This is a genomic window from Bradyrhizobium sp. USDA 327 (assembly GCF_041262065.1).
Taxonomy (GTDB): Bacteria; Pseudomonadota; Alphaproteobacteria; order Rhizobiales; family Xanthobacteraceae; genus Bradyrhizobium; species Bradyrhizobium liaoningense.
The window spans coordinates 806,915-864,585 of record NZ_JBGCCW010000001.1 but is presented as its reverse complement, the minus strand read 5'-3'; the positions used below and the strand labels follow the sequence as shown (position 1 = coordinate 864,585).

44 protein-coding genes (1 of these 44 cut by a window edge) are annotated in these 57,671 nt (G+C 60.2%); 23 read left to right on the top strand and 21 right to left on the bottom strand.

The window, feature by feature from the left end; all coding sequences use genetic code 11:
• Positions 1 to 181 precede the first annotated feature (181 nt).
• A complete protein-coding gene (pgm, locus tag ABIA42_RS03765) occupies positions 182 to 1,828 on the bottom strand; it encodes a phosphoglucomutase (alpha-D-glucose-1,6-bisphosphate-dependent) (protein ID WP_370115421.1) in 1,647 nt (548 codons plus the stop codon).
• 254 nt (positions 1,829 to 2,082) lie between these two features.
• Here pgm and ABIA42_RS03760 point away from each other — a divergent pair, with 254 nt between their 5' ends.
• Together ABIA42_RS03760 and ABIA42_RS03755 are read left to right on the top strand one after the other, a co-directional pair.
• Positions 2,083 to 2,829 carry a lytic transglycosylase domain-containing protein gene (locus ABIA42_RS03760; RefSeq protein WP_370115423.1) on the top strand — a complete coding sequence of 249 codons (747 nt, stop codon included), beginning with the start codon at positions 2,083 to 2,085 and terminating at the stop codon, positions 2,827 to 2,829.
• Positions 2,830 to 2,905: 76 nt separating this feature from the next.
• Positions 2,906 to 3,754, top strand: coding sequence for an MBL fold metallo-hydrolase (locus ABIA42_RS03755; RefSeq protein ID WP_271526742.1), 849 nt, complete (start codon positions 2,906 to 2,908; stop codon positions 3,752 to 3,754).
• Between the two features lie 28 nt (positions 3,755 to 3,782).
• Here ABIA42_RS03755 and ABIA42_RS03750 read toward each other — a convergent pair whose 3' ends face one another.
• Positions 3,783 to 4,673: an aldose 1-epimerase family protein gene (locus ABIA42_RS03750; protein ID WP_271526743.1), complete on the bottom strand. Its 891-nt coding sequence runs from the start codon at positions 4,671 to 4,673 to the stop codon at positions 3,783 to 3,785.
• Between the two features lie 185 nt (positions 4,674 to 4,858).
• Here ABIA42_RS03750 and ABIA42_RS03745 point away from each other — a divergent pair, with 185 nt between their 5' ends.
• From ABIA42_RS03745 to ABIA42_RS03710, 8 genes are all read left to right on the top strand, one after another.
• The gene (locus ABIA42_RS03745; protein WP_271526964.1) at positions 4,859 to 5,962 is read left to right on the top strand and encodes a glycosyltransferase family 1 protein; all 1,104 of its coding nucleotides are present in this window, start codon (positions 4,859 to 4,861) and stop codon (positions 5,960 to 5,962) included.
• A gap of 239 nt (positions 5,963 to 6,201) precedes the next feature.
• A complete protein-coding gene (locus ABIA42_RS03740; RefSeq protein ID WP_370115426.1) occupies positions 6,202 to 7,335 on the top strand; it encodes a glycosyltransferase in 1,134 nt (377 codons plus the stop codon).
• A 109-nt stretch (positions 7,336 to 7,444) separates the two neighbouring features.
• A complete protein-coding gene (locus ABIA42_RS03735; protein WP_370115428.1) occupies positions 7,445 to 8,776 on the top strand; it encodes a hypothetical protein in 1,332 nt (443 codons plus the stop codon).
• 29 nt (positions 8,777 to 8,805) lie between these two features.
• Positions 8,806 to 10,080 (top strand): glycosyltransferase family 4 protein, encoded by a 1,275-nt coding sequence (locus ABIA42_RS03730; RefSeq protein ID WP_370115431.1) that lies wholly within the window; start codon positions 8,806 to 8,808, stop codon positions 10,078 to 10,080.
• On the top strand, positions 10,077 to 11,468 hold the full coding sequence (locus ABIA42_RS03725) for a hypothetical protein (RefSeq protein WP_370115433.1): 1,392 nt from the start codon (positions 10,077 to 10,079) through the stop codon (positions 11,466 to 11,468). Before ABIA42_RS03730 ends, ABIA42_RS03725 begins: the two co-directional genes overlap by 4 nt.
• 283 nt (positions 11,469 to 11,751) lie before the next feature.
• Positions 11,752 to 11,931: a hypothetical protein gene (locus ABIA42_RS03720; protein ID WP_271526748.1), complete on the top strand. Its 180-nt coding sequence runs from the start codon at positions 11,752 to 11,754 to the stop codon at positions 11,929 to 11,931.
• A gap of 74 nt (positions 11,932 to 12,005) precedes the next feature.
• Positions 12,006 to 15,914, top strand: a complete 3,909-nt coding sequence (locus tag ABIA42_RS03715; protein ID WP_370115435.1) for an RHS repeat protein — start codon at positions 12,006 to 12,008, stop codon at positions 15,912 to 15,914.
• Positions 15,915 to 16,162: 248 nt separating this feature from the next.
• Complete coding sequence (locus ABIA42_RS03710) at positions 16,163 to 17,287, top strand: acyltransferase family protein (protein ID WP_370115438.1); 1,125 nt, start codon at positions 16,163 to 16,165, stop codon at positions 17,285 to 17,287.
• Between the two features lie 24 nt (positions 17,288 to 17,311).
• On the opposite strand, the gene ABIA42_RS03705 is transcribed toward ABIA42_RS03710, so the two are convergent.
• Positions 17,312 to 18,793, bottom strand: a complete 1,482-nt coding sequence (locus tag ABIA42_RS03705) for a lipopolysaccharide biosynthesis protein (RefSeq protein ID WP_370115441.1) — start codon at positions 18,791 to 18,793, stop codon at positions 17,312 to 17,314.
• Positions 18,794 to 18,933: 140 nt separating this feature from the next.
• Here ABIA42_RS03705 and ABIA42_RS03700 point away from each other — a divergent pair, with 140 nt between their 5' ends.
• Together ABIA42_RS03700 and ABIA42_RS03695 are read left to right on the top strand one after the other, a co-directional pair.
• A complete protein-coding gene (locus tag ABIA42_RS03700) occupies positions 18,934 to 19,737 on the top strand; it encodes a polysaccharide pyruvyl transferase family protein (RefSeq protein WP_271526752.1) in 804 nt (267 codons plus the stop codon).
• A gap of 1 nt (position 19,738) precedes the next feature.
• Positions 19,739 to 20,854 (top strand): glycosyltransferase family 4 protein, encoded by a 1,116-nt coding sequence (locus ABIA42_RS03695; RefSeq protein ID WP_271526753.1) that lies wholly within the window; start codon positions 19,739 to 19,741, stop codon positions 20,852 to 20,854.
• Positions 20,855 to 20,869: 15 nt separating this feature from the next.
• Here ABIA42_RS03695 and ABIA42_RS03690 read toward each other — a convergent pair whose 3' ends face one another.
• Genes ABIA42_RS03690 through ABIA42_RS03675 form a run of 4 tightly spaced genes read right to left on the bottom strand, consistent with a single transcriptional unit; the run spans position 20,870 to position 25,627 of the window.
• Positions 20,870 to 21,958 (bottom strand): acyltransferase family protein, encoded by a 1,089-nt coding sequence (locus ABIA42_RS03690; RefSeq protein ID WP_370115445.1) that lies wholly within the window; start codon positions 21,956 to 21,958, stop codon positions 20,870 to 20,872.
• Positions 21,955 to 23,061, bottom strand: coding sequence for an acyltransferase (locus tag ABIA42_RS03685; protein WP_271526755.1), 1,107 nt, complete (start codon positions 23,059 to 23,061; stop codon positions 21,955 to 21,957). Before ABIA42_RS03685 ends, ABIA42_RS03690 begins: the two co-directional genes overlap by 4 nt.
• 9 nt (positions 23,062 to 23,070) lie before the next feature.
• Positions 23,071 to 24,408 (bottom strand): hypothetical protein, encoded by a 1,338-nt coding sequence (locus tag ABIA42_RS03680; RefSeq protein ID WP_271526756.1) that lies wholly within the window; start codon positions 24,406 to 24,408, stop codon positions 23,071 to 23,073.
• A gap of 7 nt (positions 24,409 to 24,415) precedes the next feature.
• Positions 24,416 to 25,627 carry an acyltransferase gene (locus ABIA42_RS03675; protein WP_271526757.1) on the bottom strand — a complete coding sequence of 404 codons (1,212 nt, stop codon included), beginning with the start codon at positions 25,625 to 25,627 and terminating at the stop codon, positions 24,416 to 24,418.
• A 387-nt stretch (positions 25,628 to 26,014) separates the two neighbouring features.
• Between ABIA42_RS03675 and ABIA42_RS03670 the strand changes: the two genes are divergently transcribed.
• The 3 genes from ABIA42_RS03670 (at position 26,015) to ABIA42_RS03660 (ending at position 29,998) form a co-directional block, all read left to right on the top strand.
• Positions 26,015 to 26,809: a hypothetical protein gene (locus ABIA42_RS03670; RefSeq protein ID WP_370115448.1), complete on the top strand. Its 795-nt coding sequence runs from the start codon at positions 26,015 to 26,017 to the stop codon at positions 26,807 to 26,809.
• A gap of 31 nt (positions 26,810 to 26,840) precedes the next feature.
• Positions 26,841 to 29,042 carry a Wzz/FepE/Etk N-terminal domain-containing protein gene (locus ABIA42_RS03665; protein ID WP_271526759.1) on the top strand — a complete coding sequence of 734 codons (2,202 nt, stop codon included), beginning with the start codon at positions 26,841 to 26,843 and terminating at the stop codon, positions 29,040 to 29,042.
• Positions 29,043 to 29,710: 668 nt separating this feature from the next.
• Positions 29,711 to 29,998, top strand: coding sequence for a hypothetical protein (locus ABIA42_RS03660; protein WP_370115449.1), 288 nt, complete (start codon positions 29,711 to 29,713; stop codon positions 29,996 to 29,998).
• A gap of 42 nt (positions 29,999 to 30,040) precedes the next feature.
• Here ABIA42_RS03660 and ABIA42_RS03655 read toward each other — a convergent pair whose 3' ends face one another.
• The gene (locus ABIA42_RS03655) at positions 30,041 to 31,471 is read right to left on the bottom strand and encodes an undecaprenyl-phosphate glucose phosphotransferase (RefSeq protein WP_271526761.1); all 1,431 of its coding nucleotides are present in this window, start codon (positions 31,469 to 31,471) and stop codon (positions 30,041 to 30,043) included.
• 622 nt (positions 31,472 to 32,093) lie between these two features.
• Between ABIA42_RS03655 and ABIA42_RS03650 the strand changes: the two genes are divergently transcribed.
• Positions 32,094 to 32,831, top strand: coding sequence for a metallophosphoesterase family protein (locus ABIA42_RS03650; protein WP_271526965.1), 738 nt, complete (start codon positions 32,094 to 32,096; stop codon positions 32,829 to 32,831).
• Positions 32,832 to 32,869: 38 nt separating this feature from the next.
• Here ABIA42_RS03650 and ABIA42_RS03645 read toward each other — a convergent pair whose 3' ends face one another.
• The 7 genes from ABIA42_RS03645 to ABIA42_RS03615 all read right to left on the bottom strand — a co-directional run bounded on the left by ABIA42_RS03645 (position 32,870) and on the right by ABIA42_RS03615 (position 41,524).
• Positions 32,870 to 33,145 (bottom strand): hypothetical protein, encoded by a 276-nt coding sequence (locus ABIA42_RS03645; RefSeq protein WP_061878803.1) that lies wholly within the window; start codon positions 33,143 to 33,145, stop codon positions 32,870 to 32,872.
• A 1,454-nt stretch (positions 33,146 to 34,599) separates the two neighbouring features.
• Positions 34,600 to 34,890 carry a hypothetical protein gene (locus ABIA42_RS03640; RefSeq protein WP_370115453.1) on the bottom strand — a complete coding sequence of 97 codons (291 nt, stop codon included), beginning with the start codon at positions 34,888 to 34,890 and terminating at the stop codon, positions 34,600 to 34,602.
• A gap of 585 nt (positions 34,891 to 35,475) precedes the next feature.
• On the bottom strand, positions 35,476 to 36,081 hold the full coding sequence (locus tag ABIA42_RS03635; protein WP_370115455.1) for a WcaF family extracellular polysaccharide biosynthesis acetyltransferase: 606 nt from the start codon (positions 36,079 to 36,081) through the stop codon (positions 35,476 to 35,478).
• 36 nt (positions 36,082 to 36,117) lie between these two features.
• A complete protein-coding gene (locus ABIA42_RS03630; RefSeq protein ID WP_370115458.1) occupies positions 36,118 to 37,080 on the bottom strand; it encodes a GDP-L-fucose synthase family protein in 963 nt (320 codons plus the stop codon).
• On the bottom strand, positions 37,061 to 38,131 hold the full coding sequence (gene gmd / locus ABIA42_RS03625; protein ID WP_370115460.1) for a GDP-mannose 4,6-dehydratase: 1,071 nt from the start codon (positions 38,129 to 38,131) through the stop codon (positions 37,061 to 37,063). Before gmd ends, ABIA42_RS03630 begins: the two co-directional genes overlap by 20 nt.
• A gap of 153 nt (positions 38,132 to 38,284) precedes the next feature.
• Positions 38,285 to 39,577: a WcaI family glycosyltransferase gene (locus ABIA42_RS03620; protein ID WP_370157117.1), complete on the bottom strand. Its 1,293-nt coding sequence runs from the start codon at positions 39,575 to 39,577 to the stop codon at positions 38,285 to 38,287.
• Positions 39,578 to 40,462: 885 nt separating this feature from the next.
• Positions 40,463 to 41,524 (bottom strand): ABC transporter substrate-binding protein, encoded by a 1,062-nt coding sequence (locus tag ABIA42_RS03615; RefSeq protein WP_370115462.1) that lies wholly within the window; start codon positions 41,522 to 41,524, stop codon positions 40,463 to 40,465.
• Positions 41,525 to 41,682: 158 nt separating this feature from the next.
• On the opposite strand from ABIA42_RS03615, the gene ABIA42_RS03610 reads away from it, so the two are divergent.
• Both ABIA42_RS03610 and ABIA42_RS03605 read left to right on the top strand, forming a co-directional pair.
• Positions 41,683 to 43,182, top strand: coding sequence for an undecaprenyl-phosphate glucose phosphotransferase (locus ABIA42_RS03610; RefSeq protein ID WP_370115464.1), 1,500 nt, complete (start codon positions 41,683 to 41,685; stop codon positions 43,180 to 43,182).
• A gap of 231 nt (positions 43,183 to 43,413) precedes the next feature.
• Complete coding sequence (locus tag ABIA42_RS03605; RefSeq protein WP_271526769.1) at positions 43,414 to 44,634, top strand: lipopolysaccharide biosynthesis protein; 1,221 nt, start codon at positions 43,414 to 43,416, stop codon at positions 44,632 to 44,634.
• A gap of 4 nt (positions 44,635 to 44,638) precedes the next feature.
• Here the strand turns inward: ABIA42_RS03605 and ABIA42_RS03600 are convergent, their stop codons facing one another.
• Positions 44,639 to 46,090 carry a hypothetical protein gene (locus tag ABIA42_RS03600; protein ID WP_271526770.1) on the bottom strand — a complete coding sequence of 484 codons (1,452 nt, stop codon included), beginning with the start codon at positions 46,088 to 46,090 and terminating at the stop codon, positions 44,639 to 44,641.
• A gap of 205 nt (positions 46,091 to 46,295) precedes the next feature.
• Here ABIA42_RS03600 and ABIA42_RS03595 point away from each other — a divergent pair, with 205 nt between their 5' ends.
• The 4 genes from ABIA42_RS03595 to ABIA42_RS03580 all read left to right on the top strand — a co-directional run bounded on the left by ABIA42_RS03595 (position 46,296) and on the right by ABIA42_RS03580 (position 50,640).
• Entirely contained in the window at positions 46,296 to 47,759 is a 1,464-nt protein-coding gene (locus ABIA42_RS03595; RefSeq protein WP_370115467.1) for an endo-1,3-alpha-glucanase family glycosylhydrolase, read from the top strand.
• Between the two features lie 83 nt (positions 47,760 to 47,842).
• Positions 47,843 to 48,595: a class I SAM-dependent methyltransferase gene (locus ABIA42_RS03590; protein WP_370123657.1), complete on the top strand. Its 753-nt coding sequence runs from the start codon at positions 47,843 to 47,845 to the stop codon at positions 48,593 to 48,595.
• 119 nt (positions 48,596 to 48,714) lie between these two features.
• Positions 48,715 to 49,386, top strand: coding sequence for a DapH/DapD/GlmU-related protein (locus ABIA42_RS03585; RefSeq protein ID WP_061878790.1), 672 nt, complete (start codon positions 48,715 to 48,717; stop codon positions 49,384 to 49,386).
• 183 nt (positions 49,387 to 49,569) lie between these two features.
• Positions 49,570 to 50,640 carry a glycosyltransferase family 4 protein gene (locus tag ABIA42_RS03580; RefSeq protein ID WP_370115469.1) on the top strand — a complete coding sequence of 357 codons (1,071 nt, stop codon included), beginning with the start codon at positions 49,570 to 49,572 and terminating at the stop codon, positions 50,638 to 50,640.
• Between the two features lie 18 nt (positions 50,641 to 50,658).
• Here the strand turns inward: ABIA42_RS03580 and ABIA42_RS03575 are convergent, their stop codons facing one another.
• From ABIA42_RS03575 to ABIA42_RS03555, 5 genes are all read right to left on the bottom strand, one after another.
• Complete coding sequence (locus tag ABIA42_RS03575; protein WP_271526774.1) at positions 50,659 to 51,054, bottom strand: hypothetical protein; 396 nt, start codon at positions 51,052 to 51,054, stop codon at positions 50,659 to 50,661.
• On the bottom strand, positions 51,054 to 51,809 hold the full coding sequence (locus tag ABIA42_RS03570; protein WP_271526775.1) for a hypothetical protein: 756 nt from the start codon (positions 51,807 to 51,809) through the stop codon (positions 51,054 to 51,056). The genes ABIA42_RS03575 and ABIA42_RS03570 overlap by 1 nt, the downstream gene beginning before the upstream one ends.
• Position 51,810: 1 nt before the next feature.
• Positions 51,811 to 54,030: a polysaccharide biosynthesis tyrosine autokinase gene (locus ABIA42_RS03565; protein ID WP_370115472.1), complete on the bottom strand. Its 2,220-nt coding sequence runs from the start codon at positions 54,028 to 54,030 to the stop codon at positions 51,811 to 51,813.
• Between the two features lie 226 nt (positions 54,031 to 54,256).
• Complete coding sequence (locus ABIA42_RS03560; protein ID WP_271526777.1) at positions 54,257 to 54,877, bottom strand: hypothetical protein; 621 nt, start codon at positions 54,875 to 54,877, stop codon at positions 54,257 to 54,259.
• A gap of 96 nt (positions 54,878 to 54,973) precedes the next feature.
• Positions 54,974 to 56,521 carry an O-antigen ligase family protein gene (locus tag ABIA42_RS03555; protein ID WP_370115474.1) on the bottom strand — a complete coding sequence of 516 codons (1,548 nt, stop codon included), beginning with the start codon at positions 56,519 to 56,521 and terminating at the stop codon, positions 54,974 to 54,976.
• A 424-nt stretch (positions 56,522 to 56,945) separates the two neighbouring features.
• Between ABIA42_RS03555 and ABIA42_RS03550 the strand changes: the two genes are divergently transcribed.
• Positions 56,946 to 57,671, top strand: the 5' portion of a protein-coding gene (locus ABIA42_RS03550; protein ID WP_271526779.1) for a glycosyltransferase family 2 protein. The gene runs 195 nt beyond the window's last position; the window shows 726 of its 921 coding nt (coding positions 1-726); it begins with the start codon at positions 56,946 to 56,948; the stop codon falls past the right edge of the window.

Genomic DNA, 57,671 nt, shown 5'->3' with positions numbered 1-57,671 from the left:
ACTATGATACCTGTTTCGAATTGAATGTATACAGAACTGACGTAGAGGATAGAGGCCCCGTCATGGCCGGGCTTGTCCCGGCCATCCACGCGCTGCCGCTCGGCACGTAGAACGTGGATGCCCGGGACAAGCCCGGGCATGACGACCTATAGAGACGTGATTGTCCGCAGCTCCGGGCGCCCTACGCCCCGAACACCTTCTTCAGCCCGGCCTGGGCCTCTTCCTGAATCTTCTTCAGATGCTCGGTGCTGCGGAAGCTTTCGGCGTAGATCTTGTAGACGTCCTCGGTGCCGGACGGCCGCGCGGCGAACCAGCCATAGTCGGTCTCCACCTTGATGCCGCCGAACGGCTGGCCGTTGCCGGGTGCCTTGCTCAGTGTCGCGCGAACCGGATCGCCGGCGAGATCCTTCAGGCCGAGTTGCTCGGGCCTGACGGACTTCAGGATGTTCTTCTGCGGCCCGGTCGCGGCGACGTCGATGCGCGCGTAATGGGGCATGCCGAACTCGGCAGTGAGGTCGCCAAAGATCTGGCTGGGATCGCGACCGGTCTTCGCCATGATCTCGGCAGCTAACAGGCCGAGGATGATGCCGTCCTTGTCGGTGGTCCAGACCGCGCCGTCGCGGCGCAGGAACGAGGCGCCTGCACTCTCCTCGCCGCCGAAGCCGAAGCCGCCGGTGAGGAGCCCGTCGACGAACCATTTGAAGCCGACCGGCGTCTCCACCAGCTTGCGGCCGAGCTTCCTGGCGACGCGATCGATGATCGAGCTCGACACCACCGTCTTGCCGATCGCGGCATCCTTGCCCCAGTGTGGGCGGTGCGCGAACAGATAGGAGATCGCGGTCGCCAGGTAATGGTTCGGATTCATCAGGCCGCCGGTGCGCGTGACGATGCCGTGACGATCGGCATCGGTGTCGTTGGCAAACGCGACGTCGAAGCGGTCGCGCATCGCGATCAGGCTCGCCATCGCGTAAGGCGAGGAGCAATCCATGCGGATCTTGCCGTCCCAGTCCACCGTCATGAAGCGGAAGGTGGGGTCGATCGCCTCGTTCACCACCGTGGCCTTCAGACCGTAGCGCTCGATGATCGGATGCCAGTAATGCACGGCGGCACCGCCGAGCGGATCGATGCCGATGCTGACGCCGGCGGATTTGACGAGGTCGAGATCGACGACATTGCCGAGATCGGCGACGTAAGGGGTGATGAAGTCGTAGGCGTGGACGTTCGCGGACTTGCGCGCCTTGGCATAGTCGATGCGCTTCACGCCCTTCAGGCCGTCGGCCAGGTACGCGTTGGCGCGCTTCTCGACCACGCCCGTGACGTCGGTATCAGCGGGGCCGCCATGCGGCGGATTGTATTTGTAGCCGCCGTCCTCCGGCGGATTGTGCGAGGGGGTGATGACGATGCCGTCGGCGAGGCCGCTGGCGCGGCCCTTGTTGTAGGTGAGGATGGCGTGCGAGATGACGGGCGTCGGCGTGTAGCCGCCGTTCTTGTCGATCATGACATCGACGCCGTTGGCGGCGAACACTTCGATGGCGCTGACGAGCGCCGGCTCGGCCAGCGCGTGGGTGTCGATGCCGATGAAGAGCGGACCCGTCAGCCCCTTTTCTCGTCTGTAGTCACAAATGGCCTGCGTGGTCGCGAGGATGTGTCCTTCGTTGAACGTGTTCTTGAACGAGGTGCCGCGATGGCCCGACGTGCCGAACGCCACGCGCTGCGCCGGATCCGATGCATCGGGCTTGCCTGCGAAGTAGGCCGTCACCAGCCGCGGAATATTGGTGAGCGCGTCCGGCGAGGCCTGCTTGCCCGCCGCGGGATGAACATCAGCCACTGAAATATCCTCGTCCTGTCGTCACGGAAATAGCGGGACACCATAGCATCGGCCGCGCCCCCGCCAAGGCCACAACACGCGCGATTGGGAAGGCGTTCCTTGGGGCGTGATGGTGGCGGACGCCCGGTCACGGATCAGGGCGCCCGCGCGGCAGTGACCGCGCGCCAATGGCCGGTTTGTTAACTCCGGAGCTCTATGACAAACCCATGCTGCGGGATCAGGCACACTTCAGTCTGGGCGCGACGTGGAGACACGTGGCGGTCGTGCTGCTGTTGTCGGCCCCGATCGGCGCACATGCGAGCGACGGCGATATCGACGGGCCGCACACGACGTCGACGATCTCCAGCGCCGGGACCGAGCTCGGCGCCGGCGAAACGCCGTCATCCCGGACCATGATCCGGAAGATCATCGAGAGAGAAACCGCAAAGACCAATTTGCCGGCCGATATCGCCGAAGCGGTCGTCTTCGTCGAAAGCGGCTATAATCCGGCGGTCGTCGGCAGCGTTGGCGAAATCGGCGTGATGCAGGTGCGGCCCGAGACGGCGGCGATGCTGGGATTCCGCGGAAGCAATGCGGAACTCGCAGAATTGGACGTCAATATCCATTACGGGGTGCTTTATCTCAGCCGGGCCTGGCACTTGGCGGGCGGGGACCTCTGCCGCGCCCTGATGAAGTACCGGGCAGGTCACGGCGAAGAAGAGATGACCGCGCGGTCGCAGGTCTATTGCAATCGAGCCCGTAACCGTCTCCTCGCCATGAACGCGATGCCGGCAGGGACCGCAGCTGCGGCTGCTCCCGATGCGGCGCCCCCGCTCGCTGCTGCGGCTCCGGCAAAACCGGCGAGCCGCCCGAAGATGCCGGTGCAGCCCAAAACGGTCTATGCCCGCTATCGTCAGGGCACCGCGGCCGCCAGCCGCGCCTATTGGGCCGCGCACGAGGCCCGGATCAGCCAAATCAAGGCGCGCATCGGATCCAGATGGAAGCGCGTCGCATCGCGCTGACGGCGAGCCGGCTTGCCCCGCCGCGAGCTCCCCATCTACTGTGTGTCGCAAGAGTCCGCACCTGGGAGGTGGCGCCATGGAGGTCGTACTGCTGGGCACCGGTGGCCCGCGCCCGGACCCGCGCCGGATGGCGACGACCACGCTGATCAGGCTCGGCGACGAGAACATCCTGTTCGACGCAGGCCGCGGCGTCGTGGTGCAGCTCAGCAAGGCCGGCGTGCCGCTCGGCGCCATCAACACGGTCTTTCTCACGCACCATCACTTCGACCACATCGGCGACCTCTATGATGTGATGCTCAATTCATGGATGCACGGGCGCAAGGACGAGCTCCGTATCTATGGACCGCCGGATACCGAGCGGCTCGTCAGCACGCTGATCACGCAGGTTTACGACAAGGACATCACATGGAGGGATAAGGGCGAGCCCACCTTCGGCGGCTGGAAGCCTGTCGTCGCAACGGACATCGTACCGGGTCCTGTTCTCGACACCGGTCGATGGAAGATCAGTGCCGAGCCGGTCTCGCACGGTGACGGCCTCGACATGCCGCCGGCCTTCCTCGCGCGCTGGATGTGTCTCGGCTACCGCTTCGAAGCGGAGGGCAAGGTCGTTGCGATTTCCGGCGACACCGTCCCCTGCCCCGGGCTCGAGCGACTGGCTGAGGGAGCCGACCTGCTCGTCCAGTGCTGCTTCCTCGCAACGCCCGAGATCAACAACGAGCACCTCCGCCGGCTTGCCAAATACACGATCGCCTGCGGCGACACGGTCGGCAAGATCGCGGCCAAGGCCGGCGTCAGGAAGCTGGCGCTGACCCATCACCGGCCGCGCACCGACGACACCATGCTGAAGGCGCTGCTTGACGATGTGCGGCAGGACTATTCGGGTCCCGTCGTGCTCGGCGAGGATCTCACGCGCATCGAGGTCTGAGGCCCGTCGATCAGCCCGCCCTCCGGCCTCAGGACGATCCGACCTCGATCCGGAACGACAGTTGCTCTTGCGCCTCCGGCGCAATGTGCATCAGGCCCGGCTTGTCGGCGAACTCGCCGTCGAAGCCGGCGGGACTGGCATGGCCGCGCCACGGCTCGATGCAGAGGAACGGCGCACCTGACGGTTTCGACCAGACGCCGAGCTCGCGGAAGCCGCGCCAAGACATTTCCAACCACGGCCCGGTCGATGCACCCTGCCCCGCGGCATAGCGGACCGACGTGCTCTCGATCCGGTCGAAGATGATGGCGTCGTCGGTGAACAGGGAGTCGGACAGAGGAAGCGAGTTGCCCTTGACCGGGCTCGGCTCCGCTGCAAGCCGCAGCAGTCCACCATCGAGACGACGGACGGGAGACGACTCCGCGCGCGCGAAAGTCAGCGCATAACTCTCCTTTGCCAGGCCGGGCCGGAGCGGCCAATTGAAGGCGGGATGACCACCGAGCGACGCCGGCAATGTTTCCTTGCCGGTGTTGGCAATCGTGAGCGTCAGGTCGAGGCCGGTGTCATCGATGGCATAGGCGGCCGCGAGCCGGAACGCGAACGGATAGAGCGCGCGCGTCGCCTCGCTGTCATCGAGCACCAGGGTGCAGCGGCTCTCGCGGCGTTCCGCCCATGCAAAGCGGCTGTCGCGGGCAAAGCCGTGCTGGGTCATCCGATACGTCTTGCCCCGGTGCCGCAATTCGTCGTTGGCGAGGCGCCCGACGATCGGAAACAGCAGCGGCGCGTGACGCGGCCATTCCAGCCCCGCCTGCCAAACGAATTCGATGCCGCTGTCGTCCCTCAGCGAGCACAGCTCGGCACCGTGCGCCTTGATGGTTGCCGTGAGGGAGCCGCTGCGGAGAGAGTAGGTATCGTCACTCATGCCTGACGTCTACACCCCCAACCCACCCGCAGCAAGGCAGCGCCGATCATGCAACTCGAACGTTTTGGCGCCGATCGAGCGCTACGTCATATTTCCGTACCCAACGATTGCTCTGTTGGCTCAATCACCGTCTGTCTCCCCGAGGCCGATCCGACCTGAAGCCGATGAAATCCCGTGGTAGCCAATTGAAGTTCTTCATCAACGGCCGCTTTCTGTCGCAAAAGCTCACCGGCGTTCAGCGTTATGCCGCTGAAATGGTCAAGGCGATCGACGTGCTCCTGGCGTCGGAGCAGACTCCTGCCTCGCTGCGCAACGCCGAGTGGCAGTTGCTGACACCAGCGGATGCAAGCGAGACCCTTCATCTCGATCGGATCAAGATTCGCGCGGTCGGCCGGTTGCATGGGCACGCTTGGGATCAGATCGATCTCGCTCGCGCCGCGGCCGGAGGCCGCTTGATCAGTCTGGCCAATTCCGGCCCCGTCTTCCATCGCGACCACATCGTCGTGCTCCACGACGCCCAGGTCTTTCGCAGACCCGACTTCTTCAACTGGCGCTACTTGACCGTTCATCGCACGATGGGGCGGCTGCTCGCCCGCCACGCAGCCATCGCGACGGTGTCGGCATTTTCCCGCAGAGAACTTGCCGAGGTGCTGAATCTATCGGCACCGAACATTCCCATCTTCCCCAACAGCGCCGAACACTTCGCCGCTACGAAGCCCGACCCCGGCATCCTTGCGCGACTGGGCATTCAACCGCAGAAATTCTTCCTGTTCGTGGGCTCGAAGACCAAGAACAAGAATCTCGCCGTTGCGATCCGCGCCGTCCAATTGCTCGACCGGGCCGACGTTCCACTGGTCATCGTCGGAGGCGATAACAGCAAGGTCTTTCAAGACAATTCGGGCGAAGGGGTTTCCGGCCTGCTGCTTGCAGGGCGTCTGACGGACAGCGAGATTGCAGCTCTCTATGCGCATGCATCGGCATTCGTGTTTCCCTCGCTCTACGAGGGGTTCGGCGTGCCGCCGCTCGAAGCCATGATCTTCGGCTGTCCGGTCATCGCCTCGATGGCTGACGCCGTCGTGGAGACATGCGGTGACGCGGCTGCGTATTTTCGCGCCACCGATGCCGACGCGCTGAAGCAGCTGATGCTCGAAAGACTGGCAATCGGCGCGATCTCGGACCAGGAACGCATGCGGCAGCAGGATCGCCTTGCCTTCTATTCGTGGAAGAAGTCGGCGAAGGCGCTGCTCGATCACCTCGAACGACCGGCGCACATCGCCAGCGCTGCTTGAAGCTCGGCGCAACTCGCCTATTGCGCGCAATGGTTCTTGCACAAACCGTTTGCAACTCGCGGCTCCTTGCATGGTTCCATCAGAAACTTTTTTCGCTCTTGCAGCGATCGCGGCGCAACAACACCACATCGCTGCCCCAATATCGCTACGGATTCGAGGAACTGTTCCGCCAGCAGTGAAGCTCAGAACGAGGATGCACGATGTCCGGCTCTCCGACGCAGCCTTATGCAAGACAGACGATGAAAGTGCTGCACGTCGCCGAGACGATTCGTGGCGGGATTGCAAGCTACCTGAATGAGTTACATCCACAGCAACAGGCGAGCTTCGGCGCCGAGAACGTGCACTATGTCGTTCCCTCGGATCATCGTCGCGATCTCGCCGCCGTCGATGACAACCAGATTACGACGTTCGAGCGATCCGGCCGCAGCATCGCCGGGCTATTGCAGATGCTGCGCGCAAGCATGCAGGCGCTGGATGCCTTCAGACCGGACGTGGTGCACCTGCATTCCTCGTTTGCGGGCCTCGTGCTCCGGCCCGCGCTGGCGGCCCGCTCGGGCGGACCGCGCGTCGTCTATTGTCCGCACGGCTGGGCGTTCTCGCGCGAGACCGGCCGCCTCAGTCACGTGGTGACAAAGGCGGCGGAGAACCTTCTCGCGCGCACGTCGGACCGAATCATCTGCATCTCCGGCGACGAGTTCAACGAGGCGGTCCGCGCGGGAATTCCCGCCGACCGCCTCACCGTCGTCCACAATGGCATCTCGAAGAGCCGCACGCTGCAGCCCGTTGCGGCGGAATGGACTTCCAAGAAGGTCAAGGTCCTCTTCATCGGTCGTCTGGACCGGCAGAAGGGCTTTGATCTCCTGATCGAAGCGGCTCGCTCGCTCGAGGATGTCCTCGACGTCCGCATGATCGGCGCCTCCGTCGTCAACAAATACGAAGGCCCGGCCGTCCCCTCCAACGTGTCCCTGCTGGGCTGGCTGGACCGCCCAACCATCGAGACCCAGCTCGAGGCCGCCGACCTCGTCGTGATCCCATCACGATGGGAAGCCTTTGGCCTCGTTGCCCTGGAGGCGATGCGCGCGGCCAAGCCCATTCTGGCGTTCCGCAGCGGCGCATTGCCCGAGATCGTCGTCGATGGCGTCACCGGCGTGCTGTGCGAGCCCGTCGCCGTTCAGCCGCTCGTCGACGGTTTCCGGCGGGCACTGGATCTCGATCTCAAGGTGCTGGGGCAGCGCGGCTACGACCGGTTCAAGCAGCTGTATGACGTTCAGAAGACGCATGGACAATTGCAGCAGATCTATGTCGAGCTCCTTCAGGACGACCGGACGCCGATCGCAGCGAAGGCGGGGCTGCAATCGGATCTCTCAAAGTGACGATCAACATGCACGCTTGCCCTCGCAGATGCCGGAGATCGCGATGGCGATCCACCAAGCCGGGTTTGGTGTCACCGCCGGTGTATCGCGCGTGAGCATGACCTAGACCATGACACGCCCACGCACCTTGATTCGCGACAGTGTCCGCCTCGCGGCCTTCATCTCGTCCATTCTCCTGTCGGTCCCGGCCTGCGCTCAGCACGCTCAACCGCTCGATGCCCGATTCCTGCTGGGTGTCGGCACCCATCAGGGGCTGGGCGGGCCGGTGAGCGCGCGCGGGTACGTGCCTGCAGAGAACATCGCCCAGATCAAGCAACTCGGCCTCAACTCCTTCCGCGACGACTTCCCCTGGTCCGATTTCGAAACGGCAGGACGGCGGATGGGCTTCACGCCCAGACTCGGCAGGCTGGAGGCGCAGGTCAGATCCGGCGTCGCGCGCCCGCTCCTGATCCTTGCGTTCGGCCATCATCTCGTTCCGAATTCCTCACCACCGACGACCGATGAAGCCCGGCAGCGGTTTGCCGATTATGCTGCGGCCGCGGCGCAATCGGTTGTGGCGCAACACCCGCTCTTCGAGCTCTGGAACGAATGGAACCTGGCGGCAAAGAAAGATGCCGCGTTCTCACCGGAAAACTATCTGGCGCTCGCGGAGATCGCACGCCCGGCGGTCAAGCGGGTTGCGCCGAATGCGCCCTTCCTGGTCGGGGCGCTCGGCGATGATCCGGGCTGGACATGGACCGAGAAGATGCTGCGAACCGGCATTCTTCAGTACGCGGACGGGGCTTCGATCCATCTCTACAATTTCTGCATGGGCCCAAGCAAACGCACCTCCGCCGAGATCATCGATCGGCTCACCGCGTTCCATCGGCTCGTCGGTCAGGCGAGCGGAAACGCTGACTTCCCGATCTACGTCACCGAGACCGGGTGGACCACGGCCACCAACAAATGCGGCGTCAACGAACAGGCCCAGGCCGACAATACGGCACAGCTCATCCTGTGGGCGTCGACCGCGGCACGCTGGCTCAAGGGCATGTGGCTCTATGAGCTCAAGGACAGCGGAAGGAATCCATCGGAGCTGGAGGACAATTTCGGCCTCTACCGTTTCGACAATACGCCAAAGCCCGTCGCCTGTGCGGCCCAGGGCGCCTGGGCTTTCATTCGCTCCAGCCTGAGTGCCGAGCGACGAGAACTCGCCAGCGGCGTCGTGTCGATCAATGCGTCAACGGCGTCTGGCGGCAGAATTGCAGTCTGGTCCGAGGCCCCGGACCGACGTTACGAAATCCGGCTCAAGGACGATCAGGAAGGAGCAACTTTTGCGATGCCGTGCGATTCGGCGGCAAGACCGGCGTCCAGGGCCTGGATTCCGGTTTCGAGCACACCGGTTCTTATTGCAGTCAACAACGGTGCCATTCCCGCCCTGGAGATACGGCCGGCGCGGTAGGCGTGAATTTGCAAACACGAGGTTACGCGATGAAAGTTCTTTTGACGTCCACGCTTTATCCGACACCTCAGGCACCAAAGATCGTTGGCGGTGCGGAGATCTTCGCGCGACGTTTCGCCGAAGGCCTGGTGCAGCGCGGAGACGAGGTCGAGGTGATACGGGCCGCACCGGCGCCCCAGCAGGCTCGCGAATCCTGCAACGGCATCAACATCTATTCCGCGCCGGTGCAGAACATCTATCTGCCTTTCACCGAACAGAAAAACGTCGCGCTGCGCAGCATCTGGCACGCGGTCGACGACTGGCAGATGCAGGCGCCCCTGATCGCGGAACGAGTCCGGGCCTTCAAGCCGGACGTACTGCACTCCAACAATCTGTCGGGTCTCACCACCGCGATCTGGCGCGTTGCCGCCCAGCTCGGCGTGCCGGTGCTCCATACGCTTCACGACTATTATCTGACCTGTCCGCGCTGCTCGCGTTTCGACAAGGGACGGTCTTGCGAGCGCACTTGCACGAGCTGCGGAATTTTGAGCTATCATCGCAAGCGCGCCACGCATTGGCTCAGTGCCGTGGTCGGCGTGAGCGAGCGCGTCCTGTCCATTCATACGGACATGGGCATGTTCACCGAGACGCCGATCCGTACCGTGATCCGCAACGCCTCGACCGAGCCGCCACGTGAGCCCTATCCTCGTCCGATCTGCACCACTGAAGTAACGTTCGGGTTCATAGGCCGCCTCACGGAGGAAAAGGGCATCGACAACCTCATGCGCGCTCTTGCTCTGCTGCCGCGCGATCGCATCCGCATGATGATCGCCGGTCGAGTCAGCGACGAGGAGCAAGGACGCCTCCGGAACATCTCGGGGGATGCGCGAATAGAGTTCATGGGCTTCGTGGCGCCGGACGATTTCTACAAGCAGGTCGATGTGGTGGTCGCGCCGTCCATCTGGCACGACCCCGGTCCACTCGTCGTCGCAGACGCCAAGGCGGCTGGCAGGCCGCTGCTCGGAACGCCCTTTGGCGGCATGCCCGAGGTCATCGAGCACGGCGTGACGGGCTGGCTGACCGAAGCCGATCCGCAATCCCTGGCCGACAGCATGCTCGCAATCGCGGCGGATCCGCACAAGATCGACGAGATCAGCCGGCGCCTCATCGCGGATACCAACAAATGGGTATTTGCCGACGTGCTGTCTTCATACAAGAACCTGTATGAGCAATTGCGCGAGCAGCGGATGTCGCGCTTGCACGCAGCAACGGCCGACGCGCCGCTGGGACGGGCCGTCGGCAAGGAGCGCCTCATTCCGAGATGACACGCCTCCTGGCGATGGCGGGCTACGTCTATCAAAGCGCCGCGGCGATCATCCTGATCTTCGCGATCAGTCATCTGTTGCCCGCCGCCGACTACACCAATTTTTCCCTGGCACTGGCCTCGAGCCAATTGCTCTGCGTCCTGATGTTCGAGTGGCTGCAGCTCGCCGGACTGCGCTTTCTGGCGGCAGCGAAGGAGAACGAAGCGGCTCGGTTGAGGTGGTCGCTCCTTGCGGCGGGCCTGTCGAGTGCGGGCGCGCTTGTCGTTGTCGGGAGCTGCGCATCCCTGGCCAGCGTGCTCCCGACAGGGATCGTCGCCCTGGGCCTCGGCATATCCGTGCTTCAGGGCTTGACGGATCTCTATTTCCTGTCGGTCCGTTTGTCTGATCGGTTGGGCATCGCGTCCTTTCTTCTTGCGTTTCGTGCCACCGCCCTTCTGACCGCGGCCGCCGCTGGCGCGGCGATCTCAGGAACGGCCGAAGCGGCGCTGCTCGGCGTTGCCGCCGGCCACACGCTGGGCCTCCTCGCCGGGCTGGTGGCCTATCGCACCCCCCTGGAGCGCGCTTCGCTGCGAACGATGCTCGCCGACTGGAAGGATTTCTCCCGCTACGGCATGCTCGCCGCGGGCGCGTCGGTCATCCATTTGTCTGTGCCGGTGCTGCTCCGTGTCATCGTCATCGGCCGGCTGGGTGCGACGGGGGCTGGCGCCGGATTTTCGATCGCGCTCGACCTGCTGCAACGTCCCTTCTGGGTCCTCAATGCGGCGATCCACACCGTGAGCTATCCCGAAGTGGTCAACGATTTCGAGCACGGGACCGGCACAAAATCAGTGCAATCTGCACGCCGCATGTTCGAGTTCATGATCTGCACGACCCTCGTGCTGCTCGGCGGATTGGTCGGCTTCATTCCAGACGCCGCTCGTATCCTGGTGCCCCGCGAGAGCCTGGATGGATTCCTGGAGACGGCGCCGGCGATTGCCGCCTTTTACTTCCTGCATACCCATTTGCAGGCGACGATAGCCGTTGTCCCCCACCTCGAGAAGCTGGCGACCAGGCTGGTCCTGGTCGCCACCGGGCAGCTCGCCCTCGTTGTCGCCCTCTCCCTGGTCGCAGTGTCGGCCGGCCTGTCGCCGCGAGCGGCGGTGGGCTGTGCTTCGCTGGCCACCCTCGCAACGATTCTGGTCGCACTCGGTCCTACGCTGCGGTTTGAGGCATTCCCGCGCTGGTCTTTGGTCATGCAGGCGCTGGTGGCCGCAATCCTGATCGGATCGCTCGGTTCGATGCCGACGGAGCCTGCGGCATGGCTCGCCGGCAAGATCATGATCGCCGCGCTCGCAACGGCGATCATCGCATGGCGCGGGGACTTTCTCATGCTGGCTCGCCGCGGCTGATCCGCCGCACGCGCAAGTCTGCCAAATCAGATCCGATTTCCGAGACGGAACCGGCCTCCCCGCCAGCTGCCGCAGCGGATGTGCGCCATCACCGAGCCATCACAACCCTTCCCGAGCATTTCACATACTTTAATCGCCCATAGAAACGGCATCTGCAAACGTTCTGTGCAGGGGGGTGCACGAAAGAGCGGATGACACTCCGTAGGATTGCGGACGCGGCACAGCCCCTTGCCGACATCACGCACTGCAAGCGTGCAGCGTCGCTCCGTTCCCGACCCGTCGAATGGATTCAATCGGCAGCCTGCGCACACATTCAGCAGTTGAGATCGACAAAATTCTTGAAAGCGCCTTTCTCACGCCATCCTGCTCCGGCATCGCAATCAACGTTATGCTGCAACAGAGCGAATCTGTTCCTGCACAAGGAACCCGTTTCGCTAGCTATTGCAGCTTTGTTTTTATCTGAAATTCACACTCGACAGAGAAGCTTGAACGCAAATCCCTGCGAGCAATTTGGTTCGCGCTGAAATCGAGTGTGCAATGTCTGAGCAAACAATCCTCTCCGCCAGCGGCTTCATCAACTCCATCGGCGTCAACACACATGCCGGCTTCGGGTGGACCGGCTACAACAATCTCGCGCTGATGGTCGACGATTTGGAATATCTCGGCGTCACCCATCTCCGCGACGCGATGGGAACCAGCCCGGCTGCGCAACCGGTGGTCGAGGGGCTCGCCGCTGCCGGTTACAAGTTCGACTTCCTCGTATCGTCCGCCCTGCCCCAGATGGGTACGACCGGGCTTCAGAAGTATATCGCGTCGCTCGAGAAGTTCGTGGCGAGCCATCCGGGCAGCATCAGCGCCATCGAGGGTCTCAACGAGGCCAATCACCAGCCCTTCAGCTACAACGGCAGCTCCAGCCTCACCGCCGCGGCCCAGTTCCAGGGCGCGCTCTATCAGGCCGTCAATGCCAACGCCGCGCTCGGCAGCATCCCCGTCTACAATCTGTCACTGGCCTACAACGATCCCCAGGGCTACAGCCAGCTCGGCGACATGTCGGGCTCGGTCGACTTCGCCAATGCGCATGCCTATGTCAGCACCAGCCTGACCACCAGCAGCTCAATCTCGGCAACGCTGAGCGCCGTCATGACCGCGGCACCGGGAAAGCCGGTCGTCATCACGGAAACCGGCTACACCACGCAGACCAACACCCAGTATCTCGGCGTCAACGAGACGGTGCAGGCCAAATCGATCCTGAACACACTGGTCGATGCCTACAAGGCCGGTGTCAGCGCGACCTATCTCTACGAGCTGTTCGACCGCGACTCGTCCGCGGGCAACACCAATCCCGAAGCCAACTTCGGATTGTTCAACTCCGACGGAACGCCCAAGCTCGCCGCGACGGCGATTCACAACCTGACGACCATCCTGGCCGACGACGGCAAGGGCGGCCTGCAGCCGACTGATCCATTGAACTACACCCTGAGCAACATGCCGGCCACAGGCAACAGCATGGTGCTCGGCAAGAGCAATGGCGCCTACGAGCTCGTCGTCTGGGCCGAGCCGAAGCTCTGGAACGACGCTACCGACACCGAGGTAACCAACAGCGCCCAGACGGTCACGGTGAATCTCGGCGGCGTGCATCATACGGTGAAGGTCTACGACACGCTGACGGGAACCACGGCGATCGCCAGCTACACCGACGTCAGCACCATCACGATTCCGGTCAGCGATCACCCGTTGATCATCGAGATCGACGCGCCTCCGACCACGCCGACTCCGCCTGACACCCGGGCCAGCGTCAGCGGCACGGCTGCCGAGATCGTGCCGCAACTGTCCGACCTGAGCGAGTCGACGGCGCTGCAGACCATCACGTTGACGGATTCGCACGTCCTGCCGGTCGCCTCGAAAGCGACGATGGACTACATCATTGCCCATTACGGCAGCGCGCTGTCCAAGATCCAGGGCGGATATTCGTTCTCCGTGACGAATACGGCCGCGACCTGGACCAACACGAAGACTTACGACGCGAGCGGAAAGCTGCTGTCGAGGTCCGACACCGGCCTCAATTCAAGCGGACAGCCGACCTCGACCACCGTCGTCTACACCGATGGTTCCCAGGACCTGATCAGCTACACCAACGGTGTGAAGACGAAGTTCGTCCATGTCGGCACCGACGCAACCAGGACCACCGACACCTACAACACGGCCGGAACCCTCCTGAGCGAGATCGTGCAGAAGTCGGACGGCTACTACTCCACCACGCTCTACACGAACGGCGTGAAGACCGCCGCCTACGTCAAGAACGCCGATGGTTCGCAGGACAATTATTCCTACAACGTCATCGGAAAGAGCTTTACCACACAGGTTCAGCACCTTGACGCCTCGGGGAAGGTCACCTCGGTCACTCGCAGCCATGCCGACGGCTCTTTGGATTCGACCCAGGTCTACAACAGCGACGGCAGCAGCGTGATCACGTTGTACAGCGCCACGGGCGTCAAGCTGGTCGCGACCAGCTATCATGCCGACAAGAGCAAGGATGTCTGGACCTACAACATCAAGGGCCAGACCTATACGACCGAGCACGACGTCTACGATGCGACCGGATTCCTCACGACCCTGACTCGCCTGCATGCCGATGGCAGCCTGGCCTTCAAGCTGATGCAGACCGCGGACGGCACCAAGACGACCAATTGGTACAATGCCGCCGGCAGCCTCACCAGCGAGGTGGTTCAAAAGGCCGACGGTTTCACCTCGACGACCCTCTACAGCAACGGCATCAAGACCAAGGCCTATATCAAGAACGCCGACGGCAGTCAGGACAATTACGCCTATGGCATCACCGGCCAGAGCTACGCCACGCTGATCCAGCACGTCGATCCCTCCGGCAACGTCACGGCCGTGACCCGCAAGCATGCCGACGGCACGCTCGACTATACCCAGGTCATCAATGCCGACGGCAGCAGCGTCGTCACCAACTACGACGCCGCAGGCGTGCGAACCAAACAGACCGACTATCACGCCGACGGCAGCAAGGACGTCTTTCTCTTCAACATCACCGGTCAGAACTACACGACCGAGCACGACGTCTACGATGAGACCGGCTTCCTCACCACGCTGATCCGCAAGCACGCCGACGGCAGCATGGCGTTCAAGCTGGTGCAGAGCAAGGACGGGATCAAGACAACTGACTGGTACGATGCCAAAGGCGTTCTCACCAGCGAAGTGCTCGAGAAGCCGAGCGGCTACAGCTCGACCACGGTCTACGCCAATGGCGTGAAGAGCGCGGCTTACATCATCAACGCCGACCTGAGCCACGACAACTACAGCTACAACATCGTGGGCCAGAGCTATACCACGCAGCACCAGCACATCGATCCGGCCGGCCGGACGACCGAGGTAACCCGTTGGCATGCCGACGGCTCGCTCGACTATACCGAGGTCGTCGGCAACGACGGCAGCAGAGTAGTGACCAACTACGACGCCTCCGGCATCAAGAAGACAGAGACCGACTATCACGCCGACGGCTCGAGAGATGTCCATCTCTTCAACGTCGTCGGTCAGAACTACACGACGGAGCACGACACTTACGATTCCACCGGCTTCCTCACCCACATCGTGCGCACACACGCCGACAACAGCCTGGCATTCACGTTGACGCAGAGCGCCGACGGCACCAAGACCTCCGATTGGTACGACGCGAAGGGTGTCATCACCAGCGAGGTGACGACCAAGAGCGATGGCTACAACTCCACGACCGTCTATACCGCCGGCGTGAAGACCGCGGCCTATATCAAGAACGCCGACGGGACGTCGGACAATTGGAACTACAACGTCACCGGGCAGTCTTACACAACCCAGCACCAGCACTTCGATGCCTCGGGCAAGCTGGTCGAGCTCACCCGGACCCATGCCGACGGCACGCTGGACTATACCCAGGTCATCCACGACGACGGCAGCAAGCTGACCGACATCTATAACAGCGCCGGCGTCAAGACTCAGGAGATCGCCAACAACGCCGACGGTTCGAAGGACGTCTTCCTGTTCAACTTCAACGGACAGACCGGTACGACGCAGCACGAGAGCTACAACAGCGCCAACACGCTGCAGTTCTTCGACCAGACCAAGACCGACGGCACCCACAACGTCACGGCCGTCGCTGCCGGCGTGACGATCCAGGGCGGAGCCGGCAACGACGTGTTCTCGGCCGCGCCGAATTCGACCACCATCGCCTACGATCACGGCCAGGACCAGATCCTCAACTTCCAGGCCGGCGACGGCACAACTCACGACGTGATCCAGATCTCGAAGCTGCTGGCGGCGGACTACAGTCACCTGCAGATGACGCAGTCCGGCACGAATGCGCTCATCACGTTCTCGGCCGAAGACTCGATCCTTCTCAAGAACATCTATGTCAGCAGCCTGACGAGCCACGACTTCGTATTCGTCTAAAGTCGCGGCAGATTGGCATCTATCGAGGCAGCGTGGGATGGGGGAATCCCCGTCCCACGCACAGCAAGCGGCCGATGCGCCTACAATAGGCAAGGACCGCCTTCGGCCTACTCACCTGATACAGCCGCACCGACCCCGGCTCGTTCAAGCCCATCAGCACTGCACATGATTGGCGGTGGTTGCGAACTTGCGTCACAATTGCTGTCTAGAAGAGACCTTCTTGTTGCTGCAGGGATATCGACGCCGACATGGAAGTCCGCGAACCAAAGCGATTCGTTCTTCTCGACTTCTACCGGTTCATCGCCGCGCTAGGCGTCTTCATCTTTCATCTGAAGAACATCGACAAAGGCATCTCGCCGGCCTGGAACGGCTCTTACGGCTTGTTTGTCGACATGTTCTTCATCCTGTCCGGCTTCGTAATCTCCTATTCCTATCCCGCGACCTCGACAGGTCTGCGCTCCTATGTGCGCTTCCTCGTCAGGCGGATCGCGCGAATCTACCCCTTGCATCTGCTCACATTATTGATATTCGCGGTCCTTGCTCTCGTGGGCATATCCGGGCCGACCTCGCACGCGAGCTGGCTGGATTTCCTTCACAACCTCCTCCTCGTGCAGGCGTGGGGCGTCACAGATCACCTCAGCTTCAACTCGCCGGCCTGGTCCATCAGCGCCGAGCTGTTCTGTTACGTTCTATTCCCACTGTTCATGCTGCTGGCCGGCAGGGTCTCGCCGCTGATGCTCGCGATCATCGTCGCGCTCTGTTACGGAATCCTCGCCCACGCTCACCTGCCGATCTGGCAGGAGCGCTCGCAGATGTACGGGGCAACCTTCGATTTCGGGATGTTGCGGGCCCTTCCGAGCTTCCTGAACGGGATTCTCCTGACCGTCCTGTTCAGGCTCTCGAGCGACTATCGCAGAAAGCCCGTCGCATTCGCCGGAATAGCGCTGTTCGCCGGCTCGGTCCTCATCCTCAACCTCTATGCCAAGCCCGACCTTGCAATCATATTGTTCTCTCTCGCGATTCTCGTCACAGCCGCCGGAGAGAGCGCCTTCGCCCGGTTTCCCGGCTCTGACTGGCTTGGCCGCCTCGGCAACACATCATACGCGATCTACATGGTTCACGAAGTGCTGCTGATCCTGCTTTTCAAGCCGGCGTGGCACTATTTCGGACTTCAACCAAGCATGTTTCCAGTGTTTGCGTTGGTCTGCTGCATCATTCTGACAGTCGTCGCCGACGTGACGTATCACTATGTCGAGAATCCCGCTCGAAAATTGATCAACCGGCTTGCGCCGGGCGATGCAAGGTCGGCCCGCATCCCGAAGGCCGAGCCGCTCGATCTTTCGGAGACCCGACAAGCGGCCAACGCGAGCTAGGTGTCTGCAGGGCGGATCTTGCAGCTAGGTTCTCGACGATCGCCGCACACGGCCCAGGATTTCCTGGCATATCCGCACCACGGCCGGCCGGGCGATCGCGACAACAACGACGAGATATACCGAAGAACCGAGCAGCACGAGCGCGGCGAGACGCAGCCATGGCGACATGGCCGGCATCGCAACGGAGGCACCAGCCACCGCGCATGCCATCACCGCGGAGCCCGCAAGTGCGGGCATCAGCGCCGCGGCATAGGGCCTGATACCGAGCGACAGGATCCGCATCGAGGCTCCGGCGGATAGCGGATATAGCAACAAGGCGCGAGCGACGTAGCCGACAGCAATCGCGATAAGGCCAAACGGCGCAGCGAGGATGAAGATTGCTATATTCGAAACCGCGTAGATCAGCGTCAGCCAAGTTTGCCAGTGCGGTTTGCCGAACGCCAGGATAACGGAGTGATTGTAGAGGCCGATCGTGGTCAGGAATCCGGTGACCGACATGATCGCGAGCAGAGGGGCGGCCTCGCCCCACTTGGACCCGAAGAAACCAGTGATCAGATCCGGCGCCAGAACCGCTATGCCAGCGAAGATCGGAGCCGTCAGCAGCGACGTGTACATGACGAAGGCAACCAGCGTCGAACGCGATGCTTCCCGGTCATGCTGGAGGCCAGCGATGGTCGCAAAGAACACCCGGTTCAACGCATTTCCAATCACGGTACTCACGGCATTGACCAGGCGCTTGGCCAGGCTGTACAAGCCCGCGCCGGCGGCGCCGGTATACCAGGTAACGAAAATCAGATCGGAATTGGCATTGGCGAAGTTCGTGATTCCCGTCAGCGCCACGTAGCGCGCATAGCTCAGGAGTTCGACAACAGCCTGCCGGCTGACCCGGAGCCGAGGGCGCCAGGGCGTCAGGATCCAAAGGCTGACCAGCGAGATCAACGACGTCGAAACGAGCTGTCCGACCAGCGCAACGACCCCGTACCCCTGGATCGCCAGCCCGATCCCAACGGCCCCGCCAACCGAGATTGAAGAAAGCGAGCGGATGGCGAGGGATCGAAACAGTTGATTGCGCATCAACCAGGCTTCGTGCGTCCGCGACAGGCCCTGTACGGCCACCACGATGCAGAATCCCTTGAGAACGATGGCAATGTCCGAAAGACCCGAAAATCGTTCGATCGCGCCGCTCGAGGCGAACAGTGCGAGCGCTGCAAACAAGGAGAGGCCCGCGATGAGCCAGAACGAGGCAGTGTAATCCTCGTCCTTCGGCTCGGCACGCGCTTGGACCGCTATCGCGATGCTCTCGATCAGGACTGCCCGGCAGAATTCGAGCGCCAGCGCCCCCGTTGCCACGATGCCGAGAATCTGCGGCGACAGCAGCCGCGCCATGATCATGTAGATTGCGAGCGTGAGAGCCTGCCCGACTGCGGAATCGAGTGCGGACCAAATGACGCCCGAAACGATCGAGCGCGGCTTGATATTCTCGTGGCGCAATTGGAGGCCTGTCACAATTTCCGGTTAGGCCGACTTTCGTCGTTGAGCCATCGGCTGCAATGGTCCAATAGTCGCCTTGTTTACGAGGACACTACGGCAAGAAAGCAGCTACAATCCGAGGCAGCATGAATTTTCGGACCAATCTACGACGGTTGATGAACGAGGTCGGTTGCGACTTTATTCATCAGCTGCCGTATCCGCACGTGGACTTGTTCTTCTGGCGTCCCGACGACGGAACGATAAATTTCGGCGACTATCTTTCGGTCGTCGTCGTTGACCATCTCTTGCGGCATTTCGGCTATACGCTCGCCGACGAGGTGCCGCGGCAAACGCGCTTGTTCGCGATCGGCTCCGTGCTGCATTACGCGCGAAATGGCGATGTGATCTGGGGAAGCGGCGTGAATGGGCGCCCCGGTCAGGACGACCTCAATCACCGCGTGCAGAACTTGGACGTGCGAGCGGTGCGCGGCCCTCGTACACGGGAGATTCTGCAGCGCCGGGGCATCGCGGTACCCGAAGTGTTCGGAGACCCTGCGTTGCTGCTTCCTCAGCTGTTTCCAAATCGCTTTCACCCTACTGCCAAAAAGCCGTGGGTGTTTGTTCCGAATTTGCACGATTTGAGTCTCATGGACCGTGCCGCCGATACAGTGGTCTCACCGCTGGGATCCTGGAATCGACGAATTGACGCCATTCTCGAAGCTGAACTGGTTCTGGCAAGCTCGCTCCACGGCATCATTGTCGCCGAGGCATTCGGGATACCGGCTCGATACGTGCGTCTGAGCAGCGGAGAGTCCGAATTCAAGTATCGTGACTACTATGAGGGTACCGGCCGGTTTGCCGTCGAGTTTGCCTCGAGCATTGACGAAGGTCGCGAGATGGGTGGGGCTGCGCGCCTCAACTTCGACCATCGTGCCTTGATGAGTGCATTCCCGATCGACCTCTGGAGCGGAAACAGCTGATATGGCCAAGCGCCTCCGCGTCGCCATCTACGCACCGCATTTTGCGGAATATTCCTACCGTCTCGCATCGGGATTGGCCCGCCACGGCGATGTCCGGCTGGTGCTCAACCGCAAGGATGCCAATCAGCAATGGGAACTGGCCGATATTGCCGTGACGGCTCCGTTCGAGACGAGAATTCGCGACCTGAGCCTGCGCCGCGGCGGTGCCATCGGCATCCCGGCCTCGTTCCTCGACATAATTTCGTTTCGCCCCGACGTGATTCATTGTCACGAAGTTCCGGAGATCTACACGTCCAGGCTGATCCAGCTTCTTCGTCCGCTCGGCATTCCGCTGGTGTTGACCGTTCACGATGCGATCCCGCATTCGGAAGGCGGCTCCGGGACGTCGCCGCGTGAAGATGCATGGCGCGGGCGCATGCGCGCAGCCGCGTCGGTCGTCACCACGCATGGCGAGAGCTGCATCGCCGATTTTCGCCGTGCCTCGCCTGACTTCAAAGGGGAAGCGATCTCCAGCATGCACGGCGTGCTCATGGTTCCGCCGGCTGGGGGCGCGGTCACCGCGCCGGAGGCCGCGCGCATCCTGTTTTTTGGACGGATGTGGGCCTACAAGGGCCTCGACGTCTTCATCGATGCGATCGACATGTTGGCCCGGCGCGGTGTGGCCCATGAAGCGATCGTTGCCGGCCGTGGCCCCGAGATGACACGGCTCGGAGCGCGCATGGAGGCGATGCCGACGGTCAAGACCATCAACGCCTATATTGCGCCTGCCGAGACCGGACGACTGTTTCAATCCGCAACCGTGGTTGCCCTGCCCTATAAGGATGCAACGCAGAGCGGCGTGCTTGCATCCGCCTATGGGAATTCCCGCCCCGTGGTCGCCAGTGCCACCGGCGGCATTCCCGACGTCGTCACAGACGGGGTCAACGGTCTCCTGGTTCCTCCCGGCGATGCCACTGCGCTGGCCGATGCGCTCGAGCACGTGCTGACGTCGAAGCCTCTCGCCGCAACGTTGACCGAGGGCGCACGGCAGACCGCCGCCGGCATCCTCAACTGGGATCGCATCGCTGAAGGACTGCTGGGGTCCTATCACAAGCTCACCGGTCGCACCGTGAGCTGAGCGCGGCCGGCGCCCTCAAACCGATTGCTCGATCTGCGGCCGGGAGAACATGCTGCGGATCGCGCCGTCCAGCAATCGCCTTAGCCTGACCTCGATCAGCTCATAGCTGATCGCGCTTGCAACCAGCGACATCACCAGCCCAAGCCCGATGAAGGCGGTCCACAGCAGCCAGCGGTCGACGCCAGCGGCGACCAGCTTCAGGCCGATCACCTGCAGGGGGAACAGCACGAAGGGGTGCACCAGATAGAGGCTGTAGCTGATCTTGCCGACATATTGCAGCGCCGGTAGGTTCAGAGCCCTGCCGAGGCCCGAGTCCGGAGCGAGCACCATGCCGAACAGCAGAAATCCGGGAATGAGCCCCACGAACGGGTGAAACAGCACCAGGCTCGCGTACAGCGCCGCCCCGCAAACGAGGCCTGCGAGAAGACCGAGCCGTCCGGGAATGGAAATGCGGAATCCCGTGGCGCTGAACAGCATGCCGATGCAGAAGAAGGCGGTGATCGGCCAGTGCATCAGGCAGGCGATGCCAAGCAGGATCAGGGGCGCCGCCAGCAATCTGCCACCGGTGCGCCATACCGAGAACGTCAGCGCAAACCAGATGTAGAACGCCCATTCATAGGTCAATGTCCAGGCATTCTGCTGAGCAATGGGCAGACCGAGCGCGTCCTGCACGAAGAACAGATTGGCCGCGAAGATTGTGAGATAGCTGGTCAGATCGATCCCGCGGAAGAACTTGTAGGCCACGATCGGACCGATCACGAACAGCGCAAGATGCAGGACCACGAACACCGGCATGATGCGCAGGACGCGGTCGAAGAAGAACCGCGACAGCGACCCGTGCCGCACCAGACTTGCCGGGATCAGGAATCCGCTGATCATGAAGAACAGCTCGACGCCGTGCCCGCCGACATTGATCACCGATTGCAGCCAGGACCAGAGCGGCGGCAGAAAGCCGGGATCCGGGATGTCGTACATGCCCCCCTTTGGCATGTCGTAGAAATGATCCATCAGCACGCTCAGCGCAGCGATCGCGCGAAGGCCCTGGACCGACGGAACGAACGATCCGTCATAGGCAGCGCCCGGCTGGTGGGGTGTTTTGATCACTCTGCGGCACCCTGGGTGCTGAGGGCCGGCTCGAGAATGACAGGTTTTCTCCGCGCCGAGCGGAACCTCTGCCCGAAGGAAATGCTGGGCTTCTCGATGAAGGCAAATGTCATCCAGCTGACCAGGATCGACAACGCAAGGATCACGGCCAGGAAGATCGACCATCCCAGCGGCCCGTCGCCGAACCAGAACAGGCGGTGGACGACCACGATCACGAACGGCGACATCAGGTAGACCGAATAGCTGATCACACCGACGAACGCCATCGGACGCCACGCCATTCGCTCGCCGAACACGGCAAAGGCGATGAAGACCAGCGCCGCGCAGACATAGGCCGATCCGATCGAATAGCTGTAGAAGAAATTCTCGTGATAGACGCCTCCGAAACGCCGATCAGACAGGGCGGCGGCGAAGATCGCATACAGCAGCGTGCAGACAGCCACATGGGTCCATCGCAGCTTGCCGCCAATGACGGTGTCGCGGATGATCTTGCCCAGGAACATCGCCGACAGGTTCAACCCGACCTCCATCACGGAGGATACGGTTCTGTTCTCGATCAGAAGCGCAGCGGTGGTTCCGACCAGCGCGGCCGCGACGACGATCGTCACCGCCGTGAAGCGCTGGTTCAGCAGTCCCATCGCAAAGAGGATCGTGCATCCGACGTAGAACAAGAGCTCGATCGCCAGCGTCCAGTAGAACACCCAGAGGTTCGGGACGTTCACGAAGGTCTGCAGCATCGTCACGTTGGCGGCGACCTGCCCCAGCGGATAGACTTTCGAATTGAGCAGCTGCATCGTCACGAGCCCGACGACGAGCGAGGTCCAGTAGGCCGGATAGAGCCGGAAGAAGCGGCTGATCGTAAAGTCCCGCACGGGCGTGGCGCTGTCCGGGAAGCTGAACGGAATGACGAAGCCGCTGACGAAGAAGAACAAGACGACGCCGAACCGGCCGAAGTTCATGTAGTAGCCGAACACGTCATGGATGGGCCAGTAATAGGCGCCCGTCGGGTGCTGCTCGACGATCACCTCGAATACGTGCTGGACAAGTACCGACAGCACGGCAATGCCGCGCAGCGTGTCGATGAATGCGAGCCGTCTATGCATGATCCGTTCTCACCTGCTCCCGCTCGCCGCCGGTAGATCCGGGCGGAAGCCTTCCAACGGCTGCATCGGCTGCCGCATGACGATCGGCACGGCATCGACGCCTCGTGCGGAGGTCGCACGCCGCGAGAAAACTTCGCTGAAGCTCAATGCGATGATCAGCAGGCCGGATGCCGGGCCGTAGTTGAGCACCGTGATCGTGAACAGATTGACGACGAACAGCAGCGTCAGCTTGTACACGTCGGTCGCACCGAACGTCGCCCGGAACACCATCACCATGAATGCGACGAAGGGAAGACCGAACATCAGGTAGGTCCCGATGTAGAAATTGTCGACCGGCACCCAGTAAGGCGCAAGCGGCGAGAACAGCTTCTGCGGATAGTTGAAGCAGCCCGCGCCGCAGCCCGTCACGAGGCCTATCGGCATGAGCTGGCTCATATAGACGAAGGGTAACTGCCAGCTGTTGTTGATGCGATCGAGAATGCTGAACAAGGTCGAGTGCGGTATGGCGGCGGTGCCGGAGGCGACCACGATCATGAAGAACGGCACGAAGATCGCGGCGAAAGACCACTGCGCAATGGTCCGGATCGCGGGGAAGCGCGACCTTTCCGGCAGCATACGCACGAACACCAGCAAGAGCAAATAGAGCACGAGCACGATCATGGTCGTCTTGCTCGTGGTCAGCTTGATGGCATAGATCGCGATGGAGCCGAACAGGAGGCACCACGTCGTGCTCATGCGAATGGAGGTGATCGCGAACGACACCAGGATGAAGAAGGCCGCCATGGTATTGTCGGCTGCAAAGCCCATGAGGCGCTGGTCGTCGCCGCCATAGGCCCACCACAACCGGCCGGCCTCGCGTACGGCGCCGAAGGCCTCGTATTTGTAGCCCACCCAAGGCATCAGATAGAACTTCGTCAGGAAAACGCCGATCACGGACAGGTAGAAAGTCACGGCGATGACCGACAGCAGCTTTCGGTATGAGCCCAGGCTCGAATCGCAGAAGCAGAATCCGACGAAGACTGGCAGCATCATCTTGAACGACGAGATCGCTGCGTTCATCGTCCCCATCATGAAGTAGCCCAGCACGAGCGACAGCATGATCTGCACGAGCACCAGCAGAGCCAGCGTGCTGCGACTGCGCAGGACACAATGGACGAAGAACTGGGCGAGGCACAGGAGCGCAACGCCGTCGGGCACATACCACAGCGCATCCATGTGATAGATGCTGGTATAGTAGCGCATCACGCCGCCGAAGGCGTCGCGGATCAGATAGGCGCCGAGCGCGATCGCCTCGATGTTGAGGCTGATCAGCGTGACTTTCGGCCGGTTCAGCGCGAGGATGGTCATGTCCGGCTCAGTTCGTCGGCCGCGCCGATGGCGCCGGAGAGGCGGAGAAATCGGTCCGGCTCCCGAGAGCGTTCCGCATCCACCTGCCGCCGGGAATCTCGACGTAGCGATAAGTGAAGTGCGAAACCACGAGCACCGCGGCCAGCGAGACGACCAGGTTCAGCGTGGCCGGCAGACCCGCCCAGACCGAATCGAGAGCTGCGATGCGCCCCGCCCCGAGCGCCCGCACGAAATATTCGGCCAGCAGCACCACGAGCGCGTGCACCATATAGATGGAGTAGGAACGGCGACCGAGCCAGACCAGCGGCTTGGCCACCAGCATCCGCGGCACCAGCAGCGCATCCGGAAAGGCCAGCAGACTGCCAAGGAAGATCGCGAACGTCACCGGCGCGAGGAAAGTTGCCGCCGGATTGGTCTCCGCCAGGGACACCAGGACGATGCTGGCGATCATGGCGACGAATTGCAGCATGCCCTGCACGGCAGGACCCGGCTTCGCCGGCAGGCGATCGACGATCCTGACCGTCAGCACGCCCAGGAAGAAGCTCACGAAGCAGCGCAGGATCCCGAAATCGGTCTGAAGCCCGAGACTCCTCTTGTCGAGCACGAAGATGATGAAGACCAGGCTGCCGACGGCAAGCGCCCCGCACAGGACGTAGAACCACAACAAGGAACGCATGCGCTGGGCCAGCAGCACGATCAGACCGAACACCAGATAGGTGTAGAACTCGACGCTAATGCTCCAACTCGGCGCGTTCCAGCTGAGATAGTCGATGAACCCCATGGAGTGCAGCAGCAGGACGTTGAGAACGAAGGAATAGGCGTTATTCACCTCGAAGGCCGCCGGCGCGGCCACCACGACGCCGGCCATGACCAGGCTGATGCGCAGGAGGCGAAACAACAGATTTGCCAACAGCATGACGATGTGCAGCGGATAGACCCTCGCCAGGCGCCGCAGCATGAATTCGCGCAGCGAGAAGCGCCCGAAGTCGCTCTCGACATAGCTGAGCGACATAACGATCCCGCTGAGAACAAAGAACAAATCGACCAACAGCCAGGCGCTCCTGAAGAACGAGCAGTTGATCCACGCATTGTGCGGGAACGCCGCGAGGAAAGTCGGCATCAGCAGCAGGTGGTGAATCACCACCGAAGTCGCGGCGATCCCCCGAATGCTGTCGAGCGGCAGGACATGCGTCTTCTCACGATGAACCGACTCCGTCACATCAACATTCCATAGCTATTGCACCGCAGCAGTGTGTATCAGGTCTCGCGCATGTTCAATCTTCGCGATCGCGGACTCGCGCTCGATGCATGACGATCGACGATACTTTCAATGCTCGCAGATCATTCCGACATGCGAGCGCCAACTTCACGCCACTTTTTGTTCGAGGCGCGCATGCTTCGGGCGCAAATTTCATGAGCCGCGATGATTGCGAGTATTTGCGTGGAAAGTGTGCGCGAAATTCGGCGCTGTTGCGGTAGGGCGCAGCGACATTGATTCCGGATCTCTTCGCATGAAGATGTCGTCGCACATGTCGCGCGGATATTTTTTCGGCAGGAAGGGAACAATGTCCGCGCATGGCGCTTGTGTCGGTTTTGCGACGCGTGTTTGCGGCGCTTTGACGGGCGAACGCCTCATTTGTTTTCATGTTGCAACATTCCTGGGCGCAAGCATGCCGATCTCGCAGGCATTGCATCTCCCGCTCTTGCAACCGATCGGAAGCAGCTAACGCATTCGTTGTGGACGATCGGTGTATCGAGCTTTTGCGCCGCACAAAAATTGACACAGTTGACTGGCAAGTTTCGCGTGTTCTCCTACTGCAACAGGGACGAAGGGACACGGATGGGCTGCGGAGCAACACGTCGTCACATGAAGCTGCGATGGCTCCCGATCGCCTTCGCAGGCTCTGCCCTGATTCTCATCAGCGTCGATGCTTGCCATGCGCAGTGCGTCGAATTCTCGGACCGCGCCTCGCAGCTCGAACTCGACACCTTCGTCAAGTCGCCCTCCTCGCTGCTGGAGCGGCTGCGCAATGACAAGGAGAAGTTGCGATATCGGCTCTCTGCCTATCTCGTGACGGATCCATCAGTGTTGCCGTCCGTGCAGACGCTCATCTCCGCATCGGCTTCAGCCGATCGGTCAGCCATCGGCGCCGCGCTGCGGATAGCCGAAGGCCGGTGCACGTCGACGAAGCCTGACGCGGCGCGCAAGATCAGGGATTTTGCACAGCGGATCGGAGATCTCAACGTGCAAGCAGGCTATTCCGCAGCGGGAGAGGACAACTCCGGCGCCCAATCGCAAGGCAAGGGACTTGCGCAGCCGCCCCGAGGCGGAGCTCTGCTCGACGGCGAATGGAGGACCAAGCTGGCCGACCCATTCAAACCCGTCCCCCTTCCGAATTGATCAGCGATCGTCAAAGGCAGCGAATTCACAGATGTATCAGCCTAGAGAGCACTTTCAGTCGGGCCACCGCTTCGGCATCGAGTTCGGCGGAGCGGTCCTCAGCTTCGAGCGCGTGACCGATGTGCTGCGCCGCCAGTGGCCGATCATCGCGGTGTGCGTCGGAGTTTCGCTGGCCCTGGTGATCGTGTACCTGGCCACGACGCAACCGATGTATACGGCGAATGCCCGCATCATGATGGATACGCGTCAGGCGCAGGTGCTGGACAAGGACAGCAACGCCAGCAGCGCTCTGATCGATACCGGCTATGTCGACAGCCAGGTCGAAATCATCAACTCGGACGACCTGATTCTGTCCGTTGTCCGTCGCCTGAAGCTGACGGAGGATCCGGAGTTCAATGGTTCGAGTCCAGGCCTCCTCTCCCTCATCATCGGCAAGGCCACGTCGCTATTCGGCTCCCGCGAGCCCGCGTCCCAGGAACGAATCGAACATGCCGTGGTCGAGCAGGTTCAGAAGAGCCTGCGAACGGAGCGCGTCCTCACCACATATGTCCTGTCGCTGAGCTATCGCTCGCGCAGCCCCGACAAGGCCGCCAAGATCGCCAACGCCATCGCCAATGCATACCTTGTCGGCGCCCTCGAAGCCAAATACCAGTCCACCAAGCGGGCAACCGAGTGGCTTCAGCAGCGCAGCCTCGAGCTGAGCGAGCAGGCGACGGCCAGCGACCGCGCCGTGCAGACCTTCAAGGCCGAGCACAACATCGTCGGTACCAGCCGCGGCCTGATGTCCGAGCAGCAATTGTCGGATCTGAATACGCAGCTGGTTCAAGCGCGGGCTTCGACCGCCGAGGCCAAGGCCCGGCTCGACCGGATCGACGCGATCTCCGATCAGGATCTCGCCCAGCCGACGGTGACGGACGCTCTCAACAACGCGGTCATTACCCGCCTCCGCGCCCAATATCTCGACCTCCAGGCCCAATATGCCGACTGGTCCAGGCGCTACGGCAAGACTCACCTTGCAGCGGTCAATCTGGCCAACAAGATGGAGGAGCTGCGCAAGAACATCGCCGATGAGCTGCGTCGGATCGGCGACGCTTATCGCAGCGACTACGAGATCGCAAAGAGCCGCGAGGCCTCGCTCGAGAAGAACGTGAAGGAGCTCGTTGCCCAGGCGGGTCACACCGGCCAGGCCGAAGTCAAGCTGCGCGATCTCGAAAGCGCCGCCGACACCTATCGCAATCTCTACAACAACTTCCTCGAGAAACTGCAAAGCGCGACGCAGAACCAGAGCTTTCCGCTCAGCGAGGCGCGTCTCATCAGCACCGCCACCAAGCCGGATCGCAAGAGCTCGCCGCGCACGGTCCTGGCGCTGGTGGGAGGCCTGGTGGGCGGTCTCTGTCTCGGCTTCGGCGTCGCATTTGCGCGGGAACTGCTGAGCGACGTGTTGCGGACCCCCGGCGAGGTCGAGGACGAGCTCGGCGTGAAGTGCCTCGGCGTCCTGCCCGATATTCGTCCACCCTCGAAGGCCGGCCCATCCGATCTGTCTCGCTACGTCGTCGATCATCCATTCTCGCGGTTTGCCGAGACGTTGCGCAACATCAAGGTGTCGATCGACGTCGCCCGCCTGACCCGCGAGATCAAGGTGATCGGCATCGTCTCTTCCCTTCCCAAGGAAGGAAAAACGACTGTCGCCGCCAATTTCGCGCAGTTGGTAGCTCTGACGGGGCACCGCACGGTTCTGATCGACGGCGATCTGCACACGCGCTCGCTGACGCGAGAGCTCGCGCCCAATGCCAAGAGCGGACTGGTGGAGGCGCTGAACGATCCCGCGAGCCTCGGCTACCACGTGCAGCGGAGCAAGGAAACGGGACTGGATTTCCTCCCCTCCGTCGTGGCTTCCCGCATGGTGAATTCGGCCGACGTCATCGGATCGAAGGCGATGGCCGAACTGCTCAAGGTGCTGAGAGACCACTATGAGTACATCGTGATCGATCTCGCCCCGGTGATGCCGGTGGCGGATTCGAAGGCCGTCAGCTTCCTGATCGATGCCATGGTCTACGTCATCGAATGGGGGCAGACGACACGAAGCGCGCTTCAGGAGTCAGTTTCCGGCTCGGAAGTCCTCCAGAAGAAGCTGCTCGGCGCCGTGCTCAACCGCGCCAACCCGAAGATGCTCAAGCGCATCGAGGCCTACAAGGGCAAGCACCACAACAGCTACTACGTCGAGCATGCCTGACGCGCAGGCGCGGCGACTGGCTTTAGGTTGAATCGATTGCCGCGGGTCGGTCACCTCTCCCGCTTGCGGGAGAGGCGTAGGCCGCCTCCGGCGGCCGTCATCTCAAAAGACGCCGAGGCAAAGCCTCGGCTATGGCGAAGCGCCGGGTGAGGGCTTTCTCCTCTTGGGGATTGTCCCATTGCGGAAGCACCTCTCCCCAACCCTCTCCCGCAAGCGGGAGAGGGGGCGGCCCACTACCGTCGTCGCAGCGATCAATCCTCATTTCATCGCGCTTTAGCCGAACTGGACAACCCCGGGGCCCGCTGCCGCTTGGCAGCGGGCCTTATTCGTGCTTAGCGGAATTGCCGTGCGAAGGCCATCGAGTGCGTCTTCGCGCACGAGACAGCTCGAGCCCGTCGGGCGATCGGAGATCGTGCCAGGCACGCCCGGGCTGCTCGGGCCTCCGTATTCGTCCGGAATCCACAACTTGCAGTTATTGCTCTAGCCAAGCGCAAGGATTGACGACAAGATGGTGGCTCAGACTGTACCGCCATTGGCGACCATCCGTCGAAAAGATGAGACAATCCTGGCCTTGATGCCTCAAAATGCTGAAACTATAGGCATCTTTCTTTCTCGGTACCCTGAGGCTAATCTCGCCTCATATTCGCAGTTCCTTTCCGGTGGCTCGGATGCTGATCGTTCTTACGATTCTGACGATTTGGGTTCTGCTCAACATTCTATTCGTGTTGATCGTAGTTCCCCCGCGCAAGCCGCTTCGGCAGCCTATGACGACGACGCTCTCACCGGCGCCCATCGACCCAAGCCGGCGCGAGATCGAGCATGACGAACCTTTCTCGATCCGCCACGTCATCGTCTCCATTGCAATGGGGGCCTTCTTCGTGCTCGTGCCGCCGTTGCTCGCCCTGCGCGATGCAATCATGCGGCTCTTCGGCAGGCCGCCGCGCGACGGGACCTGAGGCCTCGGGCCGGAGGTCCGGCAACTCTCAGAAATTGACCGACTAATAGGCTTCCTGGAACATCACCGCGGACGCAGTGCGGGCCATGATCTTCAGGTCGAGCCAGATGCTCCAGTTGCTGACGTACCAGACATCATACTCGACACGTTTCTCCATCAGGTCGATCGTCGGCGTTTCTCCCCTGAATCCGTTCACCTGGGCCCAGCCCGTCAGGCCCGGCTTCATGTGATGGCGGTAGACGTACTTGCTGATGAGCTCGTCGTAGTAATTATCATGGGCGAGCGCGTGCGGGCGCGGGCCAACCAGTGACATGTCCCCACGCAGCACGTTCCAGAGCTGCGGCAGCTCGTCGATGCTCGTCATACGCAGGAAGCGCCCGATCTTGGTGACCCGAGCATCCCTCTTGGTCGCCTGGGCAATCGTTTCGCCGTTCTCGCTAACGGTCATGGTTCGAAACTTCCAGATCTCGAACGGCCTGCCGTTGAAGCCGCGCCGCGACTGCCGGAATATGACGGTTCCCGGGGAATCCAGCTTGATCAGCACGGCAACGGTCAGCAACAGCGGCGTCAGCATCACAAGCGCGAACAGAGCGATGCCGATGTCGAGACAGCGCTTCTGCAGCCGCTCGAGGATAGTGAGCGGGGGCCGCTGGATCTCGACCGCTACGGTTCCGCTGACCGGCAGAAAGGGACGGGTCACCAGGTCAGCGAGCGGGTCGTCCGGCAGCAGGCGAATGGGCTGCGGAACGGCGCGCAAATATGGCCCGAGCTTGCGCAGCATCGGCAATTCGTTCCAGTCGATTGCAAGCAGATATTCATCGACATCGGCCGAACGCGACTGGCGGATGACGTCGCGGATCTGTCGCTCCCAGTGCCCATCATCCCGGTCGGTTCCGAGCACGAAATGGCGCATGACGTCGAAGCCATTCCTCCGCAGATCCTTGAAGCGGTTCGAGGTGAAGTCGAGCGGCTTCAGGCTGAGCAGGATCACCTTGCGGTCGACCAACCGGCTTCTGGCAAAGCTCGTGCCGAACACGGCCTGCCAGCCGAAGCGGAGGCTGATCAAGCCAAGGCCGCCGATCAAGGCGAACACGATGACGGTGCCACGCGATAGATTATCGGTCGATTTCAGCAAGAAGGCCGCAACGGCAAGGATCGTGAGCGACGTCAGCCAGATGAACACCGCCATTCGAAGCTGCCATACGAGATTGAGCAGGCGGTGCGTGGAATAGACGTCCCGGAAATAGGCTATCCCCACGAACACCACGCCGACAAACAATCCGGCTCCCACCGATGCGCCGTCGGGAGGCGAAGCGACGGCCATACCATACAGCGAAGCACCCGCCGCGTAGCTCAGCAGGATCAACAGAAAGTCAGCACCGATGACGACGATCTGAAAGGGCCTCTGAAGAGCGCTGCCACGCGCGGATGACAGCGCATGAGCATTCTCAGAACCATAAGTTGCAACAGCCATTCGAACCTCTGCTTATCGAGAGAGCGCCTGACGCTCATCGTGATGCTGAAGACTCGTCACTTCCCCGCAACGGAAAGTGTTGATTGATCGCAGCGACATTGTGGCGCTGCACGCAAAACTTTTGCGGCGCACGGATGATGCGTCGTGTTGAAATGCGCAGCGAAATTCGACGCGCTGAAAATGTCGTCACAGTGCTGACATATGAGCGATCGGACTGCCCTATTTTGAATCAAGTTCCGCGTCCAATGCGATGCATCAGCGCTGCTTCGCTCAACTTTGAGGCGGTGCGTTGCTCCCGCCGAAAGCAAAGCCGAGGTCGACACGAGAATTTCCTCGGGCTTCAATCTGTGGATGCACGCAAAAATTTCTGCCGAGTCATGCAGACTTGCCGCAAGCTTCGGCATAGCGATGCAATTCCTGCGGATCGTTCCTGTTCCTGCCCCCCGCTGTCCTGCGCACCCCGAAACAAGGTCGGCAAAAAATGCCGCGCCCTTCTTTTGGCGTGATCAGGTCGGAGAACAAGACGCGGCCTCACCGAATTCACGTTGTTCGTGTTGGATGGAAGCTCTCCGGTGCCGACGACTTGGGGACATTTTTTCGACCACCCGATCGATTGAGCGCCATGAAATCCCTCGTGCGACCACGCCCGCCCACTCCCAAACCGCAATTGCCGGACGGAGTGCGCATCTATGCGATCTCGGATATTCACGGCTGCGCGCATTTGCTCCAGCCCATGCTGCGGGTGATCGACGCCGACGTCGCGCGCAGCCGGCCGCGCTATGCTGTCGAAGTCTTCATGGGCGATTACATCGATCGCGGCCCGGATACGCGCTCCACCCTCGACATCCTGGTCGAGCGGAGCCGCCGAGGAAATGCGGTCTTCCTCAAGGGCAACCACGAGGCCTTTCTAGTGAGGGTGTTCGAAGACCCTTCACTATTCGAGGACTGGATTGCCGTCGGGGGGACCCAGACATTGATGTCCTACGGGCTTGCCCCGCCAAATCTCAAGCGCGACGAGCCGGCATCGATCCTGCGCGACTTGATTCGCGCGATGCCGACCGAGCATCTGGAATTCCTGGACAATCTGCGGTTGAGCTTCAGTTGCGGAGACTTCTTTTTCGTCCACGCAGGCGTTCGCCCGGGCGTCCCATTGGCCGAGCAGACGGAGCGCGACCTGCTCTGGATTCGCGAAGAATTCCTCCGGAGCGAGGAGCAGTTCGGCAAATATATCGTCCATGGTCACACGCCGGTCCGCAGCGCGGAATTCCTGACCAACCGCGTCAACATCGACACCGGCGCCTATGCGACCGGCAACCTCACGCTGATGAGCATTCAGGGAAGCCGCATGCTCGCCGTGTGATACGGACGCGGCGTGCCCGCCATGGCGAAACGCTTCGCCTAGTTGAGCAGGCGGGGCTTCTCTACCCGGGCACGGGTTTCGGCCATCCAATCGTTCCAGGCCCGCTCATGTTTGACGTAGAGCTCGAGCCAACGCTCGTTCTCGCCCTCGCGAACACAACGCTCCTCGCCAGCCAAACCAGCGCTCAAGCGGGCATCCGGATTGTCCAGGGTTTCGAATTCAATCGTCTCCGAGATCGTCAACCCAACAAGCACACGCTGTCCGGCGCCATCGACGATGTAGCGCCGAGGCGCGTCCTTCTTGGGTTCACTCATACCTCATGCCCCATTCTTTTCAGTGAGACCCCGGATGCCTGCGCGCCAATCGGACCTTACCTAAAAGGCTCGCCGGGCATGGCCGAATGTCGAGGTGGGAGTCGGCTGGACCGCTCGACGCGAGGTACCGCGGGATGAATTCGCATCTCCTCGCTGGACGCGCCAGGCGCGCAGTACGTATCCCAAGATGAGGCCCGTGCCGAAAATGGAAGCGGAGACAAGTGCAGAAGCCATAGGAGTCGTCCCGGATAGTGCAGGACTTATCAAGGCCAAGCAGTGTGTCGACATCATGGTTCTCGACGACTCCTGGCGCCGAAAGATTGTTCAGGCGTGACCGTGCGCATGCAGCGCTTGTGCTTGCCCTGCGGGCCTTCCGTGCATCTCATCTCGGCCGCAACGTTCGAGATATCTCTGCAAGGGCCACTCTCTATATATAGAGAGAGTGCTCTTGGCCTTCGTATCCTGTTGCGGTCGAGCAGACGCCTCTTCCTCGCGCATGAAATTTAGGACAACGGGCCCGCCCATGCCCTTGCAACCATCTGGAACCCGTCGCATTATTTCGCATCTCATTCACGAGGGATTCAATCCAATGCACTTCCGCGCCCTTATTCCATCCATTGCCCTGTCTGCCCTCGGCCTCAGCTTGACGGTATCCGTGGCTCCAGCCGCCGAGCTCGCCCTTGCTCCGGCATATCAGCGGGCGGCCCACGTTCAAGGCGGAGTTGTGCTATGGGATGACGTCTACCCGCCTGCAATTTACGGCCCCCAGCTTCGCCCGGTCGAGGAAGTCGCAGCCATGAAGGCGCAGGCGCGCCCGGTGTCCCAGCGCCGGTGGGGGTATTGGTACGTCCGGTAGGAGACCGAAGCGGATTGACTTGAGCGACTTTGCGCTAAACACCAAAGGCCCTGGATTGACCGGGGAATGGTCGTCTGATTTGAGCGAGCGCATTGTCCAAGGCTGCTTCTCGTCAGTTTGGCTCGGGCAAGTATCGCCCACATACCTCGCGAGTGCGAGCAGGCTGGCTTGCAACCCGAAGGCATCGACTCACGGATCGTAGCTGAGATGGGTCATCCGCAATACGTCACGGCGCGCGCGACTTCACCGCCGTGGCCCCGGGTCGGCTCTGGCTCACAGATATCACCTGCACCCCGACTGAAAAGGCTAGCCGTATCCGGCTGCCGTCATGGACCATCTCAAGATCGTACGCTTGCGCGACCACATGCGCTCGACCCTGCATCATCCGCACTGACGATCGCGATCCGTCAGCAGCGGTCCGCTGCCGGATTGATCAATCATTCCGATTGCGGCGCCGCGTGCCTCCCAAGAACATCGCTCACGGCAAAGCAATCAAAAGGCGAATGCGGGTAAGATCGTAACGGGGGCATTCTTGAAGCAGGACCAGGGAGAGCTGCCATGTCTCGCTTGCGGATTGCAGCATCCACAACCGTCGGTTTTACAGTTTCAGCTGGCGGCGCAAAGCTTCACGCTCGTCGAGAAGCTCTCGTAGTCGTCGAGCATTGTCAGATTGCGTCTCCTGCCACTCGATGCGGTCCTCGGCAGTCCACAGGTAAGACTCGCGATTTAACCGAGCTTTCTCTGCCCTATCAAACTCGGTGAAGAGTTTGATGTCCCGCTCAACCCGGTCCAGCTGTTCCTGGAGAGTTCTTGGCATCAGCCGTTCCCTCGGCTCTGCCTCTAGCCCATTTCGATTTTCCGAGTATTCGGCGTAGCGATCAATAGGCATTCACTCGCCTCGGGCGCATGGATCGTCGCTCAGACATCACCGCAGGTTGCATTTCTAGGTCTAGATATCCTTATTTCCCGATTGAGGTCAAACGAGGACGACCGCGACGCAACTTCTGATCTGGAACGGCCGAGAGCTATGGGTCGCCCGATCCGGACCACGAGTCCCGACCATGAGAGGGCAACAAGATTGCTGCAGATTTCTCGACTTGAGAACAGCTCCCAAGAGCCGCATACACATATGTAACTTGAGATTGAATTCCGAATTGACTGCAGCTCAGACCTGATCCGGTCCGTGAACGCTCTGGAATTGAAGGCGTCGCGCGGCATCCGTCTGGTCGTCGATTCGCCGCGACCGAAGCGCCGAAAACCGCGACGAGCCGCTACTGCTCATATGGACCTCTGCGATAAAGTCGGCCTAGACGCCCGAGCTTATTGATCGCATCGCCAAACCGAGCAATCGCTCCATGGTTGGCACATCAACGCCTTTGGTCAGCCAGGTTGTGCTGGATCTGCATCATGATCTGCACGTGTCCACCGGAAGACGACGCAGGACCAGGAATCCGAGGTCCGTGGCTCGAGCCAATCAGCGGAGCGGATCGGATTGCTCCGAGATTGCATTGCCGGACTTGTCCCCACCGGACGCGAGGCGATCGCGCACGACCCGCGCAGGCTCGCCAATGGCCACGACCTCGGGAGGAACGTCCTTGAGTACGGTGCTCCGCGCACCGACGACGGCGCCTCTGCCCACCTTCACGCCCGGCGCAACAAACACGTCGCTGGCGATCCAAACCTGATCGCCGACCGTGATCGGGGCGGTGATGTAGCTGAACGCGAGGTCGGCCATGTCATGCGATCCCGTGCAGAGATAGGATCGCTGCGAAATTACCGAATGAGAGCCGATTGAAATGCAATCCAGGCTGTACAGCTCGACGTGATCACCAACCCAGGAATGGTCCCCTATCTCAGTCTTCCAGGGGTAGGTCACGCGCACCGTCGGGCGCAGCAGCACCTTACGACCGATCTTTGCTCCGAACAGGCGCAACAGAAAGCGCCGCCATGCAAAAAAGGGTTGAGGCGAAAGTGCAAAGAGTGTCGATTGAACGACCTGCCAAAGCACCACGACGACCGCTCCCCGTCCGCGAAACCCCGGCGGTACACGAAACTGATCCAGCTTCTGAAACTCGCGCATTCTGGTAAGTTCGGCCGACAGAGGGAGGACTATGTTTCACCGGTCGTCTATGGTGGATGCCTGGGTCGTCAGGTAGGCCTCATAGGCGCGCCGCATCCCGGCCTCCAACGGAGTCTTGGCCTGCCACCCGAGTGTTGAGAGACGACTGACATCAAGCAGCTTGCGCGGCGTTCCGTCAGGACGTGTCGGGTCGAAGACGATATCCCCTCGATAGTCGACGATACCGGCGATCATACGGGCGAGCTCAGCGATGGTAATGTCGCTGCCAGTCCCGATGTTGATCGGCCTCTCGTCGGAATAGTTCTTCATCAGGTGAATACAAGCGTCCGCCATGTCGTCAACGAAGAGAAACTCGCGACGCGGCGAACCGCTCCCCCAGACGACGACGCTCTTGCTTCCGCTGACCTTGGCTTCGTGAAAGCGTCGGATCAGGGCCGCTGCGACATGGCTATATTCCGGGTGATAGTTGTCCCCGGGGCCGTAGAGATTGCTCGGCATCACGCTAATGAAGTCAGAGCCATATTGGCGCCGATAAGCCTCTGCCATCTTGATGCCGGCGATCTTGGCGATCGCATAGGGCTCGTTGGTCGGCTCAAGTAGACCGGTCAAGATCGAGTCTTCGCGCAACGGCTGAGGCGCAAATTTTGGATAGATGCAGGATGAACCGAGAAACATCAGCTTCTCGGCACCGCTTGTATGCGCAGCGTGGATGACGTTAGCCGCGATTGCGATGTTCTGGTAGATGAACTCGGCGCGAAGCTTGTCGTTCGCGGAAATTCCTCCCACCTTGGCCGCTGCGACGAACACGACCTGCGGCCGCATCCTTGCGAACCAATCGAACACCTGGGCTTGGTTGATCAGGTCGATTTCGGTTCGCTTCGCGGTGAGCAACCGGACGTCTTCTTGCGCGAGCCTGCGCACGAGCGCAGCGCCGACCATCCCCCGATGCCCGGCGACGTAGACGCTCTTGCCATTCAGATCAAACTTTGTGGCTGGCACTCGATAGCTCCCGCCTTGCATCCTTCAGATCGCTTGCCACCATCTCGTGCACGAGCTGGCCGAACGTCCGCTTCGGCTTCCAATCCAGCATCCTGTTCGCCTTGCTCGCATCGCCAACCAGAATGTCCACCTCGGTCGGGCGGAAATAGGTCGGGTCGATTCGAACCACCGTCTTGCCGGTGCTTCTGTCGATGCCAGTCTCATCAACGCCCTTGCCGCGCCATTCGATCTCGCGTCCCACCTCCCTGAAGGAGAGTTCAACCATCTCGCGCACCGAGCGGGTCTCGCCAGTGGCAAGCACGAAATCGTCCGGTTTGTCCGCCTGCATGATCAAGTGCATCCCTTCGACATAGTCCTTGGCATGCCCCCAGTCTCGTTTCGCCTCGAGATTGCCCAGGTAAAGCGTATCCTCGATCCCGACCTCGATGCGGGCCACGGCGCGCGTGATCTTGCGGGTTACGAACGTTTCACCGCGGATGGGACTCTCGTGGTTGAACAGGATGCCGTTGCTGGCAAACATCCCGTAGGCCTCGCGGTAGTTGACCGTGATCCAGTATCCGTAGAGCTTCGCGACACCATAGGGCGAGCGCGGATAGAACGGCGTTGTCTCCCTCTGCGGGATCTCCTGCACCAGCCCATACAGCTCGGACGTGGATGCCTGATAGAACCGCGTCTCCTTCTCCATGCCCAGGATGCGGATCGCCTCCAGAAGCCTCAGTACCCCGATTGCGTCGGCGTTAGCGGTGTATTCGGGACTCTCGAAACTGACGCCGACATGGCTCTGCGCCGCGAGATTGTAGATCTCCGTCGGCTTGATCTGCTGCACGAGCCTGATCAGATTGGTGGAATCCGTCATGTCGCCGTAGTGCATCAGGAACGGCACATCACCAATGTGCGGATCGCGATATAAATGATCGACACGGGCAGTATTGAAGGAAGACGAACGCCGCTTGATGCCATGAACGACATAACCGAGCGATATAAGGTGCTCGGCGAGATACGCACCGTCTTGTCCAGTGACGCCCGTAATTAGCGCAACACGCCCACTCATATGCGAAAACCTGCCGTTGACCGCCGGGATTGGAAACAAATACGATAACGATGGAACGGCTCAACCACCGCAGTCATGTAGAAGCGACCTTCCATGCAGGTCAATCGTAGCAGGGACTGATCATTAACGCCGGAGACATTCTGACGTGTCACGTCAGGACAGACGAAGAGCGTCATTGATCGATGTCGTCGCCTTCTCGGAAACCACACCCGTCCCGTGTTCAGATCTGCCCGGCAGACCGCAAATCGAACTCATGCTCTCGATCCATCGACGCACGATGGTACGGCGGTCCCAACGTTCGATGGAACGCTTTCGTCCCTCTGCGCCAAGCCTCTCGCGAAGAGAAGGATCTTCGCTTAACTGAAGAATGGCATCTGCAAGCGATCCAACGTCTCCCGGCGGAACGAGCAAACCGGCACCCTGCACTTCGGCAGCAAGCCCCGTGCCCCGTTCTGCCATCGCGACGACGGGACGCGCGGACGCAAACATCGCCCCCAACTTGGATGGCAATACGAGATCGGCCGCCTCCGCCCTCTGCGGGACTACGTGAAGGTCAGCCGTTGCCAACAATTCGTTGAAACTTTCGTTCGGCTGGAGTCCCAGGAAATGAACTCTCGGATTCTCGGAGGCCATGTCCACCAGTCTTGCCTTGTGCGGCCCTTCACCAGCCAGAATGAAATGCAGTCGCGGATTGTGCCGAAGAAGAGCTGCGGCTTCGACGAGGAGATCGAGTCCCTGCTTGGCCGACATGGTCCCGGAGTAGAGAGCAACGACGTCATCTTCGTCGATATTCAGGGATGTGCGATATTTGGTCTGCTTCGGACGGGGAAATATCACATCCGTGTCGATCCAGTTTCGGATCTCGGTCGCTCTATGCGGATCGACGGCCTTGTCCCACAAACGCTCCACCATTTGCGGACAGATGCTGGAAACGCGATCAAACGATCTGAGGACCGCCGCCTCCGCCTTGAGCATCACCTTCCGCAGGGAAGCATTCCGGAGCAGTCCTAGACCGTATGCGGCATCAATTTCGAAGTCTTGCACATGAAGCCACGACTTGGCACCGATGCGACGAGCAACGAAGGAAGCAAATCGGGCCGACATCAACGACGGCGCGACGGAAATTACGATGTCTGGCCTCCAGGAATATGCATCGATCAGCACCGGCACCAGGCTCGTCAGTGCAAAGGACAGGTGATGAATCAGACGCTTTGCACCAGTCGGCTGCTTGGGAACGTAGATCGGCGCTCGCATGACGCCCACGCCCTCCATCATCGAGCGCCTGAAATAGGAGGCATTCAAACCGGCGGGGATGCTCCAGGCCGGATAGTAGGGAGGCGCCGTAACGACCCTCACCTCATGGCCCTCGGCAACAAGGCTTTCGCAAAGCTCCGTATTGTATTTGGCCACGCCGATCAGATCGGGAGCATAATTGATGCCGACCAACCAGAATACGCATTCAATCCAAATCCTGAACGATAACTCGTATCCAAAAACTCGAAACAGCCAAGGATCACCGCATTGGCTTCGCAGCCTCCGCTGAACGATCGCTGCCGCGGCGGCTAATCGCCGCTTGAACTCCGGTGCGAAATCAAGAGGACCACGCTCGGTACAGGCCCGCAATCATCGGAAAGAAAAACTTCGCTCCGCATCGACACGCCACGCTTCTGCCGATCTTGACAGCCTGATCGAACCCAGCCCCGCAGTCCGTGAACCTTCGGGCCAGTACATGCGCTTGCGCAAGGCACCAGCCTGTCGTTCCCCGCACTTTCGCTTGCGAGGTGGTGGCAGCTCTCATTAACGGAGTAAAGAAAGGATCATTTTAATGATGAACGCGTACCGTCAAGATCCGTCAGGCGCGACAAGCGACCGGAGCTTTCAGAGAAACGTCCCGCCTAGTAAGCCCGGCGAAGGATCGGGCTGGTCTCCGCTATACAGACCCGATCCCAATACCAACCGTAGGGAGTTTCCACGCGGACTTGAGGGCAACGCCGCCGCGGCACATAGCGGTAAGGATATGATTGAGCCCAGAAGGTAACCGGGAATACGTGTTCGGCCGGCGTCGAAACGACGGGTGCCGGCAACTGCATCGCAGCGATTGCCTGCGGCCCGGCCAACAAGACCATTGCCGATACCAACAACCCCAAACGCCGGATAGTCTGCTTTGCCATCACCTTCCCCTGCGCGTCGCCAACCGGCGACGAAATGCGCCAAATCAGAATATTTCAAAATTCAGCCGGATATCGAGCAGATTGTTTATCAACGGGATCGGAAAAAGGCAACGGATCATAGCGTACCCATCCACCAGCCCGGGATGTCGAATCGGGGCCGCTAGAAGGCGCCGGCTCCCTCCTTTTCCGGCGCTCGCCGGTACTCGCCCCTGATGAATTGTGTGCTGACAGCCTGAAACAGCGGGGCGTTCTCCCTGCCAAGACCCGCGAAGACCAGGATGTCGCGCAGGGTTCGCCACCGACTTTCGTCGTATTCGCCTATTCGGGCGCCGACAGGCAGCACCAGCGACCGCTGCTGCTCCATTTCGAACTTGACGCGCTCGGGAGAGAGGCCCGACCGGTCAAAATCGACAATGATCGGAATCGCCCGGCTGTAATCGGCATAGGCAAATTGCCAACCTCGAACCAAGCCGTGCAACAGGTCGGCAATTGCGGACGGTCGCTCTCGAATCAGATCGTTGCTGGCGAAATAAACCTGCCCAGGCACGTGGATTGCGTAGTCCTGAGGTCTCATAACGCTCAATGGGACGTAGTCCGCGCTGGTCGGGCTAGGCTGCTGATCGATCGGGACAACGATCGCGTCCACATCCCCAGCTCTTAGTGCCTGGAAGTTGGCCCGGTCGGAAACCTTGACGATCTGGCTACGCGGCAATCGAAGCCTGGCCATCATGGCGTCAAAGACCACCTCTGCCTCACTCCCCTCGCGGCAACCGATGCGCTTTCCGATGAGGTCGTCCGGGCGATGCAAGCCCGACCGCTCCAGCGCGAAAATCGCCACCGAGGTGTCAAGGAAGCCGGCTGCAAAGGCAGTGACAGGAGCCCCTCGCCAAACGGCAAGCAAGAACTTCTGGCCCGTCGTCACCCCGATTGCATTCTCCCTCGCAACCGTTTCGACGAAATTCGGATCGTCTGGAAGGGCTCTCATTGCGACGCCTCGCTTGAAATAGCCCTCCTTGGCAGCAATCATCTCCCCGGCGAAGCGAGCGGAGTAGCGCCCATCCAGGAAGAAGCTGGCGTGAAACGAGGAATCGGCGGGAGTGTGGACGGGCGTAACATCAGGAACCAAGGCGAAGACAACAAGGCCGGTTGCGGACAGCGCCGCGAGACCGATCGCCACCCGGCGCGTCACCGTTGATCCCGATCGCCGCCGTCGGTGACGCATGAACGTATCCCCTTCCGACCTTCGAATTTTGTGTTCCAAATGGCAGAATTAGGATAATGAGAGCACAAGAAGTAAGGTTATTTTTTCATTCGTCTTGTTTCGGCTACGGCCTCTCCTGATAGCACCCAACCCGATCTTCCTTGTCCTGAGTTGATATTATGACAATTGCATCGGCTCGCCCGACCTCCGCCGCGGACAGTCCGGTAGAGATTCACGTTCTCGATGAGGCGAATCCGGCACGCGCAAGTTTAGTCGTGAGATGGTGGCGACCCAACATTGTTGAACTGCTGGCTCTTGTGGCCGACGCTATCATCATCGTGGCAAGCGGCGTTGGCTGTGCTGCCGGGTACCAGATCTATGCACGGCCGGAGCACGACCAACTCGACGTCTACACCGCGCTCAGCCTCCTCGTTGCGCTCAACTTCATACTTCTGATCAAGGTTCAGCACGGCTACGCTCTCAAAAACTTTACTGACCTGCCGCGGCTATTCAAGAAGACACTGGCAACGTGGACCGCCTTGTTCGGCGCGCTGATCGTTATCACCTTCGCCATGAAGGCCAGCAATCAAATCTCGCGCGGCACGATAATCTCGTTCTACCTGGTCGCTCCAGTTCTGCTTCTGCTGGCGAAGGCAGCCATTGCGCGATTTGTCACGACGGCGTTGCGGAACCGTGGTGCCTTCGCCAGGCGCCGCGCCGTGGCGATCGCCGAGCGCGGGTTGGTGTCATCAGAGGCAATGGCAGAGCTCACACAGCATGGCTACCGGATCACGCGGATCATGGAGCTCCGCCCGGAGTGCCTGACTTCGCCGTCGCTGATTCCGTCGATCGGACCGCGCCTCGACGACTTCATCGCCTACGCGCGGGAGAACCAGATCGAACAGGTGTTCCTGCTGCTCAGGTGGGATCATTGGCACGCGATCGACATGATCGCGGACGCGCTGAGAATCCTTCCGATACCGGTCAATCTCGTCTCCGATCCGGATGTCTCGAGGTTCTTGCGCTACCCGGTCACGACTGCCGGAAGCAGCATGATTGCAGAGATACGGCGTGCACCAATTTCGCGACAAGAACAGGCTCTCAAACGCGCGTTCGACCTGATCGGCGCCAGCCTCGGCCTGCTGGTGTTCGCACCGGTCATGCTGATGACCGCGATCCTGATCAAATGCACATCGACCGGCCCGGTGCTCTTTCGGCAAACCCGGAACGGCTTCAACGGTCGCGCCTTCAAGATCTACAAGTTTCGGACGATGCGCGTGCTGGAAGATGGGCCGATCATTCTGCAAGCACGCAGGAACGATCCTCGCGTAACCCCGGTCGGCAGATGGCTACGTAAGACCTCGATCGACGAACTGCCGCAGCTGCTCAATGTCCTGCTGGGCGACATGTCGCTGGTCGGCCCCCGCCCCCACGCGGCCGCGCACAACTCGGAGTATGAGCAGGTCATCAGCAACTACGCGTTTCGCCAACACGTCAAACCAGGCATCACTGGCTGGGCTCAGGTCAACGGCTACCGCGGCGAAACGCTGACCGTTAACATGATGAAATCCAGGGTCGACCTGGACTTGTGGTACATCAACAACTGGAGCATCTGGCTCGACGCGAAGATCATCTTGCGCACGGTGGTACAAGTGACTCGCGATCCCGTAGCGTACTGATGTCTTGCCCCGTCCCCCTCCAGTAGAGGCAGTCCATTCATTTAGCGATGCCGCCAATCGTATGGGCACGCGCCTGATCGTGGATTCGTTCGCCCAGGATGAGAATCAGGCAATTAACTTTGTCCTCAAACAAGCTCGCATCGGGGCTCCGCATCATCCTATAACGTTGCGCAAACAGGGCACCACCGCTAAGGCCCTAGCGCCCGCTAGCAGCAATCCAATTTCAGGAAGATGAAAACCTACCTCATCAAATATTTCGTTCTGGGCAGCGAGCAGGTCATCTTCAGCTTCTCCAATTTCTTCTACCTGGCGGTAGTCGCGCGCCGGCTGCCGCTGGCCGAATTCGCCGAGCTGAGCCTTGGATATACCTGCTATCTCATTCTCATCGGCGCTCATCACGCGGTCATCTGCGATCCCATCATCGCGACCGGAATCAGCGCACAGGACAGTCAACGATCATTGTTACGGCGCCTGTGGACGATCAATGTATCCTTTTGCTGCCTGGCGCTGGCCGCAGGATGCGCACTCGTCTTGAGCAGCAGCACTCACGAGATGCAAACGCTCACAGTTGTGGCTCTAGCCTGCCTGTTCTTCAGCTTTGCCGGTCCGGTCCAGTTCGTTCGGCGAATTATGCACATTCAGGGACACGTGCAGGCATCCGCCGTCGCAGCAGCGGCTTACGCAACGGTCCTGATCGTGTCAGCCTGGATGCTGCCCCACGTCAATCTGGAATCGCACTTTGCATATACCGTACCCTTCATCCTCGGCAATCTGGTCTTCCTTGTCTCGGCTTGGCGAAACATCCCACGCAAGCTCAACGACAACCAGAACATCTCCCTGAAGTCCCATTTCCGGGCGGGATACTCGTTCCTGATCAACAACCTCCTCGGCCTGGCGACGACAAATATCTATCCGTTCGTGTTCGTGTTTCTGAACTCGCCTGAAGCCGTTGCAAGCTATCGGCTGATGTTCGCCGTGATAGCCCCATTCGCTCAGTTGCTTGGCGGGCTCTCAGGATTCATCACGCCGCGCATTGCAGTCGCGAGGATCAGCCAGATTGAAACGCCCCACCTGCTCATCCTGGCTCTGATCGTCTTCGCTCCGCTTCCGTTGGCCGTCATGGCAATTTGGTTCGGCAGCGACGCGGCCTCTCTCATCTTCGGAACCAAGTATGTCGCGCTCGGAGGATCCATCCCCGTTGCATTGATCTCGACGAGCTTCGCCCTCGCACTCGCTACTGTGAGCATGTGGCTGAGGGCCAATCACCGGCTGGGCCTGATGCAGGCCGGCAGCTTGATCTCGGCGGCGATAACCGCCGTCATCGCGATTCCCAGTTGCTTGGCTTTTGGAGTTACCGGTGCGTTCGTGTCGCTAGCGATTGCCAATGGTGCCGCGGCGCTTTGGGTAGTGGTCAAGGGAGCCTCGGGCCGTATCCGAACGCAGCCCGGTTAGCCGCTCACTTCTGCGACGTCTCCGGCATTGACACGCGGCGAATTGACGGGCGTGCAGGAATATAGACGGTCCGTTTGGTGATGAGGAGCATGGCCGCCGAAGCCACGACGGTAGAGCTATGGATTGCCCATTCCGACCACCCCACTTGAAACGGGCCGCGAAGCAAGATCATGCAAAGCATCGGCGAAAGACAGAGAATGAAGTACAGCGGCGACAGCCTTTGGGCGGCGAAGCCGCGACGTTCTACCCGATCGAGAACATAGACGATCGCGACAGACATCAGCATCGCCCCAACAATCCCGAAGCTGAAATAGCCCTCGATCGGCGGCGGAGCCGAAACGTTATCGGTGCCGAAGCCTTTCAGGATGAAGATGTAGTCATGCATGATCTCGCCGACCGTTCTTCCCTTCCCTGCCCAAAGGTCTCGGGGAACGAAGAACAGCAGTGCTCCCATGATGTTCGATCCCCATTCCAAGCCCTTCATTTCGACCCACATAATGGCATAGCAGAACAGATCGAGGCCTGAGAAATCAGGATGAACAAAGAACTGCGAGAATGGCCGCTGATCGAGAGAGACGTTTGCGTACCGGAAAATGGATCCGAATATGGGCGAGGCCAGCAATCCGGCGAAATAGGTGACAAGAAACAGACGAACGCTTCTTGGACCAAATATCGCAAGCACGCAGAATACAATCAATGTCGAGGAGCGAAAACGTGCGGAAATGAGCGGGTTGTTGATGAAGAGACCCGCCAGAAGCAGAACTGCAAAGCACGTCACCCAGCCCGTGTTCCGGCGAGCCAAAGCGACACTCGCACCGATAACAGGAGCAACCAGGGTGAATGGCCGGAAGAATGCCGTGACCAGAATGTTGATCATCTTGCTTTCGCCGACCACCGAACCGAAGGCCTCGCGATTCACCTGAAGCAATGACGAGCCAAGATAACCAACCAATCCCAGCGATACGACCATCGAGGCAGCTGCCAGAAGGGTGTAGTTCGGATTTGGCTCGGCGGCGAGGCTTCTGTCCAGAAACCGGTTATGGCGGGGTTCGGGAGCTCGAAAGGGACGATAGATGACGAAGCAGAGGCCCACGATCGTCATGAATGCGCAAAGGACGCTGGCCGGCACAACGAGACTTACATCAGCCAGAATTGGATCGAAGTCGTTCCCGATCTGCTGAAGCGGCGCCACGGCCAGAAACAGGAGGTTGAAGACGAAGAAGACAACGAACAGCAGGTAAGATCTGGCCAGAGCGATCTTCAGTCCGAACAAGGAAACGATCCCGTTCACCCCGAGTATCATGGCAGCGATCAACGATGCACGCGGGCTGGACCAGGCCTGGGTGAACGAGAGGAGCAAGTAGGCGCCGGCTGAGCCGATCACGACATAGTCGAAGACGCTCTTCGGCGTCACATAGAACTGGGAAGCGGCTGCACTACGCGAGAACTGGTTCATGACTTGAAGACATTAGAGTTCGCCAAGCTCCACGTTGCGGCGCTGGCTCTGGAAATAGCACATCCCACCGCAGTTCAGCCTCGGTGCAGATCGTACAATACATATCTCGGTCGCGTTAACGCTTCGAACTCGCTCACCTTGCGGCCAAATCTCAGGTGAGATATCCTTGTAATATATAGAAGATATCAACGGAATACTTACTTGAATGTCCTTTTCCCCGGCCCGGATTAACGACGACCTCAAGCTGCACGCACGTATGGACCGACGTCGGCTTCTTTCCGCCGGAATCCTCCTCGCGGGAGCATCTTCACTGCCGGCCTCGGTGGCGGCCGCGACGAGTTCAGGAGCGAAAGCGAAGAAAGTTTACGCTCATTGGCATTGGTTTCCGACCTCGTTTGATAACTGGCCGGCGGACAAAGATCAGTATGCCGATTATCTGTCGCCAGACGGGACCCAAGGTAAACTTCGGGCCGAAGGTGGCTTCGTTCGCGAACGGCCCCTGCCTCGACCTCCGCGCCCAGAGGCAAACTGGGCTGTGCTTGACATGCTCGATGAGATCAAAGCCGCGCATCACATCGGGCTGGATGGCTTCCTTTTCAACATGGGAGGTATAGACGACGGCTCCCCGTACATGATCCATCTGCGCAACATGCTCGAGGCCGCCCAACAGGGCCCGCCGGGATTTGAAGTCATACTATCGATCGATACCGTAATTCTGGTGAAGACGCCGGTCGATGCGATTGCCGACGCCGTCCTCAAGCTGGCGCGGAACGCCCACGTTGCGCGCCACTCCGACGGCCGACTGATCCTGGGGGCCTTTTCTCCCGAGCAGTGGGACGTTGGCCGATGGAAGGAACTGTTGCAGCGACTGACGGCCGGCGGAGAGAAGGTTTTCTTCTATCCTACATTTCTCGATGTGCGCAGAACGATCGATTTCATGGATCTGATCGACGGCGCATCGATGTGGGGGGTCGACAAATTGAGCGACATCCCTCTTCTCAAGAAAGTAGGAAAGTTGGCCAAACAGGCTGGGAAGGTCTGGGCATCGGTGGTGTGGCCCCAGGACTTCCGGCCGCACAATCGCTGGTTCTCGGAATGCCACAACAGTGAATTGTTCCGGGCTTCATGGGCCGCGGCAATGGAAATCGGCTCCGACGCGGTCAACATCGCCACCTGGAACGACTATTCCGAAGGATCCGAAATTCGACCGTCCACCAGCATTCAATATGCTTTTTATGATCTCGCTGCGTTCTATATCGCCTGGTTCAAGAACGGCACGATGCCGCCGATCACTGAAGACGTGCTCTACTATTTTCACCGTATCGAGTCCACCGAGGCGGCCGGGACCGGCTCTGCTCAACCGTTTAGGTTCGCGACGAATCTGGTCAGCCGCTTTGCCGATCCGCCTCAGAATGACATTGAGCTGCTTGCGTTCTTGAAGGAGCCGGGCGAGCTCACGATAGCGACCGCGAAGGGCTCGAAGAGCCTGAAGGCGAAAGCTGGAATCACGTCGTTTCGAATTCCGCTGGTGCCGGGCAAAGTGAGTTTTCGGCTCAGCCGCGGGGACGCCAGCGTCATAGACCTGCCGAGCGCGTTCGAAATTCGTGAGACCTCGGCCTATCAGGATTTGCTGTATCACGGCGGATCGTCGTCCCGTCCACCGGTCTAGAATATTCCGGTCGTGGTTCAGACGAGGACTGCCTGGGTATTTGGCCGTCATTTCTCTTGAGCGCACCAGCGTCAGTGAGTCCCATGCATTCAACTTTCTTCCCGGAATTAGCTGCTGGCGGATTTTCTAGAATCGACGGTACGATTGCGTTTTACCAACGCGTGAATGCCCTCGTGACGCCGAGCACCAGAATGATCGATTTCGGCGCAGGCCGCGGCGCGATCCATGAAGACGCCAGCTCGGAGTACCGGCGCAATCTCTGCAATTTCAAGGGACGCGTTGCCCAAGTCATCGGACTGGACGTCGACGAAGCCGTCTTCACCAATCCGTCGCTCGACGAGGCGATGCTCCTGGATCCGACGGGACGTGCGCCACTGCCTGCCAATTGCGCCGACATCATCCTGTCGGATTGCACATTCGAGCACATTCCGGATCCGGCCCAAAGCACCGCCGAGATGGACAGGCTTTTGAAGCCCGGCGGCTGGATCTGCGCGCGAACCCCAAACAGGTACGGCTACATCGCATTGGCCAACCGCCTGATCCCGAGCGGAATTAGCCGCACCATACTCAGCTCGGCACAACCCGAGCGCAAGGATGAGGACATCTTTCCGGCGGTCTATCGTTTGAATACGCCGGCTACGCTACGGAGGTATTTCCCACCCGCGCGGTTTGACCATTTTGTATATGCTTGGGATGCGGAGCCAGCCTACCACGCCAACAACCGCGGCATCTACCGTGCGTTCCAGCTCGTTCAGTCGCTCACGCCTCACGCCTTCAAGACGGTCTTGATGGTCTTCATCCGGAAGAAGCTCGACTGTCCGGCGGAAGCCGCCTAGCTGGTGCGTTGGTGAGTTCGCGTCCTCGAGGCGATACACTATCGAAATAAACCTTAAAGCCGAGATCTTGACCAAACCGCAGCACTTTCGGTTATTTTGGGTGGGCGCGAGGAACGACTATGCTGAAGATTGTTATTCAAGTTTTATTCCTTTTCTTCCCCTGGAGAGTCCGTCGGCTGGTCCTCAACGCGATCCCTGGTTTTTCCATCCATCGCGACGCGCGGATCGGTCTGTCCTTGATCCTCGCCGACGAATGCGTCCTGGAAGCGAAGACTTACATCGGTCATCTCAACTATATCGGCCGGCTTGATCGGTTGCAGATGGATGAAGATGCGGTCATCGGCAATCTGAACTGGATCGGTGGACTATCAACTCGCCTGAATTCGCCAGCCTTCCGAAACAGGACGAAGCGACGTTCGGATCTCATCATGCGCAAAGCGAGTCTGGTGATGAGCCAGCATTACATTGATTGCACCGACCGGATCGAGTTTCGTCAATTCTGCGGTCTCGCCGGATTCCGCAGCCAGCTGTTGACCCACGGCGTCAATCCAATGTCTGCCCGGCAGACATGCTCTCCAATCACGATAGGAGCCTACACGATGATCGGCACCGGCGTGATCATTCTGCAGGGCGTCACCATCCCGGACTATTGCGTAGTGGCTTCGGGCGCCGTCGTGACCCACGTCGCGCCCCAGGAATACTCGATGATCGGCGGCAATCCCGCGGTTCACCAGCGAGACATCCCCAAGACCGCAAAGATCTTTCACCGAACCGCCTTCACAGTCACGTAGTGTTCAAACGCGGCTCGTAGCCGTATCCCGGGTACGGCCCATGTGTCGCACACAGTGACCTGGCCTCCACGGTCCGTGGGCGACATTGGGGATCCGCGGCGCTGTCTTGCCAAAATACTGCGCTCGCCATCGATTATTCATTGGCTGACATGCTGAAGGACCGACGACCTCGTGCCCGGTAAAATGATCATTGTGGCGGGTCCCCTTCCTCCGCCGGTTCATGGCGCAGCTCTCGTCACCAAGCGAGCGGCCGACACTCTGCGCGCTGCCGGATATCAACTCGCGTTCGGCGACACCTCGCCGGGCGATGCTCCCAATCGGTGGCGGCATCATTTCAATCGCGCACGCGCATACGTCCGATGCGGACGAACTGTCCTTCGCCACCCGAAGGCCTCGATACTCTACCTTTCTCTGTCCGGCGGATATGGACTGCTCTATGACCTCCTGGTCGTCATCCTTGCGCGGTGGCTAGGGAAGACGATCGCTTTTCATCATCACAGCTTCGCCTACCTGACGAAGCGTAGCGCCATCTTGGCGTCCATTGTTCGCATGGCCGGCGCCAACCAATTTCATATTGCGCTCTGTCCCAGGATGGCGACGACACTTTCGGAGCTGTATGGCAAGCATCTAAGGACGGTCGTCATTTCCAACCTGGCGTTTATCGATTTGCCCGCGGTCGAACCGCGGAGCTGTGAGCGGACGTTCAGCGCGATTGGCTATCTATCGAACATCTCGCTGGAAAAAGGCATCGACCGCTTTCTCGACCTGATGGCTCGACTGCGAGAGAGCGGATCCGGCCTGACGGCACGAATCGCCGGTCCCTGCGCCGATCTCGAGATCGAGCACTACATCAAGCGCCGCGCGAACGAGATCGGTGGAATTGAGTATGTGGGGCCCGTATATGACGACGCCAAGGTCCACTTTCTCTCCTCGATCGACGTTCTGGTGTTTCCGACCAGATACGTCAACGAGGCGCAGCCCGTGGTGATCTATGAGGCGCAGATGGCAGGCATCATCGTCGCTGCCTCCAGCCGCGGATGCATCGCCAACATGGTGCCGGAAGAATTGCTGCTCGATCCGAGCGCGTCAGATCTCGACGGGATCGCGGAACAAATCCTCGTGTGGGAAAAGTCGGTCGCTGACTTTCAAGCCGCCTTGAACGAGGCCAAGCGCAATCGCGCAGCGCTGCTCGTTCAGCGCGAAGATGACGCAAGAAAGTTCATGGACCTTTTCGAGGCACCTGCGACGAGATGAGCAGGGCGCGCGGCGAGTTCATTTTTGAGATAGTGAATATCGAAACGTCGACATCTTCATCGTTCCCAGAATCGTGTCGACGCGCTGATAGCCGTAGACGGTCGCATCCTTGCAGTGATCACTATGGTAATAGCAGATCTTGACCCTGATCATTCGAGAGCAGTTGTTCTTGACGCTCACGATATGATCCATCAGCTCTCCGTTCTGGACATGCCCTTTGGCAGCCGCCTCAACATTGAGGCAGGGCCGATTGGCACCGTCACGGATGACGGGCGATTCCGATGTGTCGGCGGCGCCTTGCATCGTGAATTTTGATTTAGTGCTTTGTGCGTGAGCCGACGGAATGTTCTGGATCAATGTCCAGGCCGGAGCCATGCAGATCAGCAGGGCAAGCCGAAAGAGCGATCGAACCATTACCGCCACATCCTTTCAGGCAAATCGACTCCCGGCACGGTAGCCTTCACCCCTTCATACGCCAGCCGCTTCGCAAAGGCTTCACGGGCGACCAGGCGAACGCCCCCAAGGCTCGCCAGCAATCTATCCTTCTGAGGCCAACCGACTCCCGTCAGAATGCGTGCCGCATCATCGGTGAACTCGCTTTCGACCATGCCAGCGAACTCGGCAACGACCCGTTGCTGCAGCTGTTCGCCGAGCAATGGAAATATCGCAAGCGCCAACCTGTTGCGGCGGAGCGCGATCCAGCCTTCGTATGGTCCAGCCGCGTACGACTGCTCAAGATAGCGAATATTCCCCGCGTCGAAACCGTCTCGCTCGTTCTTCACCCAATACAGCAAAAGCCAAAGAAAGGCGTCGGCCGGATCGAGCATCAAGGACGACTTCAGCTTGTTCTCCGCGGTCGACAATTTTCGCTCCAGGTCCTGGGAACCCTTTCCCAGCAGGCCCTCCTCGGCAGAGCGAAGTGCAATCAGCGCTCGGGCTCGCACCAGACTTGGGTAGGGAAGGCTCGATGGCGAGTCGGCGTCCATACGCACCGCGATCGACTCCACGGTCCCCGGCTTGAGCTGTTCACCGACCAGAATGTGCGTGGCGACGGAGCTGACCTGCAGATCGGTCCAGAACGACGGCAACACCACCAGTGACCAGGCTACTCCAGCGATACCCGTCAGAAGCAATACGCCCCTGCAACATTTCCGCCAGATCTCGCCCATGCTAGTCGACGTAGCCGTAACGGGCATAGTTCTTCTTATAATAGTAGCGGCTGTGATACGACTCGTAGCGAGCAAGGCGCTTCGTATCTGCCTTGTTGAGAACGACGCCAAGCAGCTTGTCTTGGATTTCCTGAGAACCACGCAGGTTGTGCCTGACGACATCCATCAGGGTCTTGCCCCACTCGACGACGAATATGTAGGAGTCGACGAAAGTCGATGTCACGCGCACGTCCACTACAGGCGCCATGGGCGGCATGTCGAGCACGATGTAATCGAACTTGTCCCTCAGCTCGCCAATCAGGCCATGCATCATCTTGGATGCCAATATCTCGTTGGTATGAAGAAGCTTGGAGGTCGTACCTGCAGCCAGGATCGAGAGCCCCGTTTGCGCATCAACCGTCAACGCTTGCTCCAATTTCGCCTTGTGCGCAAGGATCTCGACCAAACCAGACTCCGCGTCGGGCGTCAGCGCGCGAGACAGCGAGGGGTTGCGGAGATCGCAATCGATCAGGAGGACGCGCGCACCGCCATGGGCCATCAATTGCGCCAGGTTGGCAGACAGCGTGCTCTTGCCCTCATTCGGAAGAGTCGACGTAACCGCCAGCACGCGGTTCTCTCGAACAATCGAGTTTAGATCGACTGCCACCTTCGTCGAGCGCACCGCTTCGGAGAAGCGCGAGAGAGGATGATCAACGACATAACGCAGCAATTTCGGCCTTGCGTCCTTGGTCGCAGCTGCGTTCACTGTCGGCAGCAGCGCTATACAACTCGCGCCGAGCACCTCTTCGACCTGCTGAGTCGTCCTGAACACCCGGTCCATCATTTCACGCACGATCGCCAGGACGAAGCTCAGCACCAAACCGCCAAAAAGAGCCACGCCCAGCACGATAAGAGTCTTTGGATAGCTCTTGACCAGCGGTGTCGTTGCTGCACTGATCACGCGCGCTTCACTGATCGGGAACGATTGCTGCTGGACCGATTCCATGTAGCGCTGCAGGAAATTGTCGTACATCGCCTGATACGACTGCGCATTGCTATCGAGCTCGCGTAGCCGAACCTGCGCCTGATTGGTCAGCTGGGACTCCGAGACCACAGTAGCCAAACTAGCCTTGATGCTCTCCTCGCGCGTGACGGCGATATCGTAGTCGCTCTTGTAGGACTCCTGAATGCGCTTGAGCTCGTCGATGATGTTCCGCTTGATCTCGTCCATTTGGCGACGCAGGTTCACCGCGGCAAGATGATCGTGGCCATACTTGGCGGCCCAGATCGCTTCCTTGGCGGCCATGTCGACATACTGGCCTCGCAGCTTGACGATGGTCTCGTTGCGAAGAGCATCCGCCACTGCCGCGTCCGGGATTTCGCGCTTCAGAATATCGTTGATGCGGTCCAGCCGCGCCCTGGCCTCGGCCGTCGAGGCATGGGCCCCAACCAGCTGGCTGTTCACTTCGGCGAGCTGTTGCTCGTTCATCAAGCGCCCGCCGGTATCGACAATGTTATTGGCCGTCTTGAAATCGACAACCGCCTTCTGTGCCGCGGATGCTTGAGCGCGCAACTCCTTGATGCGATCCTGCAACCAGACGCTGGCGCGGCGCGTCGATTGGTACTTGGCTTCCAGCTGGTCAACGATGTAGGCGTCAGCGATCGCATTGGCGATCTGCGCCGCTTTCGCTGGATCGCGCGACGTGAAGCCGATCTCCATGACGTAGGTGAGACCGAGACGCTTGATGGTACGATTGCTCTCAAAGCGTTGCAGAGCCTTGCGCTGCAATCTGAACTCGGAACCGGCACGGCCACTGGAAAACAGATCGGAAAAGAAATTGCCGATCGACCCGATCAAGCTTCCGCCGTTGCCGAGGAACTCCGGATCTTCCGTCAGGTGCAGGTCACGAATGACCGCCAAGCTGATGTTCTCGGACTTGAGAATTTCGACCTGCGTTTCCACCGACGCGGAGTCAGGGGCCACGTCACCGAGCATCGATTGCTGCTGAAACAATTGTACTTTTCGAGTGTCGATGACTATCGACGCCGTAGAGGTGAATTGCGGAGCTTCAGTAAAGAGATAGAGAAGCGCCAGGATCACGGAGGCGGATATGATGGCGACAATCGTTGGGAACTGATGCCGGATGACATCCAGATGCAAAGTCAGCGATTGAAACGGTGAGCCTTGAGTCTCGGCGAATTCGCGATTGATCTCTGAGGTGGACTTGTTCAGCTGCAACATCCGGTAATTCCTGAAATCAATCAATGCCCGTACTTGGGCCGACAAGCGCGCGGCGACGTGATTTCACGTATCCGCAAATCACGCATAGCCATCGAAGCATGGACGCACCACGTGCTTCACGGGCAGTATTATATCGTGCGAGTCATCGCGGAAGATCAAAGGCAGCGCGTGACACGCTGCCTTGGTTTATTTTCTCTAAGGGATGCCGGCGCAAGAGGCCTGGACGTTATTGCGTCGGACTGACCGCGGGATAGGCGGTCGAGGGATTCACTGAACCCGTATAAGTCGTCACACTGTTCGGGTAGTGCAGGCCACCAAAGTTCTGGACACCGGAGCCGCTGCCACCAAAGGCAAATCCGAAGCCGGTCGTCGGGCCCCCGCCACCGGAGCCACCACCCCCAGCACCGCCCGCCGCGGCGATTGCAACATCACCGGTTGCGGCCTGATAGGCGGCAATCACGTCCGGATTGTTCGTTCCGGCGACGGCGGCCTGAATTTCGTTGGCAAACGCCTGATCGGTCTGTGCCGCCATGCGGGCGACCTGGGCAAGTCCAGCGACGATCGCGCGCAACTGATCCTTGGTCGTCGCTGGGTTCTTCAACAATTCGATCAGACCCGGCACTGTTGTCGGATCCGACGCTCCAAGGTCTCGGACGCGCGAAATCAACTGCGGACCGCCATCAGGATATTGCTGCAAAAGCGTTGCAGGAGATCCCTTGAAATCGGAGATGATCTGAGCCTGCAGTTGCCGGCTGGGCGGATAAACAGCCGCGCTGGCGGCGGAGGATATCGAGCTTGCGACCGCAATCACCACAGCGGCTCGAACCGTAAACCTGATAAGGTTCATAATTTCCTCAACAACTAGTTTGCCTTTATGGCCCGAACGAAACGATTGGAAAGTAGTCGAAAGAGGCAGTGCTGTCCACCAATTCTAAAGGAATAGTTAAGGCCCAAGTACCTGGAAAGAGGACTGTTTTGGCGATCCCGAAGTGCGAGCACCGGTCGACAGCGCATTTGCCGCAGCCCCTTTCGGCTCGACGCTCCCCTCGCCGGAGTGAAAGGATTGCGCTAGGCCGACCCCGAAAAGCGCAAAGAAGGGGATGCTGTAACCCGGTATCTGCAACGTGAAATCGAGGCCGGAATGGAGCAACGCCAGCAGTGCAATGCCGATGGCCGCCAGGGGAATCGAAGCGTCACGCTTGCGGCTGAACACCCCGCGCGCAAGCACTGTGAGCATGACCGCCCAACCGGCCGCCAGGAGCAGCGTCATCGGAATTCCAGTCTCCAAAGCGACCTCCAGAGGGGTCGAATGGGCTGCATTCCAGGTGCCGCGCATAGAAATATTCGGGCTGCGGAAGGCTGGAAACGCCGACTGGAAAGTCCCCATCCCAGTGCCGAACCAGGGATTATCGGCGATGATGAGCAGCGAGGACTTCCACCCCTCCAGCCGGCCACTATCGGTCAGCCCCTGGCTATCGAAGCGGCCCACGACACGACCACCGAGCAATTCCAAGAGAACGAGAGCGACCAAGGCCGCGGCCGCCAAGGCCATCCAGACGCCGGTGCGCGGCGGAAGGTCCTTCCGGAGAAAGACGACAAAGACGAAGATCATGGAGAGGAGCGAAACAGCCACGCCCGCCCGCGAGCCAGTCATGAACATCGCCATGACGCAGATCAGGAGTGCGGCGAATTTCAGAGCTATCGAAGCCTGCGGAATTTTAGTCAGATCGCGGGAGAGACTGCTCCATCTGAAGCGTCCCCCGGGAAGGTGGCGGCGCACGTCCGTAAGAAGCAGAAGTATCCAGATGACCGCACATGAGCCGAAATAGGCAGCGGCGGTATTGCGGTTGATGAACGTGCCGGTGACGCTACTGAGATAGGCGGTCTTGTCGCGCCACAGAATCATGGTCGGTTCGATGAGGAACGAGAGGACGCCATATGCAGCGTAGAAGCTGCCTGAGAGCGCAATCACCAGCATTATCTGGCGTGCACGCCTCGCGTCGGCTCCAATGACGAGCCCCGCCAGAATAGCCAAAATGTTTGCAAGTGGCGCCCCCAGAGCGAAGAAAGCTTCGTGCCTGACAATCGAGGCCGATGGCGCAACGGCTGAATCGACCAGCGAGCCGAGCTGCTTCCAGATCGGATGATATGGCGCAATCCACGGGCTGTCAGACAGCTGTTCGTGCAGCGCGATCCCGTAAGCCGCGACAACGATGAAGATGCCGGCGATGATCCAGAGATGGGGACGACGCAGGGCCTTCACTGGCGCAAATATCAAGGCAATTCCCAGACAAGCGCACCAGAAGGCAATGGCCAGATTGTTGGTCGACCCAAACGGGAACGGCGCGCTCGCTACAACAAAGAACAGCACACAGCTGGCTACGAGATCAGCCGACCAGCGAATGTTCATCGAAACACGGCCCATCGCTTTCGTCTGACGCCCCCCAGTGGAGAATACATTAGAGCGGATGATCCCGCAGGCGTCCAGCAAGTGCCGCACTCGGAAGAGACGGCGATGGATGATCCATTCTGAACCGTACCCCGCCTACCAGAGGTTAATTTCCGGCGTCAACTCATCCGGGAGCACAGTGAAGAGAGAGAGCGTACTGCCGGCCCTGCTCCGCAATGCGTCCCGATCCTGGCAGCCTCGAGTTTGTTAACAATACGGTTCGCCCCAAGCGCGGATCTCATCCGATGAAGGGGCTGGACGGTCCCAATTTCAATCATCTACGCTGGATTTTCGCAACGTGGTCCGGTAGTGCTTCGCCCGCACCGCATCTCCAGGCTTGCGAAAGCTCACGTCGCCAATTGCCGGCGGACTGTTTCCGGGAGAATTTCTGCTTCCGATCGAACGTTTCCACGAAGTTCTTATGTCAAACGACCAGCGTTGCTGGCCGTCGCTCTGCGAGGGTAAATTGAATATCGACGTCATCTTAGCGACACGCGGCAGACCGGCAGACGTTCAAGTTCTTCTAGACCAGCTTCGACTTCAAGAACGAGCGCCTGACAACGTCGTGCTCGTGGGCGCTGAACCCGAGGATTTGCCCAAGGATTTGCCCGGTGCTGCCGCCGTCCCGAATGATCCGAGCGTGCACCGACTGGTTTCTCCTCGGCCGGGACTGACGTCGCAGAGAAACCACGGCGTGCAGACGGCCAAGAGGATAAGCACTCCCGAGGCCTGGCTTGCGAAGATCATTGTCTTCTTCGACGATGACTTCAGGCCCGCAGCCGATTGGCTGCAGAAGTGCGAAGCGCTGTTTGCGGCAAGTCCACAGGTCCTCGCCGTTACAGGAGCGGTGATCATGGACGGGGCAAGAGGCAGCATCGCAATCACCGAAGAGCAGGCTTCGGATGCGCTGGCGCTGCCTCGGGCGAGCGATCAGATCGGACACAGCAAGTGGAAGGAAGGCCTGTACGGATGCAATATGGCCTTCAGGGCGACAGTCTTCGACCAATGTGCATTCGACGAGAATCTTCCGCTCTATGGCTGGCTGGAGGATACGGATTTTTCCGGACAGATCAGGGAATTCTCGGACATCTATCGAGCTTCAAACTTGATCGGTGTGCATCTCGGGTCGAAGTCTGGACGGGTCAGTGGCTACAAATATGGCTACTCGCAGCTCGCTAATCCGCTCTACCTT

Bases quoted from the DNA above. Each gene is read 5' to 3' on its own strand.
- ABIA42_RS03570 (WP_271526775.1), bottom strand. From the start codon at position 51,809: ATGGGCGAGATCTGGCGGAAATGTTGCAGGGGCGTATTGCTTCTGACG.
- ABIA42_RS03680 (WP_271526756.1), bottom strand. From the start codon at position 24,408: ATGACCATCCTCGCGCTGAACCGGCCGAAAGTCACGCTGATCAGCCTC.
- ABIA42_RS03645 (WP_061878803.1), bottom strand. From the start codon at position 33,145: ATGAGTGAACCCAAGAAGGACGCGCCTCGGCGCTACATCGTCGATGGC.
- ABIA42_RS03750 (WP_271526743.1), bottom strand. From the start codon at position 4,673: ATGAGTGACGATACCTACTCTCTCCGCAGCGGCTCCCTCACGGCAACC.
- ABIA42_RS03610 (WP_370115464.1), top strand. From the start codon at position 41,683: ATGACAATTGCATCGGCTCGCCCGACCTCCGCCGCGGACAGTCCGGTA.
- ABIA42_RS03685 (WP_271526755.1), bottom strand. From the start codon at position 23,061: ATGCATAGACGGCTCGCATTCATCGACACGCTGCGCGGCATTGCCGTG.
- ABIA42_RS03600 (WP_271526770.1), bottom strand. From the start codon at position 46,090: ATGAACCAGTTCTCGCGTAGTGCAGCCGCTTCCCAGTTCTATGTGACG.
- ABIA42_RS03650 (WP_271526965.1), top strand. From the start codon at position 32,094: ATGAAATCCCTCGTGCGACCACGCCCGCCCACTCCCAAACCGCAATTG.
- ABIA42_RS03635 (WP_370115455.1), bottom strand. From the start codon at position 36,081: ATGCGCGAGTTTCAGAAGCTGGATCAGTTTCGTGTACCGCCGGGGTTT.
- ABIA42_RS03595 (WP_370115467.1), top strand. From the start codon at position 46,296: ATGTCCTTTTCCCCGGCCCGGATTAACGACGACCTCAAGCTGCACGCA.
- ABIA42_RS03615 (WP_370115462.1), bottom strand. From the start codon at position 41,524: ATGCGTCACCGACGGCGGCGATCGGGATCAACGGTGACGCGCCGGGTG.
- ABIA42_RS03740 (WP_370115426.1), top strand. From the start codon at position 6,202: ATGAAAGTGCTGCACGTCGCCGAGACGATTCGTGGCGGGATTGCAAGC.
- ABIA42_RS03560 (WP_271526777.1), bottom strand. From the start codon at position 54,877: ATGAACCTTATCAGGTTTACGGTTCGAGCCGCTGTGGTGATTGCGGTC.
- ABIA42_RS03590 (WP_370123657.1), top strand. From the start codon at position 47,843: ATGCATTCAACTTTCTTCCCGGAATTAGCTGCTGGCGGATTTTCTAGA.
- gmd (WP_370115460.1), bottom strand. From the start codon at position 38,131: ATGAGTGGGCGTGTTGCGCTAATTACGGGCGTCACTGGACAAGACGGT.
- ABIA42_RS03720 (WP_271526748.1), top strand. From the start codon at position 11,752: ATGGATTCAATCGGCAGCCTGCGCACACATTCAGCAGTTGAGATCGAC.
- ABIA42_RS03700 (WP_271526752.1), top strand. From the start codon at position 18,934: ATGAACGAGGTCGGTTGCGACTTTATTCATCAGCTGCCGTATCCGCAC.
- ABIA42_RS03605 (WP_271526769.1), top strand. From the start codon at position 43,414: ATGAAAACCTACCTCATCAAATATTTCGTTCTGGGCAGCGAGCAGGTC.
- ABIA42_RS03715 (WP_370115435.1), top strand. From the start codon at position 12,006: ATGTCTGAGCAAACAATCCTCTCCGCCAGCGGCTTCATCAACTCCATC.
- ABIA42_RS03660 (WP_370115449.1), top strand. From the start codon at position 29,711: ATGCTGATCGTTCTTACGATTCTGACGATTTGGGTTCTGCTCAACATT.
- ABIA42_RS03640 (WP_370115453.1), bottom strand. From the start codon at position 34,890: ATGCCTATTGATCGCTACGCCGAATACTCGGAAAATCGAAATGGGCTA.
- ABIA42_RS03565 (WP_370115472.1), bottom strand. From the start codon at position 54,030: ATGTTGCAGCTGAACAAGTCCACCTCAGAGATCAATCGCGAATTCGCC.
- ABIA42_RS03655 (WP_271526761.1), bottom strand. From the start codon at position 31,471: ATGGCTGTTGCAACTTATGGTTCTGAGAATGCTCATGCGCTGTCATCC.
- ABIA42_RS03665 (WP_271526759.1), top strand. From the start codon at position 26,841: ATGTATCAGCCTAGAGAGCACTTTCAGTCGGGCCACCGCTTCGGCATC.
- ABIA42_RS03695 (WP_271526753.1), top strand. From the start codon at position 19,739: ATGGCCAAGCGCCTCCGCGTCGCCATCTACGCACCGCATTTTGCGGAA.
- ABIA42_RS03710 (WP_370115438.1), top strand. From the start codon at position 16,163: ATGGAAGTCCGCGAACCAAAGCGATTCGTTCTTCTCGACTTCTACCGG.
- ABIA42_RS03755 (WP_271526742.1), top strand. From the start codon at position 2,906: ATGGAGGTCGTACTGCTGGGCACCGGTGGCCCGCGCCCGGACCCGCGC.
- ABIA42_RS03580 (WP_370115469.1), top strand. From the start codon at position 49,570: ATGATCATTGTGGCGGGTCCCCTTCCTCCGCCGGTTCATGGCGCAGCT.
- ABIA42_RS03735 (WP_370115428.1), top strand. From the start codon at position 7,445: ATGACACGCCCACGCACCTTGATTCGCGACAGTGTCCGCCTCGCGGCC.
- ABIA42_RS03725 (WP_370115433.1), top strand. From the start codon at position 10,077: ATGACACGCCTCCTGGCGATGGCGGGCTACGTCTATCAAAGCGCCGCG.
- ABIA42_RS03585 (WP_061878790.1), top strand. From the start codon at position 48,715: ATGCTGAAGATTGTTATTCAAGTTTTATTCCTTTTCTTCCCCTGGAGA.
- ABIA42_RS03575 (WP_271526774.1), bottom strand. From the start codon at position 51,054: ATGGTTCGATCGCTCTTTCGGCTTGCCCTGCTGATCTGCATGGCTCCG.
- ABIA42_RS03730 (WP_370115431.1), top strand. From the start codon at position 8,806: ATGAAAGTTCTTTTGACGTCCACGCTTTATCCGACACCTCAGGCACCA.